The organism is Kitasatospora indigofera (genome assembly GCF_014655955.1).
GTDB classification, from domain to species: Bacteria; Actinomycetota; Actinomycetes; order Streptomycetales; family Streptomycetaceae; genus Kitasatospora; species Kitasatospora indigofera.
This window is the reverse complement of sequence record NZ_BNBO01000028.1, coordinates 57,238-105,257: the sequence shown is the minus strand read 5'-3', so window position 1 is coordinate 105,257 and position 48,020 is coordinate 57,238. Positions and strand designations below refer to the sequence as shown.

Annotated in this window: 36 protein-coding genes (1 of these 36 running past the window's edge); 21 read left to right on the top strand and 15 right to left on the bottom strand. The window is 76.4% G+C overall.

Features of this window, described 5'->3' with window-relative positions; all coding sequences use genetic code 11:
• Positions 1-341: 341 nt before the first annotated feature.
• The gene (locus IE329_RS23200) at positions 342-2,780 is read right to left on the bottom strand and encodes a SpoIIE family protein phosphatase (RefSeq protein ID WP_190212884.1); all 2,439 of its coding nucleotides are present in this window, start codon (positions 2,778-2,780) and stop codon (positions 342-344) included.
• A gap of 464 nt (positions 2,781-3,244) precedes the next feature.
• Between IE329_RS23200 and IE329_RS23195 the strand changes: the two genes are divergently transcribed.
• From IE329_RS23195 to IE329_RS23165, 7 genes are all read left to right on the top strand, one after another.
• A complete protein-coding gene (locus tag IE329_RS23195) occupies positions 3,245-7,534 on the top strand; it encodes a glycoside hydrolase family 38 N-terminal domain-containing protein (protein ID WP_190212883.1) in 4,290 nt (1,429 codons plus the stop codon).
• Entirely contained in the window at positions 7,534-8,247 is a 714-nt protein-coding gene (locus IE329_RS23190; protein WP_190212882.1) for a DUF7158 domain-containing protein, read from the top strand. Before IE329_RS23195 ends, IE329_RS23190 begins: the two co-directional genes overlap by 1 nt.
• A 300-nt stretch (positions 8,248-8,547) precedes the next feature.
• Positions 8,548-9,330 (top strand): SGNH/GDSL hydrolase family protein, encoded by a 783-nt coding sequence (locus tag IE329_RS23185; RefSeq protein WP_190212881.1) that lies wholly within the window; start codon positions 8,548-8,550, stop codon positions 9,328-9,330.
• A 237-nt stretch (positions 9,331-9,567) separates the two neighbouring features.
• Positions 9,568-10,236 carry a hypothetical protein gene (locus IE329_RS23180; RefSeq protein WP_190212880.1) on the top strand — a complete coding sequence of 223 codons (669 nt, stop codon included), beginning with the start codon at positions 9,568-9,570 and terminating at the stop codon, positions 10,234-10,236.
• A 142-nt stretch (positions 10,237-10,378) separates the two neighbouring features.
• Positions 10,379-11,017 (top strand): hypothetical protein, encoded by a 639-nt coding sequence (locus IE329_RS23175; RefSeq protein ID WP_190212879.1) that lies wholly within the window; start codon positions 10,379-10,381, stop codon positions 11,015-11,017.
• Positions 11,018-11,324: 307 nt separating this feature from the next.
• Positions 11,325-12,554: a MerR family transcriptional regulator gene (locus IE329_RS23170; protein ID WP_229927685.1), complete on the top strand. Its 1,230-nt coding sequence runs from the start codon at positions 11,325-11,327 to the stop codon at positions 12,552-12,554.
• A gap of 77 nt (positions 12,555-12,631) precedes the next feature.
• The gene (locus IE329_RS23165; RefSeq protein ID WP_190212878.1) at positions 12,632-13,876 is read left to right on the top strand and encodes an NAD(P)/FAD-dependent oxidoreductase; all 1,245 of its coding nucleotides are present in this window, start codon (positions 12,632-12,634) and stop codon (positions 13,874-13,876) included.
• Positions 13,877-13,925: 49 nt separating this feature from the next.
• On the opposite strand, the gene IE329_RS23160 is transcribed toward IE329_RS23165, so the two are convergent.
• Positions 13,926-14,615 (bottom strand): MarR family winged helix-turn-helix transcriptional regulator, encoded by a 690-nt coding sequence (locus IE329_RS23160; RefSeq protein WP_229927684.1) that lies wholly within the window; start codon positions 14,613-14,615, stop codon positions 13,926-13,928.
• Positions 14,616-14,799: 184 nt separating this feature from the next.
• Between IE329_RS23160 and IE329_RS23155 the strand changes: the two genes are divergently transcribed.
• Positions 14,800-16,947 (top strand): MMPL family transporter, encoded by a 2,148-nt coding sequence (locus tag IE329_RS23155; protein WP_190212877.1) that lies wholly within the window; start codon positions 14,800-14,802, stop codon positions 16,945-16,947.
• A 51-nt stretch (positions 16,948-16,998) separates the two neighbouring features.
• Here the strand turns inward: IE329_RS23155 and IE329_RS23150 are convergent, their stop codons facing one another.
• Entirely contained in the window at positions 16,999-17,448 is a 450-nt protein-coding gene (locus IE329_RS23150; protein ID WP_190212876.1) for a ribosomal maturation YjgA family protein, read from the bottom strand.
• A 173-nt stretch (positions 17,449-17,621) separates the two neighbouring features.
• Between IE329_RS23150 and IE329_RS23145 the strand changes: the two genes are divergently transcribed.
• A complete protein-coding gene (locus tag IE329_RS23145) occupies positions 17,622-19,037 on the top strand; it encodes a DUF2252 domain-containing protein (RefSeq protein ID WP_229927683.1) in 1,416 nt (471 codons plus the stop codon).
• 258 nt (positions 19,038-19,295) lie between these two features.
• Positions 19,296-20,324 (top strand): phosphotransferase family protein, encoded by a 1,029-nt coding sequence (locus tag IE329_RS23140; RefSeq protein ID WP_190212875.1) that lies wholly within the window; start codon positions 19,296-19,298, stop codon positions 20,322-20,324.
• A 108-nt stretch (positions 20,325-20,432) separates the two neighbouring features.
• Here the strand turns inward: IE329_RS23140 and IE329_RS23135 are convergent, their stop codons facing one another.
• The 3 genes from IE329_RS23135 to IE329_RS23125 all read right to left on the bottom strand — a co-directional run bounded on the left by IE329_RS23135 (position 20,433) and on the right by IE329_RS23125 (position 23,183).
• A complete protein-coding gene (locus IE329_RS23135; RefSeq protein WP_190212874.1) occupies positions 20,433-21,176 on the bottom strand; it encodes an SDR family NAD(P)-dependent oxidoreductase in 744 nt (247 codons plus the stop codon).
• Positions 21,177-21,382: 206 nt separating this feature from the next.
• Positions 21,383-22,921, bottom strand: coding sequence for an MFS transporter (locus IE329_RS23130; protein ID WP_229927682.1), 1,539 nt, complete (start codon positions 22,919-22,921; stop codon positions 21,383-21,385).
• Positions 22,914-23,183, bottom strand: coding sequence for a hypothetical protein (locus IE329_RS23125; protein WP_190212873.1), 270 nt, complete (start codon positions 23,181-23,183; stop codon positions 22,914-22,916). Before IE329_RS23125 ends, IE329_RS23130 begins: the two co-directional genes overlap by 8 nt.
• Positions 23,184-23,401: 218 nt before the next feature.
• Here IE329_RS23125 and IE329_RS23120 point away from each other — a divergent pair, with 218 nt between their 5' ends.
• The 6 genes from IE329_RS23120 to IE329_RS23095 all read left to right on the top strand — a co-directional run bounded on the left by IE329_RS23120 (position 23,402) and on the right by IE329_RS23095 (position 33,083).
• Positions 23,402-24,658: a DUF5685 family protein gene (locus IE329_RS23120; protein WP_190212872.1), complete on the top strand. Its 1,257-nt coding sequence runs from the start codon at positions 23,402-23,404 to the stop codon at positions 24,656-24,658.
• Between the two features lie 118 nt (positions 24,659-24,776).
• On the top strand, positions 24,777-25,595 hold the full coding sequence (locus tag IE329_RS23115) for a DUF4184 family protein (protein ID WP_190212871.1): 819 nt from the start codon (positions 24,777-24,779) through the stop codon (positions 25,593-25,595).
• Positions 25,596-25,745: 150 nt separating this feature from the next.
• Positions 25,746-26,855: a barstar family protein gene (locus IE329_RS23110; RefSeq protein WP_190212870.1), complete on the top strand. Its 1,110-nt coding sequence runs from the start codon at positions 25,746-25,748 to the stop codon at positions 26,853-26,855.
• Between the two features lie 215 nt (positions 26,856-27,070).
• The gene (locus tag IE329_RS23105; protein WP_190212869.1) at positions 27,071-28,765 is read left to right on the top strand and encodes a SpoIIE family protein phosphatase; all 1,695 of its coding nucleotides are present in this window, start codon (positions 27,071-27,073) and stop codon (positions 28,763-28,765) included.
• A 122-nt stretch (positions 28,766-28,887) separates the two neighbouring features.
• Positions 28,888-29,409, top strand: a complete 522-nt coding sequence (locus tag IE329_RS23100) for a hypothetical protein (RefSeq protein ID WP_190212868.1) — start codon at positions 28,888-28,890, stop codon at positions 29,407-29,409.
• A gap of 80 nt (positions 29,410-29,489) precedes the next feature.
• Entirely contained in the window at positions 29,490-33,083 is a 3,594-nt protein-coding gene (locus IE329_RS23095; protein WP_190212867.1) for a tetratricopeptide repeat protein, read from the top strand.
• A 51-nt stretch (positions 33,084-33,134) separates the two neighbouring features.
• Here the strand turns inward: IE329_RS23095 and IE329_RS23090 are convergent, their stop codons facing one another.
• The 5 genes from IE329_RS23090 to IE329_RS23070 all read right to left on the bottom strand — a co-directional run bounded on the left by IE329_RS23090 (position 33,135) and on the right by IE329_RS23070 (position 39,969).
• Positions 33,135-36,257: a phosphocholine-specific phospholipase C gene (locus IE329_RS23090; protein ID WP_190212866.1), complete on the bottom strand. Its 3,123-nt coding sequence runs from the start codon at positions 36,255-36,257 to the stop codon at positions 33,135-33,137.
• Positions 36,258-36,517: 260 nt separating this feature from the next.
• Positions 36,518-37,093 carry an SMI1/KNR4 family protein gene (locus IE329_RS23085; protein ID WP_229927681.1) on the bottom strand — a complete coding sequence of 192 codons (576 nt, stop codon included), beginning with the start codon at positions 37,091-37,093 and terminating at the stop codon, positions 36,518-36,520.
• Positions 37,094-37,184: 91 nt separating this feature from the next.
• Entirely contained in the window at positions 37,185-37,724 is a 540-nt protein-coding gene (gene yidD / locus IE329_RS40805) for a membrane protein insertion efficiency factor YidD (protein WP_229927680.1), read from the bottom strand.
• Between the two features lie 238 nt (positions 37,725-37,962).
• Entirely contained in the window at positions 37,963-38,649 is a 687-nt protein-coding gene (locus tag IE329_RS23075; RefSeq protein WP_229927679.1) for a maleylpyruvate isomerase N-terminal domain-containing protein, read from the bottom strand.
• A gap of 168 nt (positions 38,650-38,817) precedes the next feature.
• Positions 38,818-39,969: an FAD-dependent oxidoreductase gene (locus IE329_RS23070; RefSeq protein WP_190212864.1), complete on the bottom strand. Its 1,152-nt coding sequence runs from the start codon at positions 39,967-39,969 to the stop codon at positions 38,818-38,820.
• An 80-nt stretch (positions 39,970-40,049) separates the two neighbouring features.
• Between IE329_RS23070 and IE329_RS23065 the strand changes: the two genes are divergently transcribed.
• Positions 40,050-40,742: a TetR/AcrR family transcriptional regulator gene (locus IE329_RS23065; RefSeq protein WP_190212863.1), complete on the top strand. Its 693-nt coding sequence runs from the start codon at positions 40,050-40,052 to the stop codon at positions 40,740-40,742.
• Positions 40,743-40,984: 242 nt separating this feature from the next.
• Here the strand turns inward: IE329_RS23065 and IE329_RS23060 are convergent, their stop codons facing one another.
• From IE329_RS23060 to IE329_RS23050, 3 genes are all read right to left on the bottom strand, one after another.
• Positions 40,985-41,218 (bottom strand): tautomerase family protein, encoded by a 234-nt coding sequence (locus IE329_RS23060; protein ID WP_190212862.1) that lies wholly within the window; start codon positions 41,216-41,218, stop codon positions 40,985-40,987.
• Between the two features lie 164 nt (positions 41,219-41,382).
• A complete protein-coding gene (locus IE329_RS23055; protein WP_190212861.1) occupies positions 41,383-42,489 on the bottom strand; it encodes a DUF5954 family protein in 1,107 nt (368 codons plus the stop codon).
• A 234-nt stretch (positions 42,490-42,723) separates the two neighbouring features.
• Positions 42,724-43,461 carry a TetR family transcriptional regulator gene (locus IE329_RS23050; RefSeq protein ID WP_190212860.1) on the bottom strand — a complete coding sequence of 246 codons (738 nt, stop codon included), beginning with the start codon at positions 43,459-43,461 and terminating at the stop codon, positions 42,724-42,726.
• Between the two features lie 263 nt (positions 43,462-43,724).
• Here IE329_RS23050 and IE329_RS23045 point away from each other — a divergent pair, with 263 nt between their 5' ends.
• The 3 genes from IE329_RS23045 to IE329_RS23035 all read left to right on the top strand — a co-directional run bounded on the left by IE329_RS23045 (position 43,725) and on the right by IE329_RS23035 (position 46,566).
• Complete coding sequence (locus IE329_RS23045; RefSeq protein WP_190212859.1) at positions 43,725-44,951, top strand: FAD-dependent oxidoreductase; 1,227 nt, start codon at positions 43,725-43,727, stop codon at positions 44,949-44,951.
• A 293-nt stretch (positions 44,952-45,244) separates the two neighbouring features.
• Positions 45,245-45,721 carry a DUF1772 domain-containing protein gene (locus IE329_RS23040; protein WP_190212858.1) on the top strand — a complete coding sequence of 159 codons (477 nt, stop codon included), beginning with the start codon at positions 45,245-45,247 and terminating at the stop codon, positions 45,719-45,721.
• A 185-nt stretch (positions 45,722-45,906) separates the two neighbouring features.
• Positions 45,907-46,566: a DUF4360 domain-containing protein gene (locus IE329_RS23035; protein ID WP_373311260.1), complete on the top strand. Its 660-nt coding sequence runs from the start codon at positions 45,907-45,909 to the stop codon at positions 46,564-46,566.
• 207 nt (positions 46,567-46,773) lie between these two features.
• Here IE329_RS23035 and IE329_RS23030 read toward each other — a convergent pair whose 3' ends face one another.
• Positions 46,774-47,778 (bottom strand): YdcF family protein, encoded by a 1,005-nt coding sequence (locus tag IE329_RS23030; protein ID WP_190212857.1) that lies wholly within the window; start codon positions 47,776-47,778, stop codon positions 46,774-46,776.
• 177 nt (positions 47,779-47,955) lie between these two features.
• Here IE329_RS23030 and IE329_RS23025 point away from each other — a divergent pair, with 177 nt between their 5' ends.
• Positions 47,956-48,020: the 5' portion of a serine/threonine-protein kinase gene (locus tag IE329_RS23025; RefSeq protein ID WP_190212856.1), read on the top strand. It continues 1,795 nt past the right edge of the window; only the first 65 of its 1,860 coding nucleotides appear in the window; the start codon lies at positions 47,956-47,958; its stop codon lies off the right edge, out of view.

Below are 48,020 nucleotides of genomic sequence, written 5' to 3'. Positions count from 1 at the left end.
TCGGGCACGTACTTCACACAGACAACGATCCTCAAGCTCACGGCCTGTCTCCTGTGGCAGATGTCGGTCGGACTGTTCGGTCCCGCGGAGCGCGGGCCGCGGGCGGCCTGACGGCCCAGCGCCGGGCGGCCCGGCGGACGAACGCACCTCCGCAGAATATGGCACTCAGTACCCTCTGTAAAGGCACTGAGTGCCATAGTGTGGCGGATATATCGCTCGGACGGAGGCCCGTACGGCACTGAGTACCCGCTAACAGAGGTACTCCGATTCAACCGCCCGGGTGCCGCCCGAGTGCCACCGGGGGGCCGTCCGGAGACGCCGGACCGGCCCCCGCCGGCGGCTCAGGGCAGGTTCTGCTCGGCCCAGATGATCTTTCCGGTGTCCGTGTAGCGGGTGCCCCAGCGCCGGCAGAGCTGGGCGACCAGGAAGAGACCCCGGCCGCCCTCGTCGGTGGTGCGGGCATGGCGCAGCCGGGGCGAGGTGCTGGTCCCGTCCGAGACCTCGCAGATCAGCACCGACTCGTTGATCAGTCGCAGGGTGACGGGCGCCGAGCCGTAGCGGATGGCGTTGGTGACCAGCTCGCTGACCACCAGCTCGGTGGTGAAGACCAGCTCGTCCAGCCCCCAGGCGGCCAGCGCGCCGGCCGCCAGCAGCCGGGCCTCGGCCACCACCACCGGGTCGCTCGGCAGCTCCCAGGTGACGATCCGGTCCTCCCGGAGCCGGTGGGTGCGGGCCAGCAGCAGGACGGCGTCGTCGTCCGGCCCGTCCGGCAGCATGGCCGTGAGGATGTCCTCGCAGGCGTGCTCCAGGCCGGGGCGGGTGGACTCCAGCACCCGGCGCAGCCGCTCGCCGGCCGCCGCCGGGCCGAGACCGGAGCCGGTGACCAGGCCGTCGGTGAAGAGCGCCAGGACGCTGCCCTCCGGCAGGTCGAACTCGGCCGACTCGAACGGCAGGGTGCCCACCCCGAGCGGCGGGCCGGGCGGGAGTTCGGCGAAGGTGACCCGGCCGTCGGGGGTGACGATGGCCGGCGCCGGGTGGCCCGCCCGGGCCATCGTGCAGTGGCCGGTGGCCGGGTCGTGCACGATGTAGAGGCAGGTGGCGCCCTGCGCCGTGGCGGCGGTCTCCGGCCCGTCGGGCTGCTCGGAGCGTTCGTCCACCAGGCGCAGCACCAGGTCGTCCAGGTGGGCGAGCAGTTCGTCGGGCGGCAGGTCCATGTCGGCGAGGGTGTGCACCGCGGTGCGCAGCCGGCCCATCGCGGCGGCCGCGTTGATGCCGTGGCCGACCATGTCCCCGACGACCAGGGCGACCCGGGCGCCGGAGATCGGGAGCACGTCGAACCAGTCCCCGCCGGCGCTGCCGTCCGCAGCCGCGGGCAGGTAGCGGTAGGCGGCCTCGATCGCGGGCAGCACCGGCAGGGACTGCGGCAGCAGGCTGCGCTGCAGGGTGAGGGCGGTCCGGTGCTCCCGGGTGTAGCGGCGGGCGTTGTCCAGGCAGACGGCCGCGCGGGAGACCAGCTCCTCGGCCAGCGCCAGGTCCTCGGCCTCGAAGGGATCGGAATTGCCCGACCGGACGAAGACGGCCACGCCCAGCACCGTTCCGCGTGCCCGGACCGGGACGGCCATCAGGGAGTGCAGGTCCCAGGTGTCGCGGCTGGCCCCGCGGGCGCGGTCGTCCGCCGCCCAGGCCTGGTCGTGCATCGAGGGCTGCAGCACCGGCCCCTCCTCGGCCAGGCAGCGCATCATCGGGGAGGAGGCCGTGTAGCCCGGATCCGCGCCGATCGGCACCACCGCCTCGGGGGTGCCGCTGCGCACCGAGAGGTGGGCCATCCGGCGCAGCGGGGGCGGGCCGGTGCGGTCGGGCGGGCCCGGTTCGTCCCCTTGCAGCACCGGGTCGAGCAGGTCGACGACGGCCAGGTCGGCGAGGCCGGGAACGGCGACCTCGGTCAGTTCCCGGGCGGTGGCCTCCAGGTCGAGGGTGGTGCCGATCCTGGTGCCCGACTCGGTGAGCAGGGTGAGCCGCTCGCGGGTGCGCCAGCGGTCGGTGATGTCCACGCTGATGTAGCAGACGCCCAGCACCCGGCCGTCGTCGTCGTCCAGCCGCATGATCGAGGTGGAGAAGGCGTGCTCGCGTCCGGGGTCGATCGGGACGTAGCCGCGGTACTCGAAGTTCAGCACCGGCTGCCCGGTGTCCAGCACGGACCTGAGCTGGCGTTCCACCTGGAACGGGGAGAGCTTGGGCAGCACGTCGCGCATCCGCCGGCCGACCCGCTGCTCCAGGCCGACGCCGGCCATCCGCTCCAGCGTGCCGTTGATCCAGACGTACCGGAGGTCGGTGTCGAGGACGGCGATGCCGTAGGGCGACCGGGTGAGGAAGCGTTCCAGCACCGAGTGGCTGGCGCGCCACCAGGGGGCGCGGCCCAGGTCGATGGCGGTCAGGTGCCAGCGCCGGTCGCCGGAGACGTCCGCCAGCGCGGTGGCCTGGATGCCGAGGGTGAGGACCCGGCCCTCGCGGTGGACGACCCGGATCACCGCGCCGCTGCTGAGGCCGGCCTCGGTGCGGGCGGAGCCGCCGCGCGGCGGCAGGAGGTCGGGCTGACCGGGCGCGAGCATGTCGCCGATCGGCCGGCCGAGCACCTCCTCGGGCCCCCGCCCGAGCAGCCGGGTGGCCTCGTCCGACCATCCGACCACCGCTCCCTGCTCGTCCACGACGGCGGTTGCGGTCGGCATCAGGTCGAACGGAACGGCTCGGCCGGTGCCGGCGCGGCTGTCCGAGTCGGGCATGTGCGGGACCCTCCTGCAGGGGTACGCGCTCCATACTCCTCCGCACCCCTGGGGGCTGCCACCGCTTGCCCGCCGTTGCGTGGTGCGGCGGTCGCCGTGGCGGCGGGGTCCGCCCGGGGGCGGGGCCGGGCGGCCACGTCGCCGCTTGAGCCGTACCGTCCGGGCGTGGACATCCGGCGGGAGGGCCGCCCCGGGCCCCGTCAGGTGGCGGCCGCCCTTCGTGCCGAGGTCCACCCGTTCGGACCCGGCCGTCAGGGGGAGGGCCCGGCCGGCGACGCCCCGTGGCCGGCATCGCCACTGTCGGTGACGGTCGCCGCGCCGCCCGCCCTTGGCAGGTCGGCCGCATCGGTCTAGGCTCCGGCCGGAACCGGCCGCACCGGCCGCGCCGTCACCCGCCCGACCGCTGCTCGCCCGAGCGCCACCCGCATGACCGCCACTCGCCCGCTCGTCGAGAGGACCACCCCGTGCCGGTCAGCATCACCGACGTGGTCGGCACCGATCTCTTCGTCGGCACCGCGGACGCCCCGCGCCAGGTCCTGCGGGTCGTCCTGGACGGCCCGCCCGCCCGGGTCGCCGTCACCGGCCCGGGCGTCCACGGCGAGGCGCTGGGCACGGGCGTGGTCGAGGTGCCGCTCACCGTCACCGGAGCGGCGCCGGGCAGCGAGCTGCCGGTGCTGGTCACGGCCGGCGGGGCCCGGCGCGAGGCGCGCGTCACCGTGGCCGAGCCCGGCTGGACCATGTACCTCGTCTCGCACTTCCACTACGACCCGGTCTGGTGGAACACCCAGGCCGCCTACACCTCGCCCTGGGAGCTGCTGGCGAGCGACGCGACCACCCGGCCGCTCTGGGAGCGCAACGGCTTCGCGCTGGTCGAGGCGCACCTGGACCTCGCCCTGCGCGACCCGGACTACTGCTTCGTGCTGGCCGAGGTCGACTACCTCAAGCCGTTCTTCGACCAGCACCCGGAGCGCCGGGCCGATCTGCGGCACCTGTTGGAGAGCGGCCGGGTGGAGCTGGTCGGGGGCACGTACAACGAGCCCAACACCAACCTGACGGGCGTCGAGACCACCATCCGCAACATCGTCTACGGGGTCGGCCACCAGCGGGACATCCTCGGCGGCGACCCGCGGACCGCCTGGCAGCTCGACGTGTTCGGCCACGACCCGCAGTTCCCCGGCCTGCTCGCCGCCGCCGGGCTGACCGGCAGCGCCTGGGCCCGCGGTCCGTTCCACCAGTGGGGCCCGATCCAGAAGAACTTCGGCGCGGCCAAGGACGACGCCCGGGTGATGCAGTTCCCGAGCGAGTTCGAGTGGATATCGCCGTCCGGCCTCGGGGTGCTCACCCACTACATGCCGCACCACTACTCGGCCGGCTGGTGGATGGACTCCGCACCCGACCTGGCCGCCGCCGAGCAGGCCGTGTACGAGTTGTACCGCAAGCTCAAACCGGTGGGGGCGGGCCGGAACCTGCTGCTCCCGGTCGGCACCGACTACACGCCGCCGAACAAGTGGGTCACCGAGGTCCACCGCTCCTGGGCCGCCAAGTACGTCTGGCCGAGGTTCGTCTGCGGCACCCCGCGCGACTTCCTGACCGCCGTCCGCGCCGAGCCCGCCGCCACCGGGCGGCGGCCGAGCCCGCAGAGCCGGGACATGAACCCGGTCTACACCGGCAAGGACGTCTCGTACATCGACACCAAGCAGGCGCAGCGGGCCGCCGAGGTCGCGGCGGTCGACGCCGAGAAGCTCGCCACCCTCGCGGTGCTGGAGGGGCTCGGCGGCTACCCCGACGCGGCGCTGGACAAGGTCTGGCGCCAACTCGCCTACGGCGCCCACCACGACGCGATCACCGGGTCGGAGTCCGACCAGGTGTACATCGACCTGCTGGCCGGCTGGCGCGAGGCGCACGACCTGGCCGCCGGCGTCCGGGACACCGCGCTCGACGCCCTGCTGTCCCGGGTCGACAGCACCGGCGAGGGAACGACGGTGGTGGTCGCCAACACCTTGTCCTTCGACCGGTCCGGCCCGGTGGCGGTGCGGCTCCCGGCGGGCTTCCGGGGCGGCCGGGTGCTGGACGACACGGGCACCGAGCTGCCCTGCGCGGTGGACCGGGGCACCCTGCGCTTCCTGGCCTCGGACGTGCCCGCGCTGGGCTGGCGCAGCTGGCGGCTGCTGCCGGGCCGCCCGGGTGTCGCCGAGCCGCTCTGGAGTGCCCGGCCGGGCCTCACGGCCGAGAACGAGCACTACCGGGTGACGGCCGACCCGGCCCGGGGCGGCGGCCTGGTCAGCGTCCTGGAGAAGGCGCACGGGCGGGAGTTGCTGCGCCCGGGCGCGGTCGGCAACGAACTGCGCGTGTACCAGGAGTACCCGGCCCACCCGGAGTTCGGCGAAGGGCCCTGGCACCTGCTGCCGAAGGGCCCGGTCACGGGTGCCTCGGCGGCGCCGGCCACCGTGCGGGCGGAGTCCGGGCCGCTCGGCGAGCGGCTGGTGGTGGCCGGCGAGGTGGACGGCATCCGGTACGAGCAGACCGTCACGCTCTGGCGCGGCGCCGCCCGGATCGACGGCCGGACCCGGGTGGCCGACCAGCGCGGCGCGGACCGGCTGGTCAGGCTGCGGTTCCCGCTGGAGCTGCCCGGCGCGCTGCCGGTCAGCGAGGTGGCCGGGGCCGTGGTCGGCCGCGGGTTCGCCCTGCCCGACGTCGACGCGGCCGAGGCGCCGTGGACCTTGGACAACCCCGCCAACACCTGGTTCGGGCTGGGCTCCACCGCCCGGGTCACGCTCACCGGCACGGCCGGCGCGCCGCTCGGCGAACGCGCGCTGGGCGTGGCCGAGATCGTGGTCCGCGACCTGGACGCCGCCGCCGGCGCCCGCGACCTGGTGGTGGCCCTGGCCCGGGTGGGGGTCACGGCGACCACCGCGGCGGCCGGCTGGGCCCGCTACGGCTGGCTGGACGTCGACTCCAACCTGCCGGACTTCCGGATCGTCCTGGGCGGCCCGGAACAGAACGCGGCGGCCCGGGAGTTGCTGGAGCGGGCCGGCCCCGCGCACGCCGCCGAACTCGCCCGGCACGGCCGGGTCTGGGTCCCCGCCGAGAAGCCGCTGACCGAGGCCTGGCAGCCCAACGCGGACCTGCGCGACCTGCGGGCGCTCCCGGCGCTGATCGTCCTGGACGGCGAACTGGACGCCCTGGTGGACGACTTCGCCGACGCCCAGGTGTCGGCCGGCTGCCCGGGCCCGGTGCCGCCCGGTGAGCTGCTCACCGACCGGACGGTGGCCCTGCTCACCTACGGCCTGCCCGGCTTCGCGGTGGACCCGTCCGGGGCCCTGCACCTGTCCCTGCTGCGCTCGTGCACCGGCTGGCCGTCGGGCATCTGGATCGACCCGCCGAGGCGGACCGCCCCGGACGGTTCCTCCTTCCAACTCCAGCACTGGACGCACGACTTCCACTACGCGCTCGTCTCCGGCGAGGGCGACTGGCGGGCCCTCCGGCTCCCGTCGCAGGGGCAGGAGTTCAACCACCCGCTGTACGCCCGGCTGCTGGGCCCGCAGCACGGGCCGCTCCCGCCGACCCGCTCCTACCTGCGGGTCCACCCGGCCCGCGAGGTGCTGCTCAGCACCCTCAAGCCGGCCGGCAACCCCGTCGCGCACGGCAGCGCCGCCCACCCGGACCCGGCGGCCGGGGTCACCCTGCGCCTGCTGGAGTCGACCGGCCTCGGCCGGACCGCACGGCTCGACGGAGCCCTGCGGTTCGGCCGGCTGCACCCCGCCGACCTGCTGGAACGCCCCACCGGCCCGGCGATCGACGAGGCCGGGGCGGCCCGGGGCGTGCCGCTGGCCGGCTCCGCGGTGACGACCCTGGTGGGCGTGCCGGTGGCGGCCGGTGCGGCCGGCCTGCGCGCGGAGGAGGACGAGCCGGCGGGCCGGCGGCAGCCGCCGGCAGGCACCGGGCGCCCGGGCCGTGGCCCGCTCGGCCCCACGGCCGAGGTGGCGCAGCCGGTGCACGCCCGGTACTGGCTGCACAACCGCGGTCCGGCCCCGATGGGCTACCTGCCGGTGTCGGTCGGTGTCTCACCGGGCCTGCTGCGGACGGACGGTGAGCCGGTCGAGATCTCGGTGGTGCTCGCCTCGCACCTGCGCGACGCCGAAACGGAGGGAACGGCGACCGTGCTCGCGCCGGAGGGCTGGCGGGTGAGCACCGGCCGGCGCCCGTACCGGCTCGCGCCCGGCGGGCACCTGCGCTTCCCCGTCACCCTCACGCCCCCGGCCGGGGTCGGGCCCGGCCTGTACTTCGCGGCCGCCCGGATCGAGTACGGGGGGCAGTGCATCGAGGACGTCGCGACCCTCGCCGTGGGCGACCAGCCGGCCCTGCACCGACAGCCCGACGAGGGCTTCTGGCGGCGCGACGTCACCCACGGGACCACGGCGGCCGCCGGGCGGGACACCGGGCTCTCGGTGGAGTCCCTGACGACCGCCGTCCGGGTCGCCCCCGGCGGCCGCGCCGACCTCGGGGTGGTGCTCGGCAACCGCACCAGGGGCGAGATCCGCGGCGAGTTGCAGGTGGTCTCGCCCTGGGGCACCTGGGAGGCGGTCCGTGACCCGGTCCGGGGCTTCACCCTGGCCGCGGGCGCCACCCGGACCCTCCGCTTCGAGGTGGCCCCGCCGGCCGACGCCGAGCCCGTCCGGGCCTGGGCGCTGACCAAGGTGATGTGGTTCGGGCGCTGCCAGTACGCGCCCACCGTGGAACTGGTGGTGACCTGATGACGCACCGTCATGATGAACGGCCTACGGGGGTGCTGGGCCTGCTGGACGGCCGGCCGCTGCCCCGGACGGAGCTCGACCGCAGGCTCGCGGCCATGCGGGCCGGCCCGCGCTCCTCCGCCCTGCCGCTCGCCAGCAGCGCGGAGGACCGGCAGCTGACCCGCTGGGTCGCGCAGGTCCTGCTCACCGAACGGCTCTGCGAGGCCGAGGCGGCCGACCGCGGGCTGGACGTACCGGCCGCCCCGCCCGCCCGGCTGGACCAGCGCGCCGCCGTCGAACTCGGCTCCATCACCGCCGCCGCGTACGAGGGCAACGCGGCCGTCCGCGCGGTGTACCTGGCCGTGACGGCCGGGGTGACGGCCGGCCCCGGGGAGCCCGCCGCCCCGGGACCGGCCGGTCCGTCCTGGCGGCTCAGCACGCCCGACGGGGAGTTCGACGCCCACCCCGACAGCCTGCCGCGGGACTTGGCGGCGGCCCTGCGGGCGGCACCCGCGGGCGACCGGGTCACCGTCCGCGGCTGGACGGCGAGGCTGGTCGCGGCGCCCGTCCAGGAGCCGGCCGCCGGCCCGGCCCCCGGCCGGCCGGCCGAGGCGGCCCGGCGCCTCGCCTTCGTCCGCTGGCTGGACGCGGCCCGGGCCCGGCGGCTGGAGCTCGTCCCCGGCCTGGAGCATCCCGGCGACCCGGCCCAGCCGGACAACCATCACCGACACTGAGGCCGGGCGCCGCCGAACCACGACCCCCGACCGCCGACCTCGACGGCCGACCCTGACGACCCTGACGACCGACCGCCACCCGCCACCCGCCACGACCGTCCAGCACCGGCCCGCCCCATCCGCCACCCGCCACCCGCCACCCGCCACCCGCCACCCGCCACGACCGTCCAGCACCGGCCCGCCCCATCCGCCGGCCGCCGTCCCGCACCGGCCCACCGCCCGGCAGTGGCCAATCTCACGCACCGCGACCGGGCACCTACGGTGGCGTAGGTTACTTGAGACAGTGAAGTATCTCCTTCCATGGCCGACCACCAGGAGACACTTGACCTTCGTTCGTACGCCGCCCTCGGCGACAGCTTCACCGAGGGCCTGGACGACCCGGGACCGGACGGCGTCTTCGCCGGCTGGGCCGACCGGCTCGCCGGGCTGCTCGCCGAGCGCCGCCCGGACGGCGACTTCCGCTACGCCAATCTCGCCGTCCGCGGCAGACTGCTCGACCAGATCGTCGCCGAACAGGTGCCCCAGGTCCGGCGGACCGGGCCCGACCTGGTCACCTTCTGCGCCGGCGGCAACGACATCCTGCGGCCCGGCAGCGACCCGGACGAGGTGGCCGAGCGCTTCGAGGCCGCCGTCCTCGAACTCCGCGAGGCGGCAGGCACGGTGCTGATCTGCACCGGCTTCGACACCCGCGGGGTGCCGGTGCTCAAGCACCTGCGCGGGCGGATCGCCACCTACAACGGCCATCTGCGGGCGATCGCCGACCGGAACGGCTGCGCCGTGGCCGACCTGTGGTCCCTGCGGGCCGTGCACGACCGCCGGGCCTGGAGCGACGACCGGCTGCACCTCTCCCCCGAGGGCCACCAGCGGGTCGCCCTGCTCGCCGCCCGCGCCCTCGGCATCCCGGTCGAGCAGGATCCGGACGCACCCTGGCCCGCGCGGCACGTCCCCTCGCCGGCGGAGCTCCGCCGGGAGAACATCCAGTGGGCCCGCAGCTACCTGCTGCCCTGGGTCGGCCGCCGGCTGCGCGGCGAGTCCTCCGGCGACCACGTCGAGGCCAAGCGCCCGGAGCTGCTCCCGCTCTGACCGGCCGGCCGGCGCCGGTCCGCCGGGCGTCCCTCCCCCGGGAGGTGCGCGGCGGGCCGGCGCCCACCCGGTTCCGGGCCCGGCCGGATTCGTGGGGCCCGGCGGGTCGCGGGGCCCGGCCGAGGGATCCCCTCTCGTCCGTTGCGCGGACCGGCGCGTGACGGAGTGTCGGTGGCGGGTCGTAGGGTCGTGCGGACCGACCCGCCCGAAGGCCCGCACCGAAGGACGCCCGGACCGATGACCTCGTCCACCTCCGCCGACCACGGCGTGGCACTCACCGAACGCGCCATCAGCTCCGTCGAGGCCGACCCGCTCCGGCTCGTCCTCGACCACAACCGGTTCGCGGGGCCCTGGCTGGTGGAGGGGCGGGCGCGGCCCGTGCCCACCGCGGCGCTGGCCTCGCTCACCCTCCCGGGCGGGCGGGCCCTCTCGCCCAGCCTGCGCCGCTGGCTGGCGTTCGACAGCGGATTCCTGCGCCGCTCCGGCTGGTTCGGCCCGGCGGACGGCGCCGACGGCGGCCTGGTGCTCACCCCGCGCCCCCTGGGCGAGATCGCCCGCGCCGAGTTCGGCGACGGCTGGGGCCAGACCTTCGACCCGCTGTCGGAGCGTTTCGCGGAGTGCTTCCTGCTGCCCGGCGGCTCCGACTCCCGCCGGGTACTGGCCGTCGGGGAGCCGGACGGGTGCGGCGAACACCCCGTCCTCGCCCTCGACATCGACGACCTGCCGTGCATCGAGCTGATGTACCCCGGCCTGGACGTCTACCTCGCCGACACGGCCGGGGTGATCACCGTGACGGGCGAGGGCTACTCCGCGGCCGCGGGGGACGCGCGCTACGCCGCCCGGATGCGCGCCCACGCCCGGAACCACCTCGCCGGGGAGCTGTCCGAGGACTTCACCCGGTGGTAGCCGGCTCCGGGGCGGTCCGGCGACCGGGGCGACGGGCCTCCCCCGGGCCCGTCCCCGGCCGCGGTGGGCAAGAATGTGTTCGCCCGTACGCACACGGACGGGCAGGGGCGCGCCCGACGGGCGCGGAGCAGGGGGTGTACCGGTGAGGCGTCAAGGGTTCATCGCGACGGCGGGGGTGGCCGTGGCGACGGCCGTCCTGCTGCTGGCAGGCTGCGGCGAGCGGAGTGCGAGCGACGTGGGCTCCGGCCCGTCGGGCGCCGCCGCCGGGGCGAAGGCTCCGGCCACGGCCACCACACCGCCCGGCGTGGCGGAACTGCAGGCGCAGGAGGACGCGCTGTTCCCGGAGGTCGCGGCCCGCTGCGCGGACGCCGGCACGGCCCGGGCGCCGTCCCCGTCGGCCTCCGCCGGCGTCCCGGACGGAGCCCTGGACGACCCCTCGGCAAGGAAGTACGCCGAGAACCAAGCCTACAAACAGACCGTGGAGCTGACCCCGCAGTCCCGATGCCGTGGCGACGCCCATGCGGCGCGGATCACCACGGCGCTCCGGGCCACCGGCCGGGCCGCCACCCTCGGCGAGGCCGAGCTGCGGGCGGAGCTCGAACGGCTGGGCTATCCCACGCAGGGCGGCGAGGTGCACAGCTCGGGCGGCACGGTCGGCTTCTCGCTGTGGATCCCGGGGGCCGGCCCCTGCCTGACCGGGACGCTGGCGGCCACCCCGCGGATCGAGGCGCACGGCCCGTACCTGGAGGGTGGTTGCAACGAACCCCGGGGCGGCCACTGACGGCCGCGCGGGGGCGCGGGTGACCGGCCGTCGCACAGGCGCGGCAAGGTCGTGCCGCCGGCGGCGCGGCCCGCCCGGCACGCGGGCCGGGGCCTAGGCCGTGTCTGACAATTCCCGCCGGGCGCGAATTGTCAGACACGGCCTAGCCCACACACCGGGCCCGGGTCAACACGCCCCGTCGCCGTTTTGGATCGCGCGGGATTCCGGCGCATCGTGGAGGGGACGTCGCATCGATCCCGCAGCGGTCCGGGCCGCACCGAGCGGCCAGGGCCGGCGGGGCGGTGCCCGAGCGGCCCTGGAGGTCCGGATGCCGAGACCGTTGTCCCAGCACGGCGGACCGGGCGCGGCCACGCGGCCGGCGGCCGCCCCGCCCGCGGTCCCGGCGGACCTGCCGGGCCCGGACAAGGACCCGGCCGTCCGGACCCCGGCCGTCCAGGACCCGACGGTCCAGGACGTCGCTGTCCAGGACGGCACGGCCGCCCAGGAGGACGCCGGGATCACCACGGGTGCGCTCGCCCGCCGGCTCGGTGTCTCGCCCACGACCATCCGCAGCTGGGAGCGCCGCTACGGGATCGGTCCCGACCGGCACAGTCCGGGCCACCACCGCCGGTACCTCCCGCCGGACGTCGAGCGGCTCGAAACCATGTGCCACCTGACCGCCCAGGGCCTGCCCCCGGCCGAGGCGGCGCGGGTCTGCAACCGACCGCCCGCGCCGACGGACCCGGCCGGTGGCGCGGCCGCGGCACCCGCCGCCCCGCCACCCGCCGCACCGGCACCCGCACCCGCACCCGCACCCGCACCCGCCACATCACCACCCGTCCGCGCCGGCGACGCCCCCGCCGAGGACCGGCCGGCCGGCCGGGTCGGCGGCGGCCACACCCTGCCCGTCGGCCCGGCCGGCGCGCTCTGCCGGGGGCTCGCCCGGGCCGCCGTCCGGCTCGACGACCCGGCGATGCACGAACTGCTGACGGCCGGCTTCGCCACCCACGGGGTGGTGGCCACCTGGGAGGAGCTGGCCGCCCCGGTGCTGCGCGCCGTCGGCGCCAAGTGGGCGGTGTCCGGGGGCCGGTACGTCGAGGTGGAGCACCTGCTGTCCTGCGCGATCGGCCGCGCCCTGCAACGGGTCGGCCCGGACACCCCGCCGGAGCACCCGGGCCGGCGGGCCGTCCTGCTGGCCGCCGCGCCGGAGGAGATGCACGTGCTGCCGTTGCAGGCGCTCGCCGCCGCCCTGACCGAACGCCGCGTCCCGGTACGGCTGTTCGGCGCGGGCGTGCCGACGGTGGGGCTGACCGCCGCGGTCCTGCGCACCGGGCCGGCCGCGGTCGTGCTGTGGAGCCAGAGCCGGTCGAGCGCCGACCCCCGCGGCCTGGCCGCGCTGAGCACCGCCCGGTGGGGCCCGCCCGGCGCCCGCCAGCACGCCGCCCTCTACGCCGCCGGGCCGGGCTGGACCGGCCGTGACCTGCCGCCCGGGGTGGCCCGGCTGCACTCGCTCAGCCAGGCGGTGGGCGAACTGGAGCCGCCCGGCCCGGCGCGCTGATCCCGGCCCGACGGCCGGTCAGGCCCTAGGGTCGGTGCCGGATCCCTGACAGCAGGTCACCCGAGAGGCGGCGCGAGATGCCGGCAGAGCGCACCCGAGAACACGACGTCCTGGTGGTCGGCGCGGGGGCGTCCGGCCTGGCCTGCGCCCTCGACCTGCGGGCGGCCGGCCTGGACGTGCTGCTGGTGGAGCAGGCCGAGGCGGTCGGGGGCCGGGTGCGCACCGACCGGCGCGGCGGGTTCCTGCTGGACCGCGGCTTCCAGGTGTTCAACACCTCGTACCCGCAGGTGAAACGGCGGCTCCGGCTGCGCGAGCTGCGCCTGCGGCCGTTCACCCCGGGCGTGCTGGTGCAGACCCCGCGCGGCCGGCTGCGGTTCACCGATCCCACCCGGCGCCCCGGGGCCGCCGCGGACCTGCTGCCGGGGCGGCTCGGCTCCGGGCGGGACATCGCCGCCCTCGGGCTGCTCGCCGCCCGCGACGGGCTACTCCCGCCCGCCGTGCTGCGCCGCGGCCGGGACACCTCCACCCGAACGGCCCTCGCGACGGCGGGGGTCTCGTCCGCGCTGGTGGAGGACTTCCTCCGCCCGTTCCTGTCCGGCGTCTTCCTGGAGGACGAGCTGGAGACCTCCGCGCGCTACTTCCACCTGGTCTGGCGCAGCATGCTGCGCGGCACCCTCTGCCTGCCGGACGCCGGCATCGGCGCCGTGCCGGAGCAGCTCGCGGCGGGCCTGCCGGCCGGGGTGCTGCGGCTGGGCGCGCCGGTCCGGGAGCTGACGGCCGCCGGGGCGGCGCTCGCCGACGGCACCGAACTGCCGGCCCGGGCCGTGGTGGTGGCGACCGGTCCGGGGGCGGCCGCCGCGCTGCTGCCGGGCCTGGCGGTGCCCGCCACCCGCACGGTGACCACGCTGTACCACGCGGCCCCGGCGCCACCGCTGGCCGAACCGACCCTGCTGGTGGACTCGGCGCGGCGGGTGCTGAACACGGTGGTGCTCAGCGAGGTCGCACCCGGGTACGCGACGGACGGCCGCGCGCTGGTCTCCACCTCGGTGCTGGGCGAGGGAGCGGACGGCCAGGAGGCGGAGGTGCGGTCGGTGCTGGCCGGGCTCCACGGGACGGACACCTCCGGCTGGGAGCATCTCGCCTCGTACACCGTGCGGGAGGCGCTGCCGGCGATGCCGGCGCCATGGCCGCTGATCCGCTCCAGCCGGTTCGGCGCGGGGCGCTACGTGTGCGGGGACCATCGGGCGACCGGCTCGCTGCAGGGGGCGATGGCCTCCGGGACGAGGGCGGCACGCGAGGTCCTCCAGGACCTGGGCCGCTGAGCGGGCGGGCCGGGCCGGCCGCCACGGGGCCCGCCCCGGTGCGGCACGGTCAGCCGGCGGCGTCCGGTCCGGCGTCGGGGCGGACGTCCGAACGGGCCTCGGCAGGGGCTCCCGTACGGGCTTCGGCACGGACGTCCGGACGGGCCTCGGCACCCGTCCGCCGTTCCTGCCGCAGGGCGGCGAGTTCCTCGGTCATCCGGCCCAGGAACCGCGCCACCACCCGCAGTTCCGCGGGCGTGAAGTCGGCCCGGACGATGTCGGTGCGCTCGGCGACCGGTGTGAACCAGGCGGTGGCGATCCGGCTGGCACCGGGGTTGTAGTGCACCCGGACCTGCCGGCGGTCGGCGCTGTCGCGGCTGCGGTGCACGTGGCCGGCCCGCTCCAGGCGGTCCAGCACGGCGGTCACCGCGCCGGAGGTGATCCCCAGCTCCTCGCGGAGCAGCCCCGGCGTCACGGCGGCGGCCTCCGCGTCCGGCCCGGTACCGCTCCGAGCGCCCGGCTCCGTGCCCGCGGTCCCGGACCCGCCGGGGCCCGCGCCGCGCATCACGGCCAGCAGCGCCTGGACGTCGGTGGCGTGCAGGCCCTGCGAGGCGGCGAAGTCGTGTCCGAGCAGGTTCATCTCGGAGGCCAGGCCCTGGAGCAGCCGGCCGAGCTCCCGGCGTTCGATCTGCGGGTCGCCGCGGTCCTCGCCACTGGTCTCGGGCCCGGGTACCGGCGCGTGCTGCTGGGGCAAGGTCACCTTCCGTCCGTACGGTCGCAGGAGCCGGACGCGCCCGCCGTGGGCCCCAGCTTAGGCGCCGGCCGGCGACGGACCCGGACCGGGAGAAGAACTGCAACGATTAAGTCTCTCAATCATTGAGATATCATTCCCGCGCCGGGCCCGCCGACGGCACCACGCCGGACACGCACGAAGGACTTCCGCCATGACGAGATCCACCCGCCGTACGCGATTCCTCATCCCCCTGCTCCTGCTGGTCGCCTGGCTGGGCCTCGGCGGCGCCTTCGGCTCCTACGCCGGCAAGCTGGGCGAGGTCTCCACCAACGACAGCGCGGCCTTCCTCCCGCAGAGCGCGGAGTCCACCGAGGTGGTCCGGCTGCGGAAGGCCTTCGAGCGGGACGCCACGCTGCCCGTCGTGGTGGTCTGGCAGGCCGACGGCGGCGGCCGGGTCACCGCCGACCAGCGGACCGCCGCCGACTCGGCGCTGCGCGCCGCCGCCCGGGTGCCCGGCGCGACCGGGGCCTTCTCGCCCGCGCTGCCCTCCGAGGACGGGCGGGCCCTGTCCGGCGTGGTCGCGCTCCGCGCCGACCTCGGCCGGACGGTCGGCGACAGCGTGGCGGCCGTCCGGACGCAGGTCGAGGGGGTGCCGGGCAGCACCGTCGGACTGGCCGGCCCGGCCGCCCTGCAGAGCGACCTGGGCAGCGCCTTCGCCGGGATCGACGGCATCCTGCTCGGGGTGGCGCTCGGCGTCGTCCTGGTGATCCTGCTCGCGGTGTACCGCAGCGTGGTACTGCCGCTGCTGGTGATCATCGGCGCGGTGTTCGCGCTCGGGGTCTCCTGCGCCATCGTCTACGTGCTGGCCAAGCACGGGATCGTCCGGGTGGACGGCCAGATCCAGGGCCTGCTGTCGATCCTGGTGATCGGCGCCGCCACCGACTACGCCCTGCTGCTGTCGGCCCGGTTCCGCGAGGAGCTGCAACTGCGTCAGGACCGCTGGACGGCGATGCGGATCGCCTGGCGCCAGTCCGTGGAGCCGATCGCCGCCTCCGGGCTGACGGTCGCGCTCGGCCTGCTGGTACTGCTGCTCTCCGACCTCACCAACAACCGCTCCCTGGGGCCGGTCGGAGCGATCGGCATCGGCTGCGCCGTGCTCTCCGCGCTGACCTTCCTGCCCGCCGCGCTGGTCCTGCTCGGCCGGGCCGCCTACTGGCCGGCCCGGCCGCCCGCCGACGGCCGCGTCCCGGTGCACGGCATCTGGACCCGGGTCGCCGCCCTGGTCGGACGCCGGCCGCGGGCCACCTGGGTGGCCGCCCTCGCCGTGCTGGCCGCCTGTGCCGCGTTCGCCCCGACGCTCAACGCGCAGGGCGTGCCGCAGAGCGAACTGTTCATCAAGAAGCAGCCTTCCGTGACCGCCCAGCAGCTGCTCTCGGCGCACTTCCCCGGCGGGTCCGGCAACCCGGCCGTGGTGATCGCCGAGGTCGGGACGGCGGAGCGGACCACCGCCGCCGCGGCGGCCGTCCCGGGGGTGAGCGGGGTCAGGCCCTACACCGGCGGCGCGCCGGACGGGCCGGCCCGGGTGGCCGACGGGCGGATCAGACTGGACGTCACCCTGGCCGACGCCGCCGACAGCGACGAGGCGATGGCCACCGTCCAGCGCCTGCGGGCGGCCGTGCACGCGGTGCCCGGCGCGGACGCCAAGGTCGGCGGGTACACCGCCCAGCAGTTCGACACCCGGACGACCGCCCGGCACGACCGGACGACCATCATCCCGGTGGTGCTGCTCTGCATCCTGACGGTCCTCGTCCTCCTGCTGCGCTCGCTGGTCGCCCCGCTGGTGCTGGCGGCCACCGTCGCGCTCTCCTATCTGGCCACCCTCGGCGTCTGCGCGATCGTCTTCCCGCACGTGTTCGGCTTCAGCGGCACGGACCCCTCGGTACCGCTGTACGGGTACGTGTTCCTGGTGGCGCTCGGCGTGGACTACAACATCTTCCTGATGACCCGGGTCCGCGAGGAGTCCCGGCGGCACGGCACCCGGGAGGGCGTGCTGCGCGGGCTGACCGCCACCGGCGGGGTGATCACCTCGGCCGGCGTGGTGCTGGCGGCGACCTTCGCGGCCCTGGGCGTGATCCCGCTCGCCTTCCTCGCCCAGATCGCCTTCATCGTCGCCTTCGGCGTCCTGCTCGACACCCTCCTGGTGCGCTCGCTGCTGGTGCCCGCGCTGGTGCACGACCTCGGCGGACGCACCTGGTGGCCGGCCCGGCTCGCCGCCGACGGCCCCGCCGGACGCCCCCGGGACGGCGGGCCCGCCGGCCGCGACGCCCCCGCGCCGCTGGCCGACGGCGTCGGCGGCTGACCCCCCGGCCTCAACCGCCCGACCTCCGGGGAAGGCGATCGGCCGGCTCCGTCAGGACGTCCGCCGAATTCCGCCGGCCGCACCCCGCGGTCGGCGGACCCGGCGGGCGAGCCCCGGCACCGCCGAGTGCGCCGCCGTCGCGAACAGCGCGCCCACCAGGTACCAGAACAGGTCGGGCGGGTTGAAGGTCGAGCCGAGCACCAGCCGGGCGAGGGTGCTGCGCCCCGACAGTTCGGCCGGCACACCGGTGAGTTGGGCGAACTCCACCGCCCAGCTGACCGCCAGCGCGACCCCGGCGGCGGCACCCGGGCGGGTCCGGGGCGCCAGCAGCACGACGAGCGTGTGGAGCAGCACGGTGTAGAGCGCGTCACCGGCGTACTTGGCCGCCTCGTCGCCCGCCACCGCCCGGACGCCCAGGCCCGCGGCCACCGTCAGCAGGGCCGCCAGGCCCGCGCCCGCCCGGACCCTGACGAGGCCGGCGTCCCCCCGGAGATCACTCATGGCCGCCACCCTACGACGGGCCGGCCGGGCGGCCGTCGCCGCTACCCCGGACTCCGGATGTCGGCGGCCCGCCGCAGGTGGGTAGCCTTCATCGCGACAGGGGCGGCCCGCCGTGGGCGGCGGCGCGTGGATCGGACGGGGCGGTAGCGGTGGGGCTGACGGAAACGACATATGTGGCGGACGCCGACGGGGCGGCGGGCACGCCGGCGCACGGGTTCGCGGTGGCGGGGTTCGCCCCCAGACCCGGCGGGTCGGCCAAGCGGCGGGGCAAGGTGCTGCGGCAGAACGCGACCCGGGAGCAGCACGCCGAGTTCGCGCCGGCCGCCGACCGGCCCGGCGCGGTGCAGGCCATCGAGGCCTCCAACGCCGGCCGGCTGGAGCACCTGGTGCCGATCCGGCTCGGCCGGATGTCGGCCACGCCGTTCGCCTTCCTGCGCGGCTCGGCCGGCCTGATGGCGGCGGACCTCGCGCACACCCCCACCAGCGGGATCACCGCCCAGCTGTGCGGTGACGCGCACGCGGCCAACTTCGGGCTCTACGGCGACGCCCGGGGCCGGCTGGTGATGGACATCAACGACTTCGACGAGACCGTGCCCGGCCCCTGGGAGTGGGACCTCAAGCGGCTCGCCGCCAGCCTGGTGCTCGCCGCGCGCGAGGTGGGCGCCGACGAACAGGTCGCCCGCCAGGCCGCGTTCGAGTCGGCCGGCTCCTACCGGCGGACGATGCGGGCGCTCGCCAAGCTGCCCGCGCTGGACGCCTGGAACGCCGTCGCCGACGAGCACCTGGTGGCGGTCACCGACGCCCACGAGCTGACCGAGGTGCTCAACAAGGTCTCGGCCAAGGCGCTGGGCAACACCAGTGCCCGCTTCGCGGCCAAGTCCACCGTGCGCGAGGCGGAGGGCCACTGGCGTTTCACGGCCGCTCCCCCGGTGCTCAGCCAGGTGCCGTACGAGGTCGCCGCCTCGGTCGCCGGCTCGCTCGCGTCGTACGCGGACACCGTCCCGGCGGAGCTGCGCCCGCTGCTCTCCCGGCACCATGTGCAGGACGTGGCCTTCCGGGTGGTCGGCACCGGCAGTGTCGGGACCCGCTCCTACGTCGTGCTGCTGACCGACCACCGGGACAAGCCGCTGGTGCTGCAGGTGAAGGAGGCCCGGCCGTCGGTGCTGCTGCCGCACCTGGCCAGGGCCGGCTACCCCGTCCGCGAGGTGCCGGCGCACGAGGGCCAGCGGGTGGTGCTCGGCCAGAAGCGGATGCAGGTGGTCAGCGACACCCTGCTCGGCTGGACCACCGTGGACGGACTGCCCTACCAGGTACGGCAGTTCCGCAACCGCAAGGGCAGCGTGGACCCGGCCGCGCTGCTGCCCGCCCAGTTGGACGACTACGCCCGGATCACCGGTGCGCTGCTGGCCCGGGCGCACGCGCACACCGCCGAGCCGGAGCTGATCAGCGGGTACTGCGGCAAGGGCGAGGCGCTGGACGAGGCGGTCGCCGCCTTCGCGGTGGCCTACGCCGACCGGACCGAGGCGGACCACGCCGACCTGGTCGCCGCCATCCGCAGCGGCCGGCTGCCCGCCGAGACGGGCATCTGAGCGGCCGGCCCGCCCGGACCGGCCCGAACGACCTGAACCGGCCCGGACGACCTGGACGGCCGTCGCCCACGCGACGGCCGTCCGGCCGTTGTTGACCACGGCCGGGGGATCCCGGTAGCGTCCCGATGTCCCGGAGAACGTTCTCCCTCCGGCCCGCGCCGCCCCGTCGGCCGGCACTCGGGCCGGCACCTCACGGCACCCGGCCGCACCGGTGCGGCGGCCCGGCCGGCCTGGGAGCACCAGCCGCGAGAGGGCCCCATGCACAGCGCCACGAAGCACCAGCTCGGCCTGGAGGAGATCCGCGCCGTCGTCGCCGCGTCCTGCGCCCCGGACACCGAGGTGACCGGGGTCGAGGAGCTCACCGGCGGCACCTTCAACGCCGCCTACCGGATCACCCTCGGTCCGTCGGGGCGGACGGCCGTCCTCAAGATCTCGCCGCCGCCCGCGACCCCGCTGCTCACCTACGAGCACGGGCTGATGCGGACCGAGACCGAGTTCTACCGGCTGGTCGGCACGCAGACCGAGGTGACGGTCCCCCAGGTCATCGCGGCCGACTTCGACCGGCGGCTGGTCGACGGCGACTACCTGCTGATGTCCCACCTCCCCGGCACGGGCTGGGACCGCGCCCGCGCCGGACTGAGCGACGCCGACCAGGCCCGACTGCGCCGGGACCTGGGCGAGTTGACCGGCCGGCTGCGCGCCGTCCGGGGCACCGGCTTCGGCTACCCGCAGCACGGGCCGGCGCCCACCTGGCGGGACGCCTTCGGCCGGATGCTGGACGACGTGCTCGCCGACGCCGGCCGGTACGCGGTGCCCCTGCCCGTCGACCCGGAGCAACTGCTGGCCCTGGTCCGCGAACGCGCCTGGCTGCTCGACGCGGTGACCGTCCCCTCGCTGGTCCACTTCGACCTCTGGGAGGGGAACGTCCTGCTCGCCGAGGAGGCCGGCCGACCCACGATCAGCGGTGTCATCGACGGCGAACGGGCCTTTTGGGGGGACCCGTTGGCCGATCTGGTGTCACCCTCGCTGTTCGGCGACATCGCGGCGGACGCCGACTTCCTCGCGGGGTACCGCTCGGTGGTCGGGCCGGACTTCGAGATCACCCCCGAGGCCGCCCGACGGATCGACCTGTACCGGGTCTACCTGGACCTGATCATGCTGGTCGAGGCCACCCCGCGCGGCTACGACCCGGTGGGGCACGAGCCGTTCGCCGAACGCGTCCGGACCGACCTGCACGCCGTGCTGGAGCGGCTCCGCGCGGTGCCGGTGGCGCCACCCGCCGGCTGACCGCCGACGGCGGGCCGGCCGAGGGTGACGGGCCGGCCAAGGCGACCGGCCGGCCGAGGAGCGGGCCGGCGGACGGGCCGGCCGAGGAGCCGGACCGCCCGCCGGCGCTCAGGCCGCGTACCCGCCGTCCACCAGGATCGCCGAACCGGTGACGTACCGGCCGCCGTCCCCCGCCAGGTGGGCCACCATGGCGGCCACCTCCGAGGGCTGCCCGAAGCGCCCGAGCGCGGTCAGGCTCCGCTGCAGTTCGCCGGCCGGGCCGTCGGCGGGGTTCATCTCGGTGTCGATCGGGCCGGGCTGCACCAGGTTCGCGGTGATCCCCCGGGGGCCCAGCTCGCGGGCGAGCGACCTGGTCAGCCCGTTCAGCGCACTCTTGCTCATGCCGTACAGCGAGCCGCCGGCGAAGGCGCTGCGCTCCGACATGCAGCTGCCGATGGTGATGATCCGGCCGCCCTCGGCCATGTGCCGCAGCACCGCCTGGGCGGCCAGGAACGGCGCCCGGACGTTGACCTGCAGCACCCGGTCGACATCGGCGGCCGACAGCTCCTCGACCGGCCCGAGCACCCCGGCCCCGGCGTTGTTGACCAGGATGTCGAGCCGCCCGAACTCGGCGGCGGCCTGGTCCACCGCCGCGCGGACGGCCGCCGGGTCGGCGCTGTCGGCCCGCACCGCCAGGCCCCGGCGGCCGAGCGCCTTGATCCGGTCCACCACGTCGGCCGCCCGCTCGGCGTTGCCCAGGTAGGTCAGCGCGACATCGGCGCCGTCCTCGGCCAGCCGGAGGGCCACCGCCGCTCCGATCCCCCGGCTGCCGCCGGTCACCAGGGCCACCTTGCCGTCCAGTACCGCAGTCATGTCCGCTCTTCTTCCTCGTCGGTTGTGCTGACATGACGATGCTGTCGGTTCGCCCACGAGGTGTCCGGCGGCAATCGGACGTGGCGTTCAGGGGTGTCCGGGGCCCGGGCGCGAAGGCGGAACCGGACGTGACGGCCCGACAGGGACCGGGCCGGGGCGGGGCGAGGGCCTCGCGGGTGCGGCGCGCCACGAGGGCCACCGGCGGCTCAGCCCGGCGCGGGCCCGTCCGGGCGCCCAGGTCCGGCCGCGGGCACCCGGGCGGCGGGATCACGCGGCCCCCGGCCGTCGACCGGCAGCGGAACGGGCGGCCGGGGTGCGGCCGGCACGGGTGCGGCCGGCAGCGGGGACGCCTCGGCCGCCCGGGCCGCGAACACCGACACCACCACGGCCGCCGCCGCGATCGCGGCACAGGTGGCGCTCGCGTAGAAGTACGCCGTGCGGTGCCCGGACCCGTCGCCGGCGGAGGTGCCGCGCAGGTAGACCCCGGACAGCGCCGACACCCCGACCGCCGCCGCGATCCGCTGGGACATCTGCAGGATCGCGCCGCCCACCCCCGCCGCCTCGGCCGGCGCGTGCCGCAGCACCGCGGCCTGGTTGGGGGCGTTCACCAGCCCGATGGCGATCCCGCCGCAGAACTGGATCAGGGCGAGGACCACCGGCAGCACGGCGGCCGGTGCCCGGAGCGCGACCAGGCCGCCGGCCAGCAGCGCCACGGCGGAGAGCGCCATCCCGGCCGTGACGGTGTGCCGGCCGAACCGCCGGACCACCCGCCAGGCCAGCGCGGAGGAGAGCCCCATCGCCAGCGCGGCCGGCAGGCTGACCACGGCCGCGCCCATCGGCGACATCCCGAGGCCGTCCTGGAGGAACATGATCAGCACCAGGCCGGCCGCGATCGAGGAGCCGAACTGCGCCATCGCGACCACCGTGCCGAGCGCGAACGGCCGGGAGCGGGCCAGCGCCGGATGGACCAGCGGGTGCCGGCCCGCACGGGCGTAGCGGCGCTGCCAGTGGACGAACAGGGCGGCGAGCACGCCCGCAGCGGCCAGGTAGCCGACCGCGCCCACCGCGCCCGGCGGTTGGACGAAGGGCACCATCACGACCAGGGTCAGGGCGGCGACCAGCACCAGCCCGACCGGGTCGAGATCGGGGTGCCCGGTGCTGGAGCGCGGCGGCGGCAGGAAGCGGGCGGCGAGGAAGAGGGTGAGCAGTCCGAACGGGACGTTCAGCAGGAAGGTCAGCCGCCAGCCGTCCTGCGCCCCGGCCAGGGCGAGGACCAGGCCGCCGACCGGTGGCCCGAGCGCGGTGGCCAGCCCGCCGGTGACGGCGTAGAGGCCCAGCGCCCGGGCCCGCTGCTGACCGGTGAACACGTCCTGGATGGTGCCGATCATCTGGGAGTTGACCAGGCCGGCGCCGGCGCCCTGGAGCAGCCGGGCGGCGACCAGCGTCCAGGGGTGGGTGGCCGTGGCGGAGAGCAGGCTGAAGCCGGTGAACACGGCGAGGCCGGTGATGAACAGCGTCCGGCGGCCCCGGACGTCGCCGAGCCGCCCGCCGGGCACCAGGGCGAGGCCGAAGGCCAGCGAGAACCCGGCGACGACCCATTGGATCTGGGCGGACTGGGCGTGCAGGGAGTCCCGCAGGGCCGGCACCGAGGTGTTGAGGACGGACTGGTCGAGCAGGGTGGTGAAGCCGGCCGCGATGCAGACGGCGAGCACCCGCCGCCCGGCCGGGTCGAAGCGCTCAGCCACGGCGCACCCCGCCGGCGTCGGCACGGGCGGGGGCGGTCACGGCGGCCGCACGGACGACGGCGAACCCGGCGGCGGCACGGACGGGGGCGGTCACGGTCGCGAACCCGGTCCGGGTCGCGGTGGCCGTCCCGGTCAGGCTCCGGGTCACGGTCGCGGTCGAGGTCCGGACCGGGCCGGCGGCGGTGGAGCGGGCTCCCGCCGCGGTGGCGACGGCGTACCCGGCCTGTGGGCCGGGACTTGGCGTACTGTCGGGCATTCCCATTTCTGTGATGTTATCCCGCTCCCGGGATGCCGCCAGAGGGCCCGGGGCTGGTCCGCCCGCCCCGCCCCGCCCCGCCGCCGGCCTGCGCGCCGCTCGTCCCCGGGTCTCCGGTCCGGGTGCGGCGTCCGGCCCCGAGGGCCGGAGGGCGCGGCGGGCGGTGATCGTACAATTGGCCCTCGATCAGGCGGGCCGGGTGGCCCGTGGGGACGAGGGGGACCATGTTCGGCATCATCAGACCCTGTCGGCACGGCCTGTCCGAGCGGCTCCGGAGCTCCTGGACGGCGCACCTGTGCGGGCTCTGCCTGGCCCTGCGGGACAACCACGGACAGCTGGCGCGGACGGCCACCAACTACGACGGGCTGATCATCTCCGTCCTGGTGGAGGCCCAGGCCGCCGAGGCGGACGGCTCCTGGCGGCGCACCGCCGGGCCCTGCCCGCTGCGCGGGATGCGGACCGCCGAGGTCGCCAGGGGCGAGGGCGCCAAGCTGGCCGCCGCCGTCTCGCTCGCGCTCGCCGCCGTGAAGATGCGCGACCACGTCGAGGACCGGGACGGCCTGTTCGCCCGGCGTCCGATAGCCGTCGGCGCCCGGGCGGTGACCCGGCGGTGGGACCGGCAGAGCGCCGGCAGCGGCTCCGCCGTCGGGTTCGACACCGGTGTGCTGCTCACCGCCGGCGCCCGCCAGGGCGAGCTGGAACGGGCGGCCCGGCCGGGCAGTTCGGTCCTGCTGGTGACCGAGCCGACCGAGAGCGCGACCGCGGCCGCCTTCGCCCACACCGCCGTCCTCGCCGGGCGGCCCGGCAACGCGGCACCGCTCGCCGAGGCCGGCCGGCTGTTCGGACGGCTGGCCCACCTGCTGGACGCCGCCGAGGACCAGGCCGAGGACGCCGCCACCGGCGCCTGGAACCCGCTGACCGCGACCGGCACCGACCGGGCCGAGGCCGAACGGCTCTGCCGCGACGCCGTCCACGGGATCCGGCTGGCCCTGCGCGAGGTGGAACTGACCGACCGTTCGCTGACGCACGCCCTGCTGGGCCACGAGACCGAGCGCGCCGTCGAGCGGGTCTTCGGCCGCCGGCACTCGCACACCGGGGCCTGCGCCACCGCACCCGCCGCCGGGCACGCGCCCGGGCACCCCGCCGAGGCCTCCCAGCAACAGGCGCCGCCCGGCCCAAACCCCTACCAGCGGCCGCCGGACCACGACTTCGGCCCGCCCCCGGGCGGCGACGGCCGCCCGCCGCGCAACCTGCTCGCCGGCTGCGCGCTGTGGACGCTGATGGCCTGCAGCTGCCAGTTGATGTGCTGCGAGCACGACGACCCGTTCAACGGGCAGCGCCGGGAGGGCTGGTGCGCACGGCAGGAGTGCTGCGAGAAGGCCGAGTGCTGCGGCGACGGCTGCCAGTGCTGCGGCGACGGGTGCAGCTGCTGCGGGGACGGCTGCGACTGCTGCGGATGCGACTGCGGGTGCGACTGCTGACCGCCCGGCGGCCGGGGACCTCGCGGCGGCCGGGCGGGCCGGGCTGCCCCGGCAGCGGGTGCCCGCTGCCGCCGGGCCCGTCCTCCACCGCCCGCGCCGGCCTGCCGAGGCGGACCTCATGCCCTTCACCCTGAGCCATCCCGCCGCCGTCCTGCCGCTGCTCGGGCGCGCCGGCGGCCGGGGCCCGCTGGTCGCCTCCGCCCTGGTGGCCGGCTCCACCGTGCCGGACCTGCCCTACTTCGCGGACTCGGTGATGCCCGGCGCGTTCGGGTTCGGGTCGGTCACCCATGCCTGGTGGGGCGTGCCCACCGTGGACGTCGTGCTGACCGCCCTGGTGGTCCTGGTGTGGCACGGCCTGCTGCGGGCCCCGCTGGTCGCCCTGCTGCCGCCCCGGGCGGCCGCCGCCGCCCAGGCGCTCACGGCGCCCGTCCGGCCCCTTCGGGCCCGGGCCCGGCCGGGGGCGGTGGCCTGGTTCGCGGTCTCGGCCGCGATCGGTGCGGGCACCCACGCCGGCTGGGACGCCTTCACCCACCACGACCGGGCCGGTGTCCGGCTGCTGCCGGTGCTGGCCCGGCCGGTGGCCGGCGTGCCGCTGTACCAGGTCGTGCAGTACGGCAGTTCGGCGCTCGCACTGGGCGTCCTGGCCCACTGTCTCGGCCGGCTGCTGCGGAGCGCCGGGGGCACCGCCGCTCCCGCCCGGGTCCGGCCGGCGCCCTGGCCGCCTCCGGTGGTGCTCGGCCTGACCGCCGGCGCGGCCCTGCTCGGCGCCGCGCACCGGGTGCTCCGGCGCTGGACCCTGCTGCCGGACAGCCCCCTCGTCCAACTGGTGCCGACCACGGCCTTCGGCGCAGCCACGGGCGCCGCCCTCGCCCTCACCGGCTACGCGGCCCTCGCGCAGGCCGCGCGACTCCGAGCCCGGCGCCCGGCCCGGGACTGAACGGACGGCGCAGGTGGACGGCCCGGGGCCCCAGCGGCCCCCGGGCCGGACGCCCTCGCCGGTCCGTCGGCGCCCCAGGAACGTGCGGGCCGGGGCATCGTGACCGACGGCGGGGAAAAGGCCTCGCCACGGGAGGTCGCTCCCGGCAGGATGCCCACCGTGCACGAGGACGAGAACCAGTGCGGGCCGGGCCGCCCCACCCCCGTCCGGTACACCCTGACCGGGATGGAGCACGGCCGTGCCCTGGGCAGCTGTGCCGAGGTGGAGGGACTCTTCGGGGAACCCCCGCGTGGGACGTACGAGCTGTTCGGCTGGACCGCTCCGGCAGAGGTGTCCGGCTGGGTCGGCAACCGGGTGTGGCTGGTGCCGGAGGACCCGGAGGAACCGGACCCCTGGCTGCTGGAGGACGTGGAGGCCCTGCGGCGGTCCCCCGGGTCGGACGGTCTGGTGCTCGCCGGACGGGACGACTACGAAGGTCCGCCCGAGGGGCACCGGGGTGCCGTCCGCCTGCACGACGGACACCGGTGGCTGGGCTCCTGCCGGGAACTCGCCCGCGTACTGCCGTCCGAGCGGGCCCGGCGCCCGCTCGTCCTGCGGGGGCTCGCCCCGGGCGAACGGCTGCGGGCGGCATTGGCGCAGGGCACCCGACGGGCCCTGGACCTGGAGCGAGCCGACCTTGAGATACGGGACGACCGGGGTGAGCCGCTCACCCACCACCCGCTGCCGGCCAGGATCAGCGCCTGGTACCCCTCCTCCCACGGAGCGGGCCTGATCGACCTGGAGCTCGACGACGGCTCCTTCGCGCCCCTGCCGTCCCACACCCGGCCGGTCCTGGAGCGGTGGTTCGCGGGGCCGCCCGAGGCGCCGGGCTCCTGGGCCGCCCTGGACACCCGGCTGCGCGGGGCCTGGCTCCACCTCGTCCAGGACCGGGGCTGCCGGGGCCCGCACCGTCCGCGGCCGGCCGGCCACGCCTACCAGCTCGACGGCAGGCACGTCACCGACGAGCCGGGCCTCTACCTGGCGCTCGGCGAGGCGGTGAACGGGCCCGGTGGCTACTTCGGCGGCTGCCTGGCCGCAGTCGACGACTGCCTGGGCGGCCGGTTCGGCTGCACCGCCCCCGCAACCCTGCTCTGGCGGGACGCCGCCACCGCGCGGGAGCACCTGTCCCGGCGACTGGCGTGGGACGGCCGGCCCCACGACCTGTTCGCCGCGGTCCTCGGGGTCCTCGCCGAGGGCGGCATGCACGTGACCCTGGCGTGAGCGGCGACCGGCGGCCGGCAGTCGGCACGGCGGGCCACCCGCGGCATCGCCCAGTCGTGGAAAGGGCTCGCCCACGACGGCAGGCCGTACCGTCAAGGCCGGTCCGGGCCGGGGCGGGCGGGACGACCCGCCCATGAGACCTGGATGCGGCCCGGCCGAAGTCGCCCGATCATGGACAGTGTCCCGTTGACAGCAAGGCGAGCGAGGAGGGCCCGGTGCACCCGCAGGCTTCCGGCCGGGAGGCTGCCGACGCCTCGGCCGAAGCCGCGGCCGCCGCCCTCGCCACCGGCAGCGCCGAACTGCTCGGCCAGGTGCTCGGCCAGCTCCCGGTCGGCGTCGGGCTGCTCGACCCCGACCTCCGCTGGCAGTACGTCAACCCCGCGTTCGTCCTGGCCACCGGCCTGTCGCAGGCCGAACTGGTGGGCCGGCCGCTCGCCGGCACCCCGCAGGCCGCCGCCGCCCACACACTGCGCCTGGTGCTGGCCGACGGGCGCCCGCGCGAGGCGGCGGCCGGCGGCCCGCGGGCCCGCTACAAACGGCTGGAGCTGGCCGGGCGGCCGGCCGGCCTGATCGCCGTCCTGCTGGAGGACGCCCGGCCCGAGGACCGCGGGCGGCACGACCTGGAGCAGGCCCGCGCCCGGCTGGCGATGCTGCACGCGGCCGCCGGCCGGATCGGCACCACCCTGGACATCGACACCACCTGTACGGAGCTCGCCGAGTTCACCGTGCCCGGACTGGCCGACCTGACCACCGTCGACGTGCTGCCGCCCGGCAGCGCGGAGCGCGACGGCGGCACCGTCCTCGGCCTGCCGCGGCTGCGGCGCACCGCGGTCGCCTGCGCGCCGGAGCTGCGCCCGCACCTCGACGCGCTCACCCGCCCCGGCGGGACGGTGCGCCACCGGGAGGGCTCGGCCGCCGCCCGCAGCCTGGCCACCGGCCGGCCGGTGGCCGCGAACCTGCTCACCGACGCCGGACTCGCCGCCCCCGCCGCCGACGCCGGCGACCTCGCGGCGTACCGCGCGGCCGGGATCGACTCCCTCCTGGTGGTCCCGCTCACCGCCCGTGGCCGGCTGGCCGGCGTGCTGTCGCTGGCCCGGCTGCGCGGGTCGTCCCTGGGCTTCACCGAGGACGACATCACCCTGGTCGAGGACCTGGCCGGCCGGGCGGCCGTCAGCATCGACAACGCCCGCCGCTACGCCCACTCGCAGGACATCGCGCTGGAGCTCCAGCGGGCGCTGCTGGCCGAACCGGGCAACCCGCACCCCAATCTGGAGCTGGCCTCCCGCTACCTGGCCTCCGGCACCACCTCGGTGGTCGGCGGGGACTGGTACGAGACCGTCCGGCTGCCGTTCGGGCGGACATTGCTGGTCATCGGCGACGTGATGGGCCACGGGGTCGAGGCCGCCGTGGACATGAGCAACTACCGCTCGATGCTGCGCTACGTGGCCGCGATGGACCTGCCGCCGCACCGGATCCTGCGCCAGCTGGACACCCTCGTCTCGGAGGACGAGACGGCCCGGCCCGCGACCTGCCTGCTGGCCCTCGCCGACCCGGGGCGCGGGCGCTGGACCTTCTCCAGTGCCGGCCACCTGCCGCCCGCGCTGATCGTCGCCGGGGAGCCGACCGAACTGGTGACGGTGCCCACCGGGCCACCGCTCGGCACCGGGTTCGGCGGCTACGAGCAGGCCACCCGCGACCTGCTGCCGGAGCAGGTCCTGCTGCTCTACACCGACGGCCTGGTGGAGCGGCGGGGCGAGGACATCGACGCCTCTCTCGCCCGGCTCGCCGGGCTGCGGCTGCCCGCCACGGGCGCGCTGCCCGGGCTGCTCGACGCCCTCCTGGGCGAACTGGCCCCGCGGGCCGCCGAGGACGACATCGCCCTGCTGGCCGCCCGGGTGCGCCGGCGGTGACCGGCCGGGCCGGGCAGAGCCGGTGAGCAGCCCCGGAGCCGGACCACCGGGTCTGTAACGAGTCTGTCACCGCCCGTACCGACCGCTACTCGGAGCCGGTGCGGCGGGCCGATGATGACGGCATGACGGCACGGATGCAGGCGTGGGCGGGCGGCGTCGTGGGGGGCGCGGCCGTGGTGGGGCTGGTGGTCCACCTGGGGGCTGTGGGACTGGACCGGGCGGACAAGTGGGCGAGCGTGCTGGGCCTGTTCGTGGCGATCGCCGGACTGGGGCTCACCCTGGCCGGCCTGCGGCGCGGGCGCGCCGAGTCGGCCGGCCGGTCACGCGGGGAGGCCCCCGCGGGCGGCGGGCCGTCCGGGCAGTCCGAGCAGTCCGGCCAGTCGGTCGACGCGTCCGGCGTGGGGGGCGGCATCGCCCAGGTGTCCGGGACGCGCGGGAGCGTGCGCATCGTCCATCGTGGCCCGGCCGTCCCGGCACCCGAGGCGCCGGCCGGGGAGGCACCGACGCCGGACGATCCCGTCGGGCCCGCCCAGGGGGACGGCCCGGCGCCCGACCGGCAGCGGGTCCGCGGCACCACCACCACCGGTCCGCTCGCCCAGGTGCGCGGCACCGGGGGCGACGTCGAGATCGAGGCGGGGCCGTGACCGCGGGCGACCGGGGCGCGGGCACCCCGACCGGTTCGGCGTCGGGGCCGGCAGCCGGTCGGCCGCAGCCGGGGCAGTGGGTGGCGGGCTCGACCGTGCTCGGGGCGGTCTACCAGATCGCCCAGGTCGGCGGTGACGTCACCATCGTCACCGACGAGACCAGGGCGGCGCCGGCGCCGTACGGGGTGGCGGCCTTCCCCTCCGGACGGCCGGGCCTGACGGTGGAGCAGGCCCGCCACCAGCCGGCCCGGCTGTTGCAGGCCCGGCACGCCCTGGTGCCCTTCACCGGCCGCCGGAAGGAACTGGACCGGCTCACCGCCTGGCGCGACGCACCCGGGGACGCCTCCGTCCTGCTGCTGCACGGCACCGGCGGCCAGGGCAAGACCCGGTTGGCGGCGCAGTTCGCCGCGGCCGCCCGCGCGGCCGGCTGGGACGTCCTCCAGGCGCGGCACACCAGCGACCCCGCTCCCCTGCGAGCCGCACCGGCCGGTCCGGCGGCCGCCGTGGGCACGGGTACGACGGGCCCCGGCCCGACGGCCGACGGCGCAGCGGGCCAGGACGCAGCGGGCCAGGGCGGAGCCGGCACAGGAACGTCCGGCACCGGGGCGTCCGGCACCGGGGCGTCCGGCACCGGGCCGGGCGTCCTGCTGATCGCCGACTACGCGGAACGCTGGCCGGCCACCGACCTGCTCACCCTGCTCACCCACAGCACCGCGCAGGGACGCCCGGCCCGGGTCCTGCTGGTGGCCCGCCCGGCCGGGCCGTGGTGGCAGACCCTCGCCAACCGCCTGGACCGCCTCGGCCTGGACGCCGGCGAGCTGGCCCTGCCCCCGCTGACCGACGATCCCGACAGCGGTCCGGCCGCCCTCTTCGAGGCCGCCCGCGACGCCTTCGCCACCGCCCTGGACGTCTCCGGCGCCCACCAGGCCCCCGTGCCGGACGCCCTGGCCGACCCCGGCCGGTTCGGCCAGGTGCTCGCCGTCCACATGGCCGCGCTGGCCACCGTCGACGCCCACCGCACACGGCACTCCACGGACTTCCTGGAATCCACCGAACGGATCTCCGCCTACCTGCTGGACCGCGAACGCGACCACTGGGAGTACCTGCACCAGAACCGCCGCGTCACCGCCACCCCGGAGACCCTGTCCCGCACCGCGTACACGGCCGCGCTGACCGGCGCCCTGGACCACTCCGCGGGGCGCGCCGCCCTCACCGCCGTCCGGGCCTGCCCGGACGGCGCCGCCGACCAGGCCCTGGCCGACCACGCGGTGCCCTACCCGCCCGCCGGGCCGCACGCCGGGACGGTGCTGGAGCCGCTCTACCCCGACCGGCTCGCCGAGGACTTCCTGGCCCTGAGCACCCCCGGTCACCGGCACGGCTGGTTCCGTACGGACCCCTGGGCCGCCACGGCTCCCCAGGCCCTGCTCCTGGACGCGCCGCCGGGTGCCGGGGGCTGGGCCCGGCCGGCCCTGACCGTGCTGATCGCGGCGGCCGCCGACTGGCCCCACCTCACCGCGACCCAGCTCGTCCCGCTGCTCACCGCCCGCCCCGAGCTGGCGCTGCGCGCGGGCGGGGCCGCCCTGGGCGCGCTGGCCGCCCTGGAGGGCCTGCCGCCGGAGGTCCTGGAGGCCGTCGACGCCCAGCTGCCCGAGGGGCGCCACGCCGACCTCGACCCCGGCATCGCCGTGCTCTGCGCCCGCCTGACGCGCCACCGCCTGGCCGCCACCGAGGAGCCCGCCGAGCGGGCCCGGCTGCACGCCGCCCTCGCCGTCCGCCACGGCAACGCCGGTGACCACGACCGGGCCCTCGCCGCCGACGAGCAGGCGTTGGCCGTCCGCCGGCTGCTGGCCGCCGAGGACCCCGGTACCCACCTGGCCGACCTCGCCGAGACGCTCAACAACCTGTCCGTCCGGTACGGGGCCACCGGACGGCGGGCGGAGGCCCTGACCGTGATCGAACAGGCCGTGGCCATCCGGCGCCGGCTCGCGGCGGCGGACCCCGACACCCACCTGGCCGGCCTCGCCGACTCCTTGAACAACCTGTCGATCCGGTACGGGGAGGCCGGGCGGCGGGCGGAGGGCCTGGCCGCCGTCGAGGAGGCCGTGGAGATCCGTACCCGCCTGGCCCTGACGGATCCCGTCGCCCACGGGGCAGCGCTGGCCTCGGCCTTCAACAACCTGTCCGTGGACTACGGCGACCTGGGGCGGCGCGCCGAGGGCCTGGCCGCCGTGGAGCGGGCCGTCGCCATCCGCCGTCTGCTGGCGGCCGCCGACCCGGCCGGCCACGAGGCGGACCTCGCGAGCTCGCTGAACAACCTGTCCGTCCGGTACCGCGGCTTCGGCCGGCGGGCGGAGGGCCTGGCCGCCGCCGAGGAGGCCGTGCGGCTGCTCCGGCGGCTGGCCGCCGCCAACCCCGCCGGCCACGAGGGCGACCTCGCCACCGCGCTGAACACCCTGTCGAACTGCTACGGCGAGCTGGACCGGGCGGCCGACGGACTGGCGGCCGCCGAGGAGGCCGTCGAGATCCGGCGCCGCCGGGCGGCGAAGAACCCCACCGCCCACGCGGCCGACCTCGCCGGCACCTTGAACACCCTGTCGGTCCGCTACGACGCGGTCGGCCGCCGGACGGAGGGCCTGGCCGCCGCCGAGGAGGCCGTCACCCTGCTGCGCCCGTCCGCGGCGGCGAACACCGTCGCCCACGAAACCGCGCTCACCACCGCCTTGCACAACCTGTCGACCGGGTACGGCGCCCTCGGCCGGACCACGGAGGCGGTGGCCGCCGCGGCGGAGGCCGTCCTGGTCCGGCGCCGCCTGGCGGCCCTGCACCCCGCCGTCCACCCCGCCGAACTCATCGTCTCGTTGCGGAACCTGTCGGTCTGGTGCGCGAAGGCCGGCCGCCCGGCGGAGAGCCTGGCCGCCGCCGAGGAGGCCGTCGCCCTGCTGCGCCCGTCCGCGGCGGCGGACCCCACCGCCCGTGCGGCCGGCCTCGCCGGCGCGCTGGACACCCTGTCCGACCGGTACGACGAACTCGGCCGGACGACCGAGGCATTGGCGGCGGCCGAGGAGACCGTCGGCATCCGGCGCCGCCTGGCGGCCGGTGACCCCGCCGCCCACGAGCCCAGCCTCGCCTCCGCCCTGAACAACCTCGCGGTCCGGTACGCGGGGCTGGGCCGTTCGGCCGAGGGGACGGCCGCCGCCGAGGAGGCCGTCGCCCTCGGCCGCCGGCTCGTCGGCACGAACCCCGCCGCCCACGGGCTCTTCCTCGCCACCGCGTTGGCCAACCTGTCGGACTGGTACGAGGCGGCCGGCCGGCCGCGCGAGGGGCTGGCCGCCGTCGAGGAGGCGCTGGAGATCCACCGCGGACTGGCACGGGAACACCCCGCCGCCCACGAACCGGGCCTCGCCGAGGCGTTGTGGGCGACCGCGCTGGCCCGCGAGGCCCTCGGGTACGACCTGCCCTGGGTGCTCCGCCCGGCAGTGGAGGCGGTGGAGATCCTCCTGCGGCTGGACAGGTCGGACCCCGGGGTCCGACCGCGGCCGGTGGACGCCGTGGTGGAGCACACGGCGTCCCTGCACGCCCCCTCCGGCGCGCCGGAGCAGGCCCGGTGGCTCCGCGGCCTGCCGGCCGGATCCGGGCCGTCGGGCCGGACCGGAGCGGTCACGGCCGCGGAATGAGGCCCGGCCCCCGCACCGGGAGGGTGCGGGGGCCGGGCCGGTCGGGACCGGTCAGCCGGTGACCGGCCTGCTGTCCAGGCGGACGTGGTCCACCGCCCAGAACCAGTTGTTGCCCGCGTCGTACATCCGGAACTTCAGGGTCACCGAGGACGCCCCCGCCGGGACGGCGATCTGCCGGGCGACGAACGCGTTCTGCACGTCCTGGCCCGCGTTGTCGTTGCCGGTGGCGTCGCTGCTGTAGGAGAGCAGCCTGGTCTCGGTGCCGTTGTCGAACACGGCGGTGACGGAGGCCTTCTGCGGCGCCTCCTGGCGGTAGTGCGAGTCGAAGCCGAGGTACAGCGTGCCGACGCCGGCCGGGATCGGCACGGCCGGCGAGACCAGGGTCGAGTCGAACCTGCCCTTGCCGGACGGCGCGCCGGTGTCGTCCCAGTCGTCCGGGTCGGCGACCGCGAGGACCCCCAGGCCGCGGCCGAAGTTGCCGCGGTCCTGGCCGGCCGGCGTGGACCAGGCCCGCTTGGTGTGGAAGGTCCAGCCCTGGAGGCGCGCGGTACCCTGCGGCATGCCGGGCGCGTTGACGACCGACCAGCCCTGCGGGGCCTGCGCCGTCCAGCCCAGCACGGACCCGAGCGGCTGCAGCACGCCGGCCAGCGACTCGAAGTCCTCGTCGAGCAGGTGACCCGTCATCGCCGGGGCGGTCCGGGCCCCCAGCTCACCGTCGGCGATCGCGAACCGGTCGCCGGCCAGGGCCCGCGCGGTGACCAGGATCCGGTGGGTGGCACCGGCCGGCAGCACGGCCGGCGGCGTCACCTCCCACTCGCCGGTGGCGGTGGCACCGGCGGCCAGGGTGGCCGGCGGCGGGGTGAGCGCCTTGACCGTCCAGCCGGCCGGCAGGACGAGCTGCGCCTCGACGGCGGTGAGGGCCGTCGCGGGGGCGGCGAGCCGGGCGGTGATCCGGGCCGGGCGCCCGGGCAGCAGGATCGCCTCGTCGATGGTGGTGGACGCGGCCTGCAGCGAGACGTCCACCGTGAGCGGGTCGGCCAGGCCCATCGCCGGGTCGGTCACACCCTGCTCGTCGCCGGGGAAGCGGCCGGCCAGCCGGCGGCGGAAGGTCAGGTCGCCGCGCAGCGCCACCGTGACGTCGTACCAGCCCTCCCGGCCGACCTTGACGTTGACGGTCCTGTCGTCACCGGCCCCGACCCGGACCTCGCGCAGCCCGTCGCCGTACGCGAGGTCGCCGACCAGGAAGGTCTGGGCGGTGCGGGTCCGGTTGATCACGTCGACCTCCAGCACCCGGCCGTTCTGCTCCTCCGAGATCGAGGCCTCGTAGAGGGCGGCCGCGTCGCCGCGCAGGTGCCAGAGCGCGCCGTTCGGGCCGTGCACCCGCAGGTCGTAGCCGTCGGGGCCGACCGTCCAGGTGTCGGAGAGCCGGTCCTTGGCGCCCACGGTGTAGTGCCGGGGCGTACCGCCGGGTGCGGGGTAGACCGCGAACACGGCGCCCTGGCGGCCCTGGTTGACGAAGTCGACGGTCAGCACGCCGTCCTTCAGCCGCGACTTGACGGTGAGGTTGTACGGGGTGGGCCGGGCGGCGCGGGTGCCGCGCTGCTGCTGCGGGAGGGCCTGCGGGCTGGGCACGGTCGGCGCGGGCAGCTTGCCCGTGTCGGTGACCTTCTGCCGGTTGCCGCTGGTGTCCGGCAGCTGCGGCCACTGCGGGTCGCGGCCGGAGAAGTCGAAGACGGCGGTCAGGTCGCCGGTGACGGCGCGCCGCCACGGGCTGATGTTGGGCTCCTGGACGCCGAAGCGCTTCTCCAGCAGGCGGATCACCGAGGTGTGGTCGTAGACGGTGGAGTCGACCACACCGCCGCGGGTCCAGGGCGAGACGACGATCATCGGCACCCGGACACCGAGGCCCATCGGGTACGGGCCCGAGACCAGGGTCTCGCCGGCCGGCAGGGTGTCGGACCAGGTGAGCGACCCGTCGGCGGCCTTCACCCGGTAGCGGCCGTCCTGGCCGACCACCCGGTGGTAGGTGCTGCCGCCCTTGGCGACCCGGACCACCACCTCGCCGTCGACCGGCACGGTGGACCTGCCGCGTCCGGCGGCGAGCGGCGGCACCGGCGGCAGCAGGTGGTCGAAGAACCCGCCGTGCTCGTCGTAGTTGAGGATGAAGACGGTCTTCGCCCACACCTCGGGCTTGGCGGCGAGGGCGGACAGCAGCCGGGCGGTCAGGTGCTCGCCGTTCGGCGGAGCGTAGTTGGCGTGCTCGGACAGGGCGGCCGGCGCGACCAGCCAGGAGACCTGCGGCAGGGTGTCGGCCTGGACGTCGGCGGTGAACGCCTCCACGAGGGCGTCGCCCATCGCGAACGGGTCGTTGCTCTTCGCCGGGTCGCCGACCGCCCGCATGCCGCGCTCGTACAGCGGCTCACCGGGCTCGGCCTTCACGAAGGGGGCGAACCAGGCGAGCGCGTTGTCGTCGAAGTTGTCCAGCGCCTGGTACGTCTTCCAGCTGACGCCGGCCTGCTCCAGCCGCTCGGCGTAGGTGGTCCACTCGTAGCCGCCGGGGATCTCGGTGTTGTCGGTCACCGGCGTGTCGCGGACGGTGCCGCCGCTGGTGCCGGTCATCAGGTGCTCGCGATTGGTGTTGGTGTTGCACTGCACCGACGCGTGGTAGGCGTCGCAGGTGGTGAAGACCGAGGCGAGCGCGTTGTAGAAGGGCATGTCGGCGGGCTCGTAGTACCCCTGGCCGAGCCAGCCGCCGGACCTGCGGGTCACCGAACCGTCGGCCAGGCCGTCGTTCCAGGCCTTCATCGAGTCGACGAACCCGAAGGCGGGGGCACCCTGCTGGTACGCGTTGGTGTGCGCGGCGTTCATCGGGAACGGCAGCAGGTGGCCCTCCTTCCGGGACGGGTCCGGCTGGTGGAAGAGCGAGCGCCCGTTGACCCCGCGCACGGCGGCCCGGTCGCCGAAGCCCCGGACGCCCGGCAGCGAGCCGAAGTAGTGGTCGAACGACCGGTTCTCCTGCATCAGGACCACGACGTGCTCGATGTCCGCGAGCCGGCCGGGCCTGGCCGGCGCGGCGAGCGCCTCGCGCACGCTGAGCGGCAGCGCCGACAGCACGGCGGCCGCCGCCGCGCCGCCGAGCAGGGTGCGGCGCGAGACTTCGGGGATCGGACTCATGGGATGGCTCCTCGATCACGGTGCTGGTCGTCTGCTTGGTCCAGACCCGTTATGTCTAAGGCGCCAAGATGACCGTGGACGAGGTGTTGGGTGACGACTCGATGACCGCCGGCGGTCCCCAACCTGTATAGACATCTGAGCGGGGTCGGTCGGCCCCGGGCAGCTCACGACCCTGGGCGCTTCACGGCCCCGGACGGTTCACGGCCCCGGGCGCTTCGAGGCCCCCGGCAGGGCACGGCCCGCGCCCGGTCGGCGGCGCCTCACGGCGCCCGGTCCGGTTCCGGCTCCGGCGCCCGCAGCCGCGCGCCGGCCTCCGCCCACGGCCGGGGCTTGCCCGAGGGGCCGTCCGCGCCCGCGATCTGCTCGTACCAGCCGGTGCCCGCGAACCAGGTCTCCAGCCAGTCCGCCAGGCTCTCCGCGTCGACGAACCAGGCGTCCGCCCAGTTGTCCACGATGCCGTTCGGCTCGAAGAGCAGCACCGGCGCCGCCGCGGCGAGGCAGTCGACCGCTGCGGACATCCCGCAGCCCCAGTCCATCAGCGGCAGCACCCCGACCGGCCAGTGCCGCCCGGTGCCGCCCTCGGCGGCGGTCCGCTCGGCGCGGTAGAGCCCGACCACGGTGCGCCCGGGCCCGACCAGCGGCAGCAGGTGGTAGCCGGGCCCGAAGCCGCCGTTGGCGACCTCCCGGTACAGCCGTGCGAGCAGCGGCGGGAGCGTCACCCCGAGGGCTGCCTCCGCGGCCGCCAGCTCCTGCGCGTCCAGCGGCGGGGGCAGCTCCCGCGCGAGGGCGCGGGCACGCTCCGCCACCCGCCGGACAAGCCCGCCCAGATCCGTCACGGCCCCGATCCTGCCAGCCATCACCTTCAACTGACAGGGCGGAGACCGTACTTCCGTATGTCCGTTCGACCAGGCCGGGGCCGGCCCGGCCTCAGCGACCGGGCACCGGGTCGGACCCACCCTTCGTCCCCGGTCGGCAGCGCAGCAGCCGGCCAGCCGTCAGCCGGGCACCGCGAACCGCCCCGTGCCGGTGCAGCGCCTGCACCGCGAACGTCGAGCAGGACGGCGTGTAGGGGCAGCGCGGAGCCAGGGACGGACTGATCCGGGTGCGGTAGTGGTGCACCGCGCCGTACATCCCGGCCGCCAGCACCCCGTCCGGGACCGGCGCCGCCGGGTCCGCCGCCCGGGTCCCGCGCCGGCCGGCGGCCGCACCTACGGCGGCCTTCAGCGCGGACAGCGTCATCACCGGCACCAGCACGATCAGGCACGGGTCGGCCAGCTCGCCCAGGCAGTCGCAGCCGTCGCAGCAGTCGCTGTCGCGCTTCCTGTTCAGCCGCCGGTGTTCCTGCCACCGGCGGCGCTGCTCCTTGCGGCGGCGACGCTCCTGCTCGGGCAGCCACCACCAGGCCCGGGCGGGCCGCTGCGGCGGGCCCGGCTGCTGCTGCACACCGTACGAGTCGTAAGGGGACACGGCTGACGGCCTCTCCGTTCGGTTCACTGCGGCAGCCGCCCAGGGTACGACGTACCGGTGCTGCCCTCGGCACTGCGACGACCGGCACGGTGCCCGTGGTTCCCGCGGAACGGGCCCGGGCCCGTCCTGGCCGGCGGACGCGGCGCGGGCGCCGGGCGCGCGGGGCCGGCGGGCGAACGGGCCGGCGAGCGAACGGGCCGGCGGGCGAACGGGGTTGCGCCCGGTGGGCGGGCCGACGTCAGAACGCCGCCACCGTGGCCGGGGCCCGCTCGGCCCGGGCGAGGGTGCGGAGCAGGGCGGTCGGGCCGTGGCGGCGGACGGAGAGCCGGGTGAGCAGGCGGATCACGGTGTCGAGGCCCGCGGCGGGGATCGGCGGGGTGGGCAGGCCCACGCTGAAGGCCAGGTCGTCGGTGTGGACGGCGAGTTCCATCATGCGGCTGACCAGGAAGTCGTCGAGGCGCAGGGTCCACGGGCCCCAGGGCAGGTGGACCAGGCGGTCGGCCGGTTCGGCGGGCAGCGTGCGGCGCAGCGCGTCCACCGTGGCCGTGGTCCGGGCGGTCAGGGCCTGCGGGCCCTCGGCGCCGGCCTCGGCACCGGCGCGCCGGATCCGGAGGTTGACGGGGTGGTCGGGCGCGGAGCCGATCCAGCGGACGGCGGCGTAGTAGTCGAGCAGCGGCAGCGGGGTCCGGTGGGCGGCGGGGACGGGTTCGGCGAGGACCTGGGGGACGAGGAAGGCCTGTCCGGCGAGGTGGCCGGCCAGGTCGCCGACGGTCATCAGGTCCAGCGCGCCGGGCGCGTCCCAGGCGGCGGCGACGGCGGGTTCGGCGACCAGGTCGCGGGCGGTCCGCGCGGTCTCCAGGTAGGCCCGCCGCAGCGCCGACATGCCGTCCGTCGCGTCCATCCCGTGCTCCTTGCTCCGTGCCATGATCACGACCGATTCTGGGTGCCTGGCACCGGCCCCGGACAGGGCCAATCCGGTACGGGTGGACTGCAACGTTCCGGTTCCGGCGGTCCGGCCCCGGCCCCGGCCTACGGCGTCACCGGCAGCCGGCGGCACCAGCGACGGGGACCCCTCACCGGCCCGGCTCCCGGCTCACCTGCCCGGCGCCTGGTGCTCCCCGTCGGGACCGCCCTGGAAGAACTCGATGAAGCTGTGCGGTGCGCGGTCGCCGAGGCAGATGTCCAGGATCTGGTGGGCGTCCGCGTAGAAGGCCTCGCTGCGCGGGAACAGCTCCTTCTCGTAGGCGGTGAGCGCCGCTTCGACGTCGTCGGGGTGCGCGGCGATCGCCTTGCCGAGTTCGGCGCCGTCGAACATCGCCAGGTTCGCGCCGTCGCCGGACGGCGGCATCAGGTGCGCGGCGTCACCGATCAGCGTGACCCCGGGGACGCGGTCCCACCGGTGTCCGTCCGGCAGCGTGTGGATCATGCGCGCCACCGGCGCCGTCGCGCCCTCGGTGATCAGCGCGGTCAGGTGCGGCGCCCACCCCTCGAACTCGGCCGCGACCCGGGCGCTCGCGGCGGCGGCGTCGGTGAAGTCCACGGCGGCGACCCACTCGGCGGAGCGGTTCAGCTCGACGTAGGTGTGCAGGACGCCTCCGGCCTCGCGGTGCGCGACGATGCCCTTCCCCGGGGCGAGCGCGTACAGGGCGCCCTGGCCGACCAGGCCGGCCGTCGCGGGGTACCGCTCGTCGACGTCGTACAGGTAGGTCTCGACGAAGGTCGTGCCGATGTACTCCGGCCTGGCGTCGGAGAGCAGCGGCCTGATCCGCGACCAGGCGCCGTCGGCGCCCACCAGGAGGCCGCTGGTCTCGGTCGAACCGTCGGCGAAGGCCAGTTCGTGCCGGCCGTCGCCGAGCGGCCGGACACCGGTGAGCTTGCGTCCCCACCGGACCGTCCCCTCGGGCAGGGAGTCGAGCAGGATGCGGCGCAGGTCGCCACGGAGCACCTCGGGGCGCACCGCGGTGCCGTCGGAGGGCAGGTCGAGCAGCGTCGTGCCGTGCCGGTCGACCACCCGGGCCGCGTCGGCGCCCTCGTGGACGGCGGCGCGGAACTCGGCGGTGAGTCCGGCGTCCGCCAGCGCGCGCTGTCCGTCCTCCTCGTGGATGTCGAGCTGGCCGCCCTGGGTGCGGGACTCGGCGGAGGGGTCGGCCTCGTGGACGGTGACGGGGATGCCGTGGACGTGGAGGACGCGCGCCAGGGTGAGGCCGCCGAGGCCCGCGCCGATGATCGTGACCGGTGTCGTCATGGTGTTCCTCTCGAAGCATGAATGGAACCGCGTTCCATTCCCATGTTGGAACGGCGATCCATTCATGTCAAACTGTGCTCATGGCGATCAAGAAGCAGCGGGCCGCGCGCCGCACCGACGCGCTCTCGAAGGAACGGATCGTGGAGGCCGCGATCGAGATCCTGGACGCCGGCGGCGAGGGCGCGCTGACCTTCCGCGCGCTCGCGGCGCACCTGGCCACCGGGAGCGGGGCGATCTACTGGCACGTCGCCGACAAGGACGACCTGCTGGCCGCGGCCACCGACGGGGTCGTCGCCCGGGTCGTCACGGACATGACCGACGGGGCGCGACCGCGGGAGGCGATCCGGGCGCTCGCCCTGGGACTGTTCGACGCGATCGACGCGCACCCCTGGGTCGGCACCCAGCTCTCCCGCGCGCCGTGGCTGGCCGCCCTGCCGCAGATCTTCGAAGGCTTCGGCAGCCGGCTAGAGGAGCTCGGCGTGCCCGGATCGGCGCAGTTCGACGCCACGTCCACGCTGGTGATCCACGTCCTCGGGGTCGCCGGGCAGAACGCCGCCAACGCCCGCCTGCACGCGCACCGGACCGACCGGACGGCCTTCCTCGGCTCGATCGCCGATCAGTGGGCGCAGCTCGATCCCGCTCAGTACCCCTTCGTGCGCCGGGTCGCGGCCCAACTGCCCGTGCACGACGACCGCGAGCAGTTCCTGGCCGGCATCGACCTCATCCTGGACGGCATCGCGGCCCTCCGCCAGAAGCCGACCCCTCGACCGTGAGCGGAGCCGGACGGCGGGGGTGACGGCCGGACGGCGGCGGCCGGACGGCCGGGTGCGCGACGGCTCCGGCGCCGCCGGGCAGGCCCGCGAAGGTCCTGGCCGGCGGCGCGGAAGCGATGCGGTACGGGACGGGTCCGGTACCGCACGGGCTGCACCCGGAGCGGTCCGGCACCGGGTGGGTGCCCGGCGTCTCGGACGGCCGACGGACGGCCGGGGCCGCCCGGGGCCGCCCGGACGCTCCCTCAACTCCTCCGGTAGTCCGGGGCCTTGATCAGCAGATCTGCGCGCCCGGTGATCTCCGGGGCGTACACCACCTCGTCCCAGTCGGCCGCCGGGAACGACTCCAGGGCCACCGAGACCGCGCCCTCGTAGGTGGTGAAGTGCTTCTCGATCACCGAGCTGATCGCCTCGGCCAGTTGCTGCTTCTGCTCGTCCGTGAAGTCCCGCGAGTGGTACTTGATGGTGACGTGCGGCATCTCTCTCCTTCGGGTGCTCAGGTGTGCGCGCGCGGGCACCCGGGCCCGTACCGGGGCCCGTCCTGACGCCTGCGCACGCACCGGGCCGGGCGGGCGGCGGCCGGCACCGGCGCGTACCGGCGGCGGCCGTCGCCCACCCGGCCCATCCTCTCAGGAGGCTCCGGTCAGGAGCCGCCCGGGCGCTCCCGCCGGCGCCGCTCCTCCGCGTGGAAGAGGCGGGCCAACTCCTGCGTCGCCTCGTCGAGTTCGATCGGAGCGTCCTCGTCCGGATCGTCGCCCTGCTCGCGGAGCCGGCGGTCCTGCTCCAGGACGGGCAGCTCCGGGTCGAAGTCGCTGGGGCGGGGGCCCTCGGGGCCGTCCGGGCCGATCCGCACCAGCCGCTCGGTCCGGACCACCCGGAGCAGCCGGCCCGCGACTGCGAGGTCGGAGCCGCGCTCCCGGTCGAGCCGGTCGGCCGCGCGGGCGTACTCGGCCCGCTCGGCCGGGGAGAGCCCCCGCCGGACCGGGTCCATCACCCGCAGCGCCAGCGCCAGGGAGTCCCGGGCGCCCTGCGGGGTGCTGGAGTCGGTGTGCGACCCCGGCGCCCACTCCCCGCCGATCCGCTCGGCGACCATGAACGCGGCGGGCAGCAGCACCCCGCCCGGGTGCGAGTGGGCGGCCAGCCGGGAGTCCCGCCGGACCGGGGCCGGCACCGTGCCCGGCGCCCGGACCAGCGCCAGCAGTTCGGCCTTCAGGATCGCCTCGGACATACCGGTCGGCACCGTCGGGTCGATCAGGAAGCCGGCCGCCGGGTCGTAGGACCGGGCCGCCCGGCCGGGCGAGACGGGATCGGGGTCGGTGGCGCGGGGCGGCTCCGGGCCGTCCGGACCGGTCCGCACGAACCGCTCGGCCCGCACCACCCGGTAGCGGGTACCGAGGACGGTCATCTCGTCGCTCTTCTCCCAGTCCAGGTGCTCCGCCGCAGCCAGGCACTCCCGCTGGGCCGCCCGGTCGCCGTCCCGCTCGGCCCGCTGGGCCAACCGCCGGAAGGTCATCGACATGTTCTCGCGGGAGCCCTGCGGCGTCATGCAGCCGAAGCCGGCGTGCAGCTCCCACCCGCCCTGCTCGCACTCCCGGGCCACGCCGAAGACCGGGTGACCGGCCGACAGGACCTCCGGGTAGGGCTCCCTCGCCTGCCAGGCCGCCAGGTCCGCCAGGTCCGCGACCGGGGCCCGGGAGGCACCCACTCTGATCGTCCGGTAGCCGGGGACGTCCTCGCCGTACTCAGTCATGCCTGCACCATGCTCCCGTTCGATTACCCTCCGCAGCCGATTTCGGGAATTCACGGCGCGCGACGGCGGGCCCGCGCCGACCGGCCGGGCCCGCCCGCCCGGCCCTCGCGGACGACGGCCGGCAGGGACGACATCCGGCGGGGAGACGGCCGGCGGGGGGCCGGCGGCGGTCGGACGGCCGGCGGTCGGACGGGGGGCGCAGTACGGCGGGGCCACCCCTCCTCCCCGGGAGCGCTACGGCAGCGCGGGCGCGGGCGCCGGCTCCGGGCCGGCGGGCGGCCAGGGGCCCAGCCCGGCCGCGAGCAGCTCAGCCGCGCGGAGCACGTCGGCGGTGACCGCCGCGCGGACCTGAGCGGGCGTCCGGGTCCCGTCCAGGTGGGTGCGCAGCGCCCTGAACTGGATCGGCCAGAGCCCGAGCAGCGCGGTGGCCGCGATCTGCGGCTCCGGGTCCTCGGGGCCGGCCCCGGCCCGTCGGGCGAGGGTCTCGGCCGCCGCGGCGACCAGCTGGTCCGTCATGTCGCGCTGGTGCGCGCGGAGAGCGGGCGTCGCCTGGACCAGCTCGCCGAACCGGCGCAGCCGGGCCACGGCCAGGGCGGGGTCCTCGTGCCCGTCCAGCCAGGCGGTCAGCGCGCCCAGCTCGTCCGCGAGGACCCGCAGCGCCGCGTCGACCGGGGTGAGCTCCGGCCGTGCCAGCTCCGTGCGCAGGGCGGCCATGGTGGCCTCCGGCTGGTCCAGGACCAGGGACTCCTTGGTGGGGAAGTAGTTGAAGACGGTCTTCTCGGACACCCCGCAGGCGGCGGCCACCTCGGCGACGCGGACGGCTTCGAAGCCCCGCTCCACGAACATCTCGGTGGCCGTGTCGGACAGCTGTTGGCGCATCAGGCGCTTCTTGCGCTCGCGCAGGCCCTCGGCCCGATCCACCCCGTCACGGGCGAGGCGCCCCGCGGACCAGTCGACTGTTCGTGCGTTCATGCCGCAAGGATAATCCAGCCCCTGGAAAACTTCTGCTACGGTAGTTTTTCAGTGGCAGTAATAATTACCCCGGCCCCGGCGGCCCCGGCCCGCCCTTCCGACGACGGCGAGGGCGGCGCCCGCCGGGGCCGGACCCGGCGCCCAGGGCCGGCCGGTCACCCGTCCCGCCCCCACCGCACCCGCACCCGCACCCGCACGGCCACACCCACCCCGACACTCACACCGACACACCGACACACCGACACACCGAATCGGAGCCCCTCATGAAGAGCCCCACCCCGCGGATCACCGTCATAGGCGCCGGCCCGGGAGGCCTGCTGTGCGCCCGCGTCCTGCAACGCCACGGCATCGAGGTCACCGTGCACGACGCCGACGCCTCCCCCACCGCCCGCGACGCCGGCGGCACCCTCGACCTGCACGCGGACACCGGGCAGATCGCCCTGGAGACGGCCGGCCTGCTCGACGAGTTCCTCGCCGTCGCGCGCTTCGAGGGCCAGGCGAAGCGCACTCTCGACCAGCACGGCACCGTGCTCGCCGAGTACGTCCCCGGCCCGGGCGAGGACGCCGCCCCCGAGATCGACCGCGGACAGCTGCGCGCGCTGCTCGCCGGCCGGGTGCGCCCCGGCACGGTGCACTGGGGGCACAAACTGGTGGACGCCACGCCGCTCGGCGGCGGCGCCCACCGGCTCCGGTTCGCCGACGGCACCTCCGTCGAGACCGACCTCGTCATCGGGGCGGACGGCGCGTGGTCCCGGGTGCGCCCCCTGCTGACCGACGCGGTGCCGGCGTACAGCGGCGTCTCCATGCTCGACGTCCGCTTCGAGGAGGTGGCGACCCGGCACCCCCGGATCGCCGCACTCGTCGGCGACGGGCACATGTTCGCCAACGGCCGGCACGGCCGCGCGATCATCGGCCAGCGCAACGCCAACGGCGTCGTCCGCGGCCTGATCGGCCTGCGCACCGCCCTCGACTGGCACTCCGCGGCCGGCCTGGACCTCGGCGACGGCGCCGCCGTCCGGCACCACCTGCTCCAGGAGTTCGACGACTGGGCCGCCGAGCTGCTGCCCTTCATCACCGAGGCCGAGTCCTTCGGCAACCGGCCCCTGTACGCCCTGCCCGCACCCCTGACCTGGGAGCACACCCCGGGCGCGACACTCCTCGGCGACGCCGCCCACCTGATGTCGCCCTTCGGCGGCTACGGCATGAACCTCGCCCTGCTCGACGGCGCCGAGCTGGCCCGGGCACTCGCCGAGGAGGCCGACGTCGACCTCGCCGTCGCCCGCTACGAGGCCGGCATGCTCGCCCGCTCGGGCCCGCTCGCCGTGGGCGCGAACCAGGCCCTGGACCGCTTCTTCGGCGACGCCGCACCCGACCCCGCCGACATCCCGGACCAGGCGGCCGCCGGGGAGCGGTACAAGCGTGACGCCGCGGAGTACCGGCTCCGGCACGCCATGCCCGCCCCGGGGCACGCGCCGGCCGTGGGCGGCTGAACCGCCCCCTCCGGCCGGCCGGCCTCCGGACAGCCACCCTTCGGAGGGCCGGCCGGCGCGGAGCGGGCAGCCGGCACGGACGACGCGATGGGCGGAACGGCCGGGGCGACGACCCCGCCCCCCGTTCACCGCCGTCCGGCGACGGGGCGCACCCCCGCGGCGCCCGGCCGACGGTGTGCGCCCCCGGCGCACCCACCTGCCTCCACCCCTCCCCGTCCCGCCCTGCCCTCTGCACGCACGCCTCGCACCGCACGCCAGGCACCCGGGCACCCCGGGCGGGCACCGGCCACCCGATGAAGGACGCACCTGTGCACAGCCTCGACATCGTCAACCTGTTCTGCGCCGGCCTGCTCGCCGGGATCGAGTTCGTGGTCCGCTTCGGAGTGCGCGGCGCGCTGAACGTCCCTGACGCCTACGACCAGATACGGCTGCGGCAGGCGCTGGTGCGGCGACTGCGCGTCCTGGTACCGGCGGTGTACGGGCCAGCGCTGCTCAGCACGGTCGCGGCCACGGCCGGGAGCCGGGGGGAGCCGGGTTTCGCCTTCCGGTGCTCCGCCCTGGCGGCCCTGCTCGTCTTCACGGCCGTCACCTTCGCCGGGACGGTGCCGGTCAACAAGGCCCTGCTGGAGTGGCCGCCCGGCGCCCCGCCGCTCGACTGGCGCGGCCGGATCCGACGCTGGGAACGGCTCGACACCGTCCGCGCCCTGGCCGCGGTGACGGCCTTCGCCCTGCTGCTCGCGGCCCTGGCCAGGAACCTGACGGTCGGCTGACGGCCGGCCGACGGGGACTCCGCGGCGGCCCTGGTGCCGGAGGCCGCCCCCCGTGGCGACTTCCGGCCCCTCCGCGTGAGGCCCTCTGTACGCCGGCGACGGCGATGTGCTGACATGTCCACGCCAAGTCCCGCCGCACAGCAGCACCGCGGCCGGGGACTCCTGGACGATCGGAAGGAAAACCCATGATCGTACGCATGCTCGCCGCCGGCGGTGCCGCGGCCGCCCTGCTCGGCAGCTCGTTCACCGGGCTCGACACCGGAGCCGGCTCCGGCTGGACCACCCCGCCCCCGCCGGACAAGATCGTCATCGACGTGGCGACCGTCAACGGCTCCGGCTGTCCGGCGGGGACGGCCGCCATCGCGGTCTCCCCCGACAGCACCGCCTTCACCGTGACGTACAGCGACTACACCGCCCAGGTGGGCCTCGGCTCCAAGCCGACCGACTTCCGGAAGAACTGCCAGCTCAACCTGCGGGTGCACGTCCCGCAGGGCTTCACCTACGCGATCGCCTCCGCCGACTACCGCGGCTTCGCGCACCTGGAGAAGGGCGCCGTCGGCATCCAGAAGGCGAACTACTACTTCCAGGGATCGCCCCAGACCTCCTCGCTGAGCCACCAGTTCACCGGCAGGCTCGACGACAGCTGGCAGGTGACCGACACCGTCCCGGTCGCCGCGCTGGTCTGGGCGCCCTGCGGCGAGACCCGGAACTTCAACATCAACACCGAACTGCGGGTCAACGCCGGCACCTCGGACCCGGCCAGGACCACCAGCTTCATGACGATGGACTCGACCGACGGCAGCATCCGGACCACCTACCACCTCGCCTGGGAGTACTGCCCCTGATCCGGCGGGCCGCAGGGAGGGGGTGCCCGGCCGCACGCACCGGGGCCGGGCACCCCCTCCCCCGCACGACCGGGCACCTCCGCACGCCCCGGCACCTCCGCACGCCCCGGCAGCGCGCGGCCGGGCATGCGCGGCCGGGCATGCGCGGCCGGGCATGCGCGGCCGGGCATGCGGGACCGGGCATGCGGGACCGGGGCGTGCCCCCCGTCAGGACGCCCAGCCGGCCAGCACACCGAGCACGGCCAGCAGCACGCAGACCCCCGCGTTGAGCCGCCCGTACAGCGCGAGCACCGCGACGAACTCGCGGATCGTCGCGCTCGGCCGGTAGTACGGCGCGGTGTGCGCACCCAGGACGTGGCCCGGCACCCCCGCCCGGCGGGCGGTGACCGCGGAGCGGAAGACGTGGAAGGTGTTGGTGACCACCACGCAGCGGTAGGGCGTCCCGTGCCGCTCCATCAGCACCTTGCTGAACTCCAGGTTCTCCTCGGTGCTGCGCGAGCGGTCCTCCTGCTCGATCCGCTCCGCCGGACACCCCAGGGCCTCCAGGTGGCCGGCCATCGCCTGCGCCTCCGAGACCCGCTCGTCGCTGCCCTTGCCGCCGGAGACGAGCATCGTCGGCGGCCGCCCCCGGGCGGCCTGCACCCGGTAGATGCCGTACGCCCGCTCCAGCCGGCTGGCCAGCAGCGGCGGCACCTGGTCGCCGTCGACCAGGCCCGCGCCCAGCACCAGCACGAAGTCGACGTCCCGGCGCACCGTCAGCCGTCCGTAGAGGAAGGCGTAGCCCAGGAAGCAGAGGAACAGGAAGCCGAGGTACCCGGCGACCAGCAGACTGCCCCCGGCGACGGCCCGTAGCGCCCGCGAGTCGAAGTGCACCGCGGCGAGCAGCAGCGCGATCAGGACCAGGATCGCCAGCCCCGCCGTCAGCGAGAGCAGGTTGGGCAGCCGGCCGCCCTCCTGCCGGACCATCGTCACCCCGTTCGCCACCAGGAAGACCGCCGACGCCACCAGACCGAGCCCGGCCGCGGCCGGGATCACCACCAGCACTGCGTCCACCAGGCCGTCGGGCAGCCGGGCCAGCTCGCCGAACAGGCCGGCCGCCAGGAAGAAGACGGACAGGCCGAGCAGGACCGCGTTGCCGAACCGGCGCCGGTCCCGCCGCATACCGACGGCGAAGAGCAGCAGGAAGGCGATGGACAGCAGATAGGCGGGCATGCGCAGGATCCTACGGACCGGCCCCGGCCGGTGGCGCCCGCGGCGGGCGGCGCGTCGCCCGCGGGCCGTCCCGGGCGCCGTCCGGCAGGTGCGCCGGCCCGGCCGCCGCCGTCCGGCCGGTCCCGGCGGGACCACCGTGGCGCACGGACGTCACTCCCGTCTCCTACGATGACCGTCATGAACTCTGGGGGGCCGGAAACGCGGCTCATCGACGGCCGCTTCGAACTGCTGCAACGTCTCGG

Bases quoted from the DNA above. Each gene is read 5' to 3' on its own strand.
- IE329_RS23200 (WP_190212884.1), bottom strand. From the start codon at position 2,780: ATGCCCGACTCGGACAGCCGCGCCGGCACCGGCCGAGCCGTTCCGTTC.
- IE329_RS23190 (WP_190212882.1), top strand. From the start codon at position 7,534: ATGACGCACCGTCATGATGAACGGCCTACGGGGGTGCTGGGCCTGCTG.
- IE329_RS23185 (WP_190212881.1), top strand. From the start codon at position 8,548: ATGGCCGACCACCAGGAGACACTTGACCTTCGTTCGTACGCCGCCCTC.
- IE329_RS23180 (WP_190212880.1), top strand. From the start codon at position 9,568: ATGACCTCGTCCACCTCCGCCGACCACGGCGTGGCACTCACCGAACGC.
- IE329_RS23170 (WP_229927685.1), top strand. From the start codon at position 11,325: ATGCCGAGACCGTTGTCCCAGCACGGCGGACCGGGCGCGGCCACGCGG.
- IE329_RS23165 (WP_190212878.1), top strand. From the start codon at position 12,632: ATGCCGGCAGAGCGCACCCGAGAACACGACGTCCTGGTGGTCGGCGCG.
- IE329_RS23155 (WP_190212877.1), top strand. From the start codon at position 14,800: ATGACGAGATCCACCCGCCGTACGCGATTCCTCATCCCCCTGCTCCTG.
- IE329_RS23150 (WP_190212876.1), bottom strand. From the start codon at position 17,448: ATGAGTGATCTCCGGGGGGACGCCGGCCTCGTCAGGGTCCGGGCGGGC.
- IE329_RS23140 (WP_190212875.1), top strand. From the start codon at position 19,296: ATGCACAGCGCCACGAAGCACCAGCTCGGCCTGGAGGAGATCCGCGCC.
- IE329_RS23135 (WP_190212874.1), bottom strand. From the start codon at position 21,176: ATGACTGCGGTACTGGACGGCAAGGTGGCCCTGGTGACCGGCGGCAGC.
- IE329_RS23125 (WP_190212873.1), bottom strand. From the start codon at position 23,183: ATGGGAATGCCCGACAGTACGCCAAGTCCCGGCCCACAGGCCGGGTAC.
- IE329_RS23120 (WP_190212872.1), top strand. From the start codon at position 23,402: ATGTTCGGCATCATCAGACCCTGTCGGCACGGCCTGTCCGAGCGGCTC.
- IE329_RS23115 (WP_190212871.1), top strand. From the start codon at position 24,777: ATGCCCTTCACCCTGAGCCATCCCGCCGCCGTCCTGCCGCTGCTCGGG.
- IE329_RS23110 (WP_190212870.1), top strand. From the start codon at position 25,746: ATGCCCACCGTGCACGAGGACGAGAACCAGTGCGGGCCGGGCCGCCCC.
- IE329_RS23100 (WP_190212868.1), top strand. From the start codon at position 28,888: ATGACGGCACGGATGCAGGCGTGGGCGGGCGGCGTCGTGGGGGGCGCG.
- IE329_RS23090 (WP_190212866.1), bottom strand. From the start codon at position 36,257: ATGAGTCCGATCCCCGAAGTCTCGCGCCGCACCCTGCTCGGCGGCGCG.
- IE329_RS23075 (WP_229927679.1), bottom strand. From the start codon at position 38,649: ATGGCACGGAGCAAGGAGCACGGGATGGACGCGACGGACGGCATGTCG.
- IE329_RS23070 (WP_190212864.1), bottom strand. From the start codon at position 39,969: ATGACGACACCGGTCACGATCATCGGCGCGGGCCTCGGCGGCCTCACC.
- IE329_RS23065 (WP_190212863.1), top strand. From the start codon at position 40,050: ATGGCGATCAAGAAGCAGCGGGCCGCGCGCCGCACCGACGCGCTCTCG.
- IE329_RS23060 (WP_190212862.1), bottom strand. From the start codon at position 41,218: ATGCCGCACGTCACCATCAAGTACCACTCGCGGGACTTCACGGACGAG.
- IE329_RS23055 (WP_190212861.1), bottom strand. From the start codon at position 42,489: ATGACTGAGTACGGCGAGGACGTCCCCGGCTACCGGACGATCAGAGTG.
- IE329_RS23050 (WP_190212860.1), bottom strand. From the start codon at position 43,461: ATGAACGCACGAACAGTCGACTGGTCCGCGGGGCGCCTCGCCCGTGAC.
- IE329_RS23045 (WP_190212859.1), top strand. From the start codon at position 43,725: ATGAAGAGCCCCACCCCGCGGATCACCGTCATAGGCGCCGGCCCGGGA.
- IE329_RS23040 (WP_190212858.1), top strand. From the start codon at position 45,245: ATGAAGGACGCACCTGTGCACAGCCTCGACATCGTCAACCTGTTCTGC.
- IE329_RS23035 (WP_373311260.1), top strand. From the start codon at position 45,907: ATGATCGTACGCATGCTCGCCGCCGGCGGTGCCGCGGCCGCCCTGCTC.
- IE329_RS23030 (WP_190212857.1), bottom strand. From the start codon at position 47,778: ATGCCCGCCTATCTGCTGTCCATCGCCTTCCTGCTGCTCTTCGCCGTC.